The following is a 57,671-nucleotide window of genomic DNA, read 5'->3' as shown; positions in this document are numbered from 1 at the left end:
TCTCGTGATTTGTATCACGGAGGGCATTCCGGTGCTTGATATGATCAGGGTCAAACGTTTTATGGAAGGTAAAAAGACCGTTCTGATTGGCCCTAACTGCCCGGGCGTTATTACGCCAGGAGAATGTAAAATCGGTATTATGCCAGGTTACATTCATCTACCAGGTCATGTAGGCGTTGTGTCACGTAGTGGTACTTTGACCTATGAAGCAGTGCATCAGTTAACGACCCGAGGTATAGGACAATCTTCTGCGGTTGGTATTGGCGGTGACCCCGTTAAAGGTTCAGAATTCATTGATATTTTGCAACGCTTCAATGAGGACCCCAACACTCATGCTGTCATTATGATCGGAGAAATTGGTGGTACAGCCGAGGAAGAGGCTGCCGAGTGGATCAGGGACAATATGACGAAGCCAGTGGTTGGTTTTATCGGCGGTGTGACTGCGCCTCCAGGCAAACGGATGGGGCATGCAGGTGCCATTATTTCTGGTGGAAAAGGAACGGCCAAAGAGAAAATTGCCACGCTTGAAGCCTGTGGGATCAAGGTGGCACCGACTCCTTCCGAAATGGGCTCGACACTGGTAAGTGTGCTGGAAGCACGTGGTATTTTGAATTTGTGTACGACACATTAAATCGTGTTTCTTCATTAATATACAGGCCATAAAACTGCATCGAAATTTGCCGCAGGCTAGTGTATAATGAAAGAAAGGTAAGCAACCTTTTTATCTTCTGAAACAGGGGATGAAAAGGTTGCTTTTTTTGCGTTAAGACAGGCTTGTCAGGGAAACGCTTGCAAAATGATTCATTGTGCCACAAAATAAGGGAGGGTTCACTCTTCCGTGAATGGGGGAACCATAGTTTGGAAGAAAGATGGCTTTTGTTAGGTTTACATGAGTTAGAGGGAATCGGAAGAAAAACAATTCAGCGTATTTGGTCGAGTGACTATCAATTGCATGAACTACTGCATTTTAGCGAACAGAAGTGGATCGAGATAGGGTTAAGCCCTGCTCAGGCACGCATTGCGGCTCAGTGTTATGATGAAGAATGGGTGCATGAAAGATATCAGCGAGTTCAATCCGGTGATATTGGAACGGTAACTTATGTGGACGAGGATTATCCCCTATTAATGAAGGAAACAGTTGACCCACCTTGGGTAATGTATACAAAAGGGGATAAATCACTTTTGCATACATGTTCTGTAGCCATGGTAGGAACTCGCGTTCCTACCGCTTATGGACGTAGAGCAGCGGAGATACTAACAGAGGGATTATGTAATGCAGGGATTACAATCGTTAGCGGATTGGCGAGAGGGATTGACAGTATTTGTCACGAAACAGCCCTGCGCCGGGGAGGAAACACGATTGGTGTACTGGGAACAGCGATTGATCAAATTTATCCTCCCCAAAATGCGTCTTTATTTGCAGAGATGGCTAGCAATGGCTTGATCTTATCAGAGTATCCTCCAGGCACGAGGTCGCATCCAGGAATGTTTCCACAACGTAATCGGATTATAGCCGGTCTAACGAAGGGAACGCTTGTTGTCGAAGCAGATGCAAGAAGCGGCTCCTTGATTACCGCTGATGCTGCACTGGAGGCAAATCGAGATGTGTTTGCTGTTCCCGGACCCATTACGTCACCGAAGAGTAGAGGTACGCTGAGCTTGATTAAGCAAGGGGCAAAAACGGTCACTGAAGCTTCGGATATTATTGAGGAGTATGAAGCAGATTTGCGTACAAGGGAGGTTTCTTCATACAATAGAGAGCAGAGTCTTAATCTGAAGGAGGTCTCCAAAGTGCCAGAAAGTGAGACTTCTGAGGAAAACCGTGTCATACTGTTGCTTGAACAGGGAACCATGACACTGGATGAACTGCTTGATGCTACGGCATGGGATTTTGGACTTTTACACGCAGTTCTGTTATCGTTAATCATAAAAAAAAGGATCGCCCAGCTAGCGGGCACAAAATACAAGCTTATTTAGTAGTTGTTTTTGCAAAGTCCTTAGTTAGTAAATGCACAAATTCAATTTTAAACATCAGGTGGAGGGCAGTATGGCATTCATCCGCGTCGCGGATTCCTACTCCTTCCCCACTTCCTGAAATGTGTTGACATTATGACTCGCAGCAGCGGAGCAGATGGGATTTTTCTGAAGAATCTCAGCGATCCGGAAGAATGACCAATCTGTGAAGCTCTCTATCGCGTCATAACTCACCACATTTCAGGAAGTCTATCATATTCATGTGTGTAATTGAGAGGAGGAAGAGCCTATGGCGGATTCACTCGTCATCGTGGAATCGCCTTCCAAGGCGAAGACGATCGGCAAATACTTAGGCAGCAAATATATCGTCAAGGCTTCCATGGGTCATATCAGGGATTTACCGAAGAGTCAGATCGGCGTAGAGGTCGAAAATGATTTTAATCCCAAATACATTACCATTCGAGGTAAAGGCTCAATTCTAAAAGAATTAAAGGATGCCCGAAAAAAAGTAAAAAAAGTATATCTGGCGGCTGACCCGGATCGCGAAGGTGAAGCTATTGCCTGGCATCTGGCGCATGCGCTGGAACTGGACGATACAGCAGATTGCCGTGTTGTATTTAATGAAATTACGAAGCAGGCTGTCAAAGATGCTTTTAAAACACCCCGTAAAATCAATATGGATTTGGTCAATGCTCAGCAGGCACGACGGATACTGGATCGACTTGTTGGCTACAAAATCAGCCCGTTGCTCTGGAAAAAGGTAAAAAAGGGCCTATCCGCTGGGCGTGTGCAGTCGGTTGCGGTGAAAATTATTTTGGACCGGGAAAACGAGATCAATGAGTTTGTACCGGAAGAATACTGGACGATTACAGCTAAACTAGCTATTAAAGACAGTACCTTTGAAGCGAAATTTCATAAGCTGCGCGGTGAAAAGAAAGAACTCTCTAGCGAAGCGGATGTACAAGAAGTGTTAGAAGCTATCGGAAAATCGTCCTACAAGGTACGCGATGTTAAAGAGAAAGAGCGTTTACGCAATCCTTCTCCTCCATTCACAACAAGTTCCTTGCAGCAGGAGGCGGCTCGGAAGCTCAACTTCCGTGCATCTAAAACGATGTCTGTAGCTCAGCAGCTATATGAGGGTGTGGATTTAGGTAAAGAAGGGACCGTGGGTCTGATTACGTATATGCGTACGGATTCCACACGGATCGCCGCTTCAGCTCAAGAGGAAGCGAAAGAATTAATTATTCAAAAATATGGCGAAGCTTTTGTACCTGAAACTCCTCGTCAATATTCAAAAAAAGCGGCCAACGCCCAGGATGCGCATGAAGCGATTCGTCCAACCTCTGCGTTACGCGATCCGGAAACAGTTAAGCCGTTTATGAGTCGGGATCAGTTCCGTTTGTACAAATTGGTATGGGAACGTTTCATGGCCAGCCAGATGGCTTCTGCTATTATGGATACTTTGTCCGTAGATATTGAAGCGGGTGAGACGATATTCCGGGCAGCAGGTTCTAAGGTTCGTTTTCCAGGTTTCATGAAAGTGTATGTAGAGGGAAATGACGACGGTAAAACCGAAGAAGATAAACTGCTGCCACCACTTCAACCAGGCGATAAATTAAAAAAAGAAGCGGTTGAGCCGAAGCAGCATTTTACACAACCTCCTCCCCGTTATACGGAAGCGCGACTGGTGAAGACGCTGGAAGAACTGGGTATAGGACGTCCAAGTACGTATGCACCAACGCTGGAAACCATTCAGAAACGTGGTTACGTTGCTATTGAAGAGAAGAAGTTTTTCCCTACAGAGCTGGGCGAATTGGTCATCGAACAGATGGAGGAGTTCTTCCCAGAGATTCTGAATGTGGAGTTTACAGCTAATATGGAAGGTGATCTTGACCACGTCGAAGAAGGCGAAGGTAATTGGGTCAAGGTGTTGAGTGACTTTTACGAGTCATTCGAGAAGCGACTTGAAGTGGCTGAAGAAGAAATGAAAGAAATTGAAATAAAAGATGAAGTATCCGATGTCATTTGTGATAAGTGTGGCAGCCAAATGGTGTATAAGCTTGGCCGATTTGGTAAATTCCTGGCCTGTTCTGCTTTTCCAGATTGCCGTAACACAAAGCCAATTGTTAAGGATATCGGGATTAATTGTCCTACATGCGGTGAGGGTCATGTCGTCGAACGACGGAGTAAAAAGGGACGTGTCTTCTATGGATGTGACCGCTACCCGGAATGTGATTTTGTTTCCTGGGATAAACCGTCCATTAAGCCTTGCCCAAGTTGCAGTAGCCTAATGGTCGAAAAACGTACAAAACAAGGAACGAAGCTCAACTGTACTGTCTGCGATCACAGCGAAATGCTGGAAGAGAGCGATGAGAGCGTAGAGACTTCTTAAGAACAACAATAGCAGGGGGATTTAAACGTGAGTGAACTACAAAAGGTAACGGTCATCGGAGCAGGTTTGGCGGGCAGCGAAGCTGCCTGGCAAATTGCAAGCCGTGGAGTGCCAGTTAAGTTGTATGAAATGAGGCCGGTTGTAAAAACACCAGCACATCATACAGATAAATTTGCCGAACTGGTATGCAGTAATTCCTTGCGGGCAAACGGCCTAACGAATGCAGTAGGCGTACTGAAGGAAGAGATGAGAATACTGAACTCCTTGATTCTGAGTGCAGCAGATCGTCATGCTGTTCCGGCTGGCGGTGCATTGGCAGTGGATCGTGACGGATTTTCCGGTCATATTACTGATACGCTTCATCAACACCCTTTGATCGAGGTTGTTAATGAAGAGCTTCAGGAAATCCCACAGGACGGTATTGTGGTCATTGCGACGGGGCCTTTAACTTCTCCAGCTTTGTCGGAACAGATTAAATCGCTGATGGGAGAGGAGTATTTTTATTTTTACGATGCGGCAGCCCCGATTGTAGAAAAGGACTCTATCGACATGAGCAAGGTTTATCTGGCTTCCCGTTATGATAAGGGAGAAGCAGCGTACTTGAATTGTCCGATGAACGAAGCGGAATTTGATGCTTTTTATGAGGCTCTGATTACGGCTGAGGTAGCGCAAGTCAAGGAATTCGAAAAAGAAATTTATTTCGAAGGCTGTATGCCCATCGAAGTGATGATGCAACGTGGGAAACAAACGGCATTGTTCGGACCGATGAAACCTGTGGGTCTCGTAAATCCACATACAGGTGAACTGCCCCACGCAGTTGTTCAGCTTCGGCAGGATAACGCCGCAGGAACGCTGTATAATCTGGTTGGTTTCCAGACTCACCTCAAATGGGGGGAGCAAAAGCGTGTATTTTCAATGATTCCGGGTCTTGAAGAGGCAGAGTTTGTACGTTACGGTGTGATGCATCGCAATACCTTTATTAATTCTCCGCAACAACTTCATCCAACCTATCAGTTCAAAGGAAGAAGCAATCTGTTCTTCGCCGGACAAATGACCGGTGTAGAGGGATATGTGGAGTCGGCGGCTTCTGGTCTGCTGGCCGGGATGAATGCGGCACGAGCAGCGCGTGGACAGGAAATGTTTGTATTTCCTGCGGAAACGACATTAGGCAGCATGGCACGGTATATTACGACCGCTGATTTTAAGCATTTTCAACCGATGAATGCAAATTTTGGTTTGCTTCCAAAGTTGGAGAAACGGATTCGTAATAAAAAGGAAAAAAATGAAGCTCTCGCTAATCGCGCGCTGGAAAGTTTGCATGGTTATATCAACGAAACGGGAGTTATGTCAGCTGAAGTACAGGCATAAGGATGAAGGAAAAGGAGGAGCGCGTTATGGATATGTCCTTTCATGCTACCACCATCTGCGCTGTACGCCACAATGGCAAAGGAGCTATTGCGGGTGATGGACAGGTAACGTTCGGCAACAGTGTTGTAATGAAGCAGACGGCAAAAAAAGTGCGCAGATTGTATCGTGGTCAGGTCGTTGCGGGATTTGCGGGATCGGTGGCAGATGCTATCACGTTATTTGAAAAGTTCGAAAATAAGCTAGAGGAACACCACGGAAATCTTCAAAGAGCAGCCGTGGAACTGGCCAAGGACTGGCGTCAGGATCGTATTCTGCGCAAGCTGGAAGCGCTCATGATTGTGATGGACTCATCCGGAATGCTGCTCATTTCTGGAGGCGGCGAAATTATCGAGCCGGATGATGATGTGCTTGCGATTGGCTCAGGTGGTAATTTTGCATTGGCGGCTGCCCGTGCTTTCAAACGCCATGGCTCTGGCATGGAAGCAAAGGACATGGCACGGGAAGCGCTAGAGGTTGCTTCGGAAATATGTGTGTATACGAACAATCAGATTATCGTGGAAGAACTGTAAATCGGCTCTGAGTATTCAAGGGTGGAGGAGTGCAAAATGAATAATCAATCGTTGACGCCCAGACAAGTGGTATCCGAGCTGGATAAGTATATTGTCGGACAAAAGGAAGCTAAAAAATCTGTTGCTGTTGCCTTGCGTAACCGTTATCGGCGTAGTAAGCTACCGGATGATATCCGGGATGAAATTGTGCCTAAAAATATTTTGATGATCGGACCAACAGGTGTGGGTAAAACTGAAATTGCACGTAGACTTGCACGGCTCGTGGGGGCTCCTTTTGTCAAGGTAGAGGCGACCAAATTTACAGAAGTGGGTTACGTCGGTCGTGATGTGGAATCCATGGTGCGTGATCTGATGGAAACCTCTATTCGCATCGTTAAGACGGAACGAACAGAGAATGTGAAGGACAAAGCGGAAGACATGGCAAATGAACGGATTGTCAGCATCCTTGTACCTGCAGAAAAGTCAAACAAATCGCAACGTAATCCCTTTGAAATGCTATTTGGCAATAACACGGGAACTTCGGTAGAAGAAGAACCACCACAACAGGATGGATCTTTGGCAGAAAAGCGCCGTAAGGTTAAATTCGATCTGTTGTCTGGTAAGCTTGAGGATGATGTTATAGAGATTGATGTGGAGGATACTGCACCCAATATGCTCGATATGTTTGCTGGGCAAGGGAATGAACAAATGGGTATGAATATGCAGGAGATGTTCGGAAGTTTTCTGCCCAAGCGGACGAAGAAGCGCAAGCTACCAGTCAAGGAAGCTCGCAAGGTGCTAATTCAAGATGAAGCTGCCAAATTGATCGATATGGATGATGTGATTCAGGAGTCTGTGAAGCGTGCTGAGCAATCCGGTATTATTTTTATTGATGAAATAGATAAGATTGCCAGCCAGGGTAAGGGGAGCGGCCCCGATGTGTCGAGAGAAGGCGTCCAGCGCGATATTTTACCTATTGTCGAGGGATCTACCATCATGACCAAATACGGTCCGGTAAGAACAGATTACATTCTGTTTATTGCTGCAGGAGCTTTTCATGTTGCAAAACCATCTGACCTGATCCCTGAGCTTCAGGGCCGTTTTCCAATCCGTGTGGAATTAAGTAGCCTGACTTTGGATGAGTTTGTGTCGATACTGACGGAGCCTAAAAATGCGCTGACCAAGCAATACACTGATCTACTCCGTACTGAGGAGATTGAAGTCGAATTTTCTGCGGAAGCGATCCGTGAGATTGCCAGCATTGCTGAGTCTGTAAATCGCAACACCGAAAATATTGGCGCACGTCGTTTGCATACCATTCTAGAAAAGCTGCTGGAGGATCTGTCGTTTGAAGCACCAGAGCTTACATTGGATCGTATGATCATTACCCCGGAATATGTACGTGAGAAGCTGGGAGATATTGCCCAAAACAGGGACCTTAGTCAGTATATTTTATGAATAGGGTTTCTAAAAATAGGGTGTGTGGTCCAGAATAACACTATCTTGCACCGTCGTTTAGACCTAGATAATGGTCAAGTTGATGATTTTTCTGTCTATTCCAAAAGTAGGACGTATAATCTTTTACAGGTGTAAAGTGCTAAGAAAACATTCATTTTCTTGAAATAAACCTGAAAAATTTAACATTTTATGCATCTAAAGCCCTCTTTTTTAAAAAAGATAGGGCTTTTTTCTTATTGTAATTAGGTCCCAACTCTACGAAACTTAGAATATATGACAGAAAGTTATTATTTTCTACTTAAGACCTAAAAGAAATGTATAATTATGAAATTTTATTGTCGAAAAAAAGTGAAAAATCTTGTTTTATTGAATCTTACTTTGGAGTAGACGCTGGGAGGGAGGAGCTAAATGAATCTGCTGGGTGATATGAGCTTTCAAAAGCTTCAGGCAGGTGTACAGGCGGCAAATACGAGACAACGTGTGATGGCGGACAATATATCCAATGCGGATACCCCGTATTTTAAGCGTTCGGAGGTTTCATTTGAAGAACTGCTTCAGCAGCAAATGGACGGTGATGTCACACCACTACGTGGAAAAGTAACCAATTCAAGACATTTTCAAATAGGACCTGTGAACTCCATTCCAGATGCCACGGTCACCAAAGATGGGTACTCAGTCATGAATAACAATATGAACAACGTAGATATCGACAGAGAAATGAGTCTTATGGCTGAAAATCAACTAAGATATAATACCTACATCCAAGAAATTAATGAGCGCATCAAAATGATGAGAACAGCGGTAGAAGGGAGATAGGACTAGGTGAAGATTAACAACGGCTTTGATATTAGTGCATCTGCTCTTACGGCCCAACGGTTGCGGATGGACGTTATATCTAGCAACATTGCCAACGCAGAGACAACTCGGGCGAAAGTAGAGAATGGACAAGCAGTTCCATATCGGAGAAAAACGGTTGTTTTGGAGCCGAACCAATCTGGCTTTGCCGATGTTTTAAAGGCTCAAATGGAAGGAAGTAGCACAAACGCTGCTGGCGTTAAGGTTTCGCAAATTCAGGAAGATCAGTCACCTTTGAAGCCTGTGTACAATCCGGGTCACCCGGACGCTGATAAAGATGGCTATGTATATATGCCTAATGTAGACATTATGAAAGAAATGGTCGACATGATTTCCGCAACACGCTCATACGAAGCCAATGTAACAGCTCTGAATGCATCAAAGGCTATGGTTTCCAAAGCGCTTGAAATCGGTCGCTAAGTTCTAGGACTACTAACTACTTAATAGGGAGAGTAAAACATGATTCAGAACGCCATGTTTAATGTACAGACACCGGTAATACAGCAGATTCAATCGCCTAACAATGAGTTGACGAAAGCGACGCCTTCCGAATCCTTGAAGGATTTTGGTTCCTTCCTAAAGGATGCTCTCAATGAAGTAGGGCAGCAGGAAGCCGCTACGCACCAGATGTCCGACCAATTCATGGCAGGCAAAGTTGATGTAGATCAGGTCATGATCACTTCCCAACAAGCGCTGCTTTCCCTGCAGCTTACTACACAGGTCCGAAACAAAGCGATCGAAGCCTATCAGGAGATCATGCGTACACAGATGTAAAGAGGGTTTAGCAAAGTTTCGGATGGGGTGACGGAGTGAACGAGAGAATCGCCCAATATCGGGATAAGATTTCCGGGTATTGGAATAATTTCAGCAAAAAACAGAAGATATTACTTGTTTCGACATTAGCATTCATCATTATCGCCGTTGTAGTGCTAACGATGCAGTTTACTAAAACCGAGTATGAAGTGGCTTTCCGAGATTTAAATGCTAACGATGCAGCCGGAGTCATTAAATATCTCGATTCTGCGGGTATACCGTATCAACTTAATGCTGGTGGGACACAAATCGCAGTTCCAACCGCTAATGCGGATAAGGCGAAGGTAGATGTTGGGTCTCAAGGCCTGATTCAGAAGGGTTCAATCGGCATGAGTGCTTTTGACCAGTCCTCCTCTGCCATTGGTATGACGGAGAACGAGTTCAATGTGAAGTACAATAATGCATTGAACGGCGAAATACAGCAACTGTTGGAACGGATGGATGGTGTCCAAAGCTCCAAAGCTGTCATTAATATGCCAAAGGAAAACATTTTTGCCGGACTTGAAGAAAAGGACAAAGCCTCCGCTTCGATTCAAATGGAATTCGAGCCTGGCTTTACTCCAAATCAGCAAGCGATCGACGGATATTTTAATCTGGTAAAAACGGCCGTACCGAATCTGCCAGTGGAAAACATTACGATCACCAATAAGGAATATGAGTTGATTCCAACGGCCAAGGGCGGCCAAGGTGGGCTCACTAGTGGTGTTCAGGAAAACATGGCTCTACAGAAGAAGTTTGAGAGCGATGTAAGGAATAATGTCCAACAATTTTTGTCGAAAATTGTTGGAGACGACAAGGTAAACGTGCTGGTTATGTCCCAGCTAAATTTCGACAAAGTCACATCAAAAGAACAAATGGTCACACCTGTTGATCAAACGAAAATGAAGGGTATTGAAATTAGTGCCCAACAAATTCAGGAAAGCTATACGGGCAGTAGTGGACAAACCGGAGGAGTTGCAGGAACAGGAACACAGGATGTTCCGGGCTACCCGGGAGGAGCTAATTCCGGTAATACCAGCTCAGATAAGAGCTCAAGTACGATTAACTACGAAGTTAACCGAATTGCAAGGGATATTATCCAAAGTCCGTACACTGTAAAAGATTTAACCATTAATGTTGCAGTTGAACCACCAACAGGTCAGCAAACGTTGGATACTGCAACTCAGACAGCAATTCAAAATATTTTGGTTAATATTGTAAGAGCATCTTTGGCGAATTCTGGTACTACTATTACAGACGCTGATTTGGCTAAGAAGGTTTCAGTGTTCTCACAAGCTGTTCCAGCACCTGCGAGCACGAATACATTCTTCTCAGCTTCCAACCCTTGGCTATGGGGCATCGGAGCTGCTGTTCTGGCACTGCTGGCGGGGGTAATCTTCCTCATCGTACGCGGTCGTCGTAAGCAGGAAGAAGAGTTGGATGAAGAATTGCAACTCATGCCAACGCCGACGGAGTTCCCGTCTATTACCATGGAAAGTGTGACAAATGAAAGTCAAGTGCGTAAACAGCTTGAAAGTCTGGCGAAAAAGAAACCCGACGAATTCGTCAATCTGCTTCGTACATGGCTGGCTGACGAATAGAGGTGAGTTCATTGGCAAAGGCAAGCAGTCAAGGTTTAACGGGAAGACAGAAAGCAGCTATACTTCTGATCACAATGGGACCAGAGGTATCTGCTCAAATATTCAAGCATTTGCGTGATGAGGAGATCGAGCAACTTACATTGGAAATTGCCAATGTGCGGAAGGTCGATGCCATTGAGAAGGACTCCATCATGGCCGAGTTTCATCAAATTTGTTTGGCTCAGGAGTACATTTCCCAAGGCGGTATTAATTACGCTAAAGAAATATTGGAAAAAGCACTCGGATCGCAAAAAGCAGTTGAGGTCATTAACCGTCTAACAGCGACGTTACAGGTAAGACCCTTCGATTTTGCCCGCAAGGCTGATCCAAACCAGATATTGAATTTTATACAGAATGAGAATCCGCAAACGATTGCTCTCGTGCTTTCGTACTTGCAATTCGAGCAGGCGGCTGCAATTCTGTCGTCTCTGCCACAGGAAAAACAGGCAGATGTGGCCCGGCGTGTCGCTGTCATGGACAGTACATCTCCGGAAGTTATTTCCCAGGTGGAACGAGTGTTAGAGCAAAAGCTATCTGCAACCGCAACGCAGGATTACACGAATGCGGGCGGTATCGAGTCCATTGTTCAGATTTTGAATGGCGTAGACCGCGGAACCGAACGTACGATTCTCGACTCGCTTGAAATTCAAGATCCAGAACTGGCTGAGGAAATCAAGAAAAGAATGTTCGTGTTCGAGGATATCGTCAATGTGGACAACCGTTCCATTCAGCGCATTATCCGCGATATCGACAATGCAGATTTGCAATTGGCGCTTAAAGTGTCCAGTGAAGAAGTACGCGATGTGATTTTCCGAAATATGTCGAAACGTATGGCAGAAACCTTCAAAGAGGAAATGGAGTACATGGGACCGGTGCGGTTGCGTGATGTGGAAGAAGCACAGACACGTATCGTATCGACAATCCGCAGATTGGAAGAGGCCGGTGAGATTATAATCGCACGCGGCGGAGGAGATGACATCATTGTCTAACTTGATCAAATCTTTCCAATATGTTCCTGTAGAGGCTTTGAAAACAATTGATGTGGCACATACGTATGCGCCAGAAACGACGGATGAAGAAATCACAACTGAATATACGGAACCGGAGCCTCAGCGAGATCACGAGGCTGAACGACTACGGGATGAAATGCTGAATGATGCTAAGGATTTTGCCGAACGTCAGGTTCGCGAGGCAGCTGAAGAAGCGGAACGGATGCTTCAGGAGGCACAGCAGCAGATTGAAGCCTGGTGGCAGGAACGACGCGAGCATGACGAGCAGTTAACTCAGTCGTTAAAAGCTGATGGGTTTCAGCAAGGATATGAAGAAGGTCAGAAGCTGGCTGAGGCCGAGCTCCAGACGAAATCAGAGCAGATGATGGAAGAAGCACAGGATATTCTGCGTCAGGCCTATGAGATCAAGGAACAACTGATTCAGGAAGCTGAGCCTTTCCTGGTTGAACTGAGTAGTGCTATTGCTGAGAAGGTCATTGAGAAACAGCTTAGCCTTGAGCCTGAATACACGATTGAATTAATTCGTAAAAATTTGGCTCGTAAGCGGGAAAAAGGAACCATTACATTGTGTGTGTCGCCTCAGCATTTCGCATTTGTGCAAGGTGCACGAGAAGAATTGTCATTAACTGTCGATTCGCAGGCAGAACTGCAAATTATTCCTGATGGTACTGTGAAAGATCGCGGTTGTGTTATCCGTTCTTCCTTTGGAAGTGTGGATGCGCGGATTGATACGCAATTAGCTGAGATCAAAAAGGAATTATTGCGTCTGGCACATGAGAATGAGGAGCGAAGACATGAAGGGGCTTAATGCGCAGCGCTACATGGATCATTTGCGCCAGCTGGACCCGGTTCGGGTAAATGGCAAGGTTACGCAGGTTATCGGCCTGATGGTTGAATCGGAAGGTCCAGACGCCAGTATCGGGGATGTTTGTTACATTTATCCGGGTAAAACGGCAAAGCCGTTGCAAGCGGAGGTCGTAGGCTTCAGGGACAATAAAGTGCTTCTGATGCCACTTGGAGAACTGCAATCCATTGGTCCCGGTTGTGATGTTGTAGGAACAGGGAAACCGTTGAATGTGCAGGTCGGGTCGGAGCTGTTAGGCAAAGTACTGGACGGATTGGGTCAGCCTCTGGATGGCTCATTGATTCCCTCTCGAATGGCGAGATATTCAACCTTCAATATTCCGTCCAATCCGCTGAATCGTCCGCGTGTGCAGGAACCAATCAGTATCGGGGTGCGCGCTATCGACGGGTTGCTTACTATCGGTAAAGGACAACGGGTTGGTATTTTTGCAGGTTCGGGTGTAGGTAAAAGTACCTTGATGGGAATGATTGCTCGTAATACGGAAGCTGATGTGAATGTAATTGCCTTGATCGGGGAACGTGGACGCGAGGTGCTGGACTTTATTGAACGGGATTTAGGTCCGGAGGGACTAGAACGTTCCGTGGTCATTGTGGCAACTTCCGACCAGCCTGCGTTAATCCGTATTAAGGGTGCACTTATTGCAACGACGATCGCGGAATATTTTCGGGATCGAGGGTTAAATGTCATGCTGATGATGGATTCAGTTACCCGGTATGCGATGGCCCAACGTGAAGTGGGACTAGCCGTAGGGGAGCCGCCAGCAATGAGAGGGTACACACCTTCCGTGTTTGCTAGTCTACCTAAGCTTCTAGAACGTGCAGGGACAGGTCCTACTGGCTCCATAACCGCTTTTTATACGGTGCTGGTCGATGGTGATGATATGAACGAGCCCATCGCGGATGCGGTGCGCGGGATTTTGGATGGACACATTGTCTTGAATCGTGGGATTGCGAACAAAGGACATTTTCCCGCAATTGATGTGTTAGCGAGTATTAGCCGGGTTATGAAGGATATCGCACCACGAGATCAGATAGACGCTGCCGAGAACATTAAGCGCTTGATGGCCGTTTACAAAGATTCGGAGGACCTGATTAATATCGGGGCCTATCAGCAGGGTTCAAATGCAGAAATTGACGAATCCATGGAGCGTATACGGGATATATGGGATTTTACAAGACAAAGAACAGATGAAAAGGCTGAGCTGGACGAGGTAAGGGAGCGTTTGATTTCTGAATTTATGAGGAGATGAAGGTTGAACGATGAGATTTCAGTATTCCTTTCAGAAAGTTGTAGACTTGAAAACCAACGAAAAGTCACAGGCCGAATGGTTGCTTTCCAGTGCTGTTGGACAATTGCAGGCTGAGGAGCAGACATTAACACAGCTTGTAGGCGAAAGGAATCGGGTCATATCAGCCATTCAAAAGGCTGCCGAGGATTGCGCGCCACTCTCTACCATTCAGGAATTACAGGCTTATGTTAATCATCTGGACCAATGTATTACACGCAAGCATAGGGATGTTCAATATGCGCAGCAAAATGTGCAAAGCAAACAAACCGTTTTGACCGATAAAATGCTGGATGAACAGGTTTGGCTGAAAGCGAGAGAGAAGGCCAACGTGAAATTCCAACAGGAAATGCTCCTGCGCGAGCAGAACGAGCTGGATGAAATGGCTTCCGTGCGATTTGCCATGAAAGCCCGGTAAGCGGAAAGTCATAGGATACGCATATCAGCTGCCTGAGGAGGAAGACGATGGCACAGAAGTTAGCAGAAAATGAACTGGATATGGATTTAGGAAAAGAATCAGGCGGGGGATTTGAACGGTTTATGTTTTTCCTGATTCCGATTGTGTTCACAATCGTTCTGGTCGGGGTCCTGCTTACATTGTTCAATATGGACTTCAGAAGCGAAATGATTTCATTAGGGAACAAAATACCAGTTGTTAAAAATTGGGTGCCTGAACCGAAAGATAAGGCTACCCAGACGAAAGAGGCAGATCAGAAGGCACAGTCTGAAAGTTCTGAAGCAACCATTCAGCAGTTAAAGTCAGATTTAGCCAAGCAGACGGAGGAGCTTAAAAAGGCTACCGCTGCTAAGACGACACAAGATAAAAAGGTTACTGAACTGCAGAATCAGGTCAATACGCTGCAAACGCAACAGGAACAGCAGCCACAGGCCAGTCAGCAGGGACAGGCTGGTACGCAAACTACAGGTGGAACAACAAATGAAGATCCTTATGTAAAACAGGCCAGAGATCTTGCTAGCATGTATGAAGGAATGACAGCTAGTAAAGCGGCACCGATTATGGAGAATCTGACTACGGAAGAGACTGTGCAGCTGCTAAGCTACATGGACCCTGCCAACAGTGCAAAGATTTTGCAAAAGATGGACGCTAAAAAAGCAGCCGATATTACTATGGCTCTGAAAAACGTAACGCCATCTACGGATTTGTCAGTTGCTGCGTTGCAGTCTCGTCTGAAAAAGGATCAAGGTACCACAGCTGGCACGACGAGTAAGAGTTTGCAAAGCACTCAAATCAGTAGCACATTTGCTTCCATGGACAAGAAGAGCGGTGCCGAACTTATTTTACAAACTTACAAAATCAGTCCAGACAAGGCATTAAACATATTAAATACAGTAGATGATTCGACACGTGGTTCTTTACTACAAAATATGTCTGCCAAGGATGCGGCTCAGACTGCAAAAATTTTGAACAAACTGATGGGCAGTAAGTAATTTAAATGAAGGGAGGTGAAAAATAAATGACCCTTATTTCTCAAAGTGTATCGCTCAGCTCCAGTCAAACAGCTAGCAGTACGACAGCCTCAACAACGAGTACAGCCACGGCTGCCGGAGCAACCACGGGTGCTTTTAATCAAACACTTACGCAAATGATGACAGGCGGGCAAACGGACTCAGCAGGCACAGATGCGAACGGTTCTCCATTAGTTATGGTACTTCCGCTGATTGCAACCGGAGAATCCACGGAAGCTCCAACCGAGCCGCTGGTCGAAACACTGGCTCCTTTGCTGCAAAATCTCGAAAAGCTGGATGATCAGGTAGCTGCCGATCCTGCTCTGCTTGCTTCTCTGCAAGCGTGGATTCAGCAAGTACAACAGTTTTTGCAAGGCGACGGAACAAATCAACAGTTAAACGGTGGAGAAACGTCAGAGGCGACAGGCTTAACAGCCTTGGCAGCCAACCCGGCTACTCTTCGATTTGCATTGCAGGACGCTTTGTCACAACTTGCCAATGTAGCAGAGCAGGCTTCTGGAGACCAAAAGTCCCAGGTGGCACAGTTGCTACAATCGCTCCAAAGCGCAACGGCAGGGACGGGAGCTATTTCCGATGAGCAGTGGAATGGTGTAATGAAAGCTGTGGAACTTGCTGATGGTGGGGACTCACAAGCGGTTCAGCCTTCTGCAAATCGAGCAAATGGTACTCAGACCGTAGCTACAGCTACTACAGACAAACAGGTTGTTGTTTCTCAGCAGCAAGCAAGTCAGGGCGAAACTAATCAGCAAGGTTCAGAAGGGCAACGTTCATCAACTAATATTCTCGTTCAGTCTACAGTTAAGACGACTGGAGCGGATGAAGCGAGTGCATTCGTAGATGCAACTGAGCAAGCGGATCCGACAGCAACTGACAATCAGACTCCAGTGATCACAACTGCGGGACAGCTTTCGGTACAAACGCAAGGAACAACACCTTCGGCTCCAGCTCAACCAGTCGTACATGTACGGCAATTTGCCAAGGAGATGACCGAATTTGTAGTTCAGAAACTTGACATTGTAAAACGCACTGGTTTGACGGAAGCGACCATCATGCTTCGTCCAGATCATCTGGGCCAGCTGGAGGTTAAGCTGACGATGCAAAATGGTCATCTGGTTGCCCAGTTCATGACTGAGCATAGCGGAGCGAAGGATTTGCTGGAACAGCAAATGTCGCAGCTGCGTTCGAGCCTGCAGAGCCAAGGTATCCAGGTAGATAAGGTAGAAGTAACGCACAATGAGTCGCTTTCCTCCCATATGTATCAGGATGGACGCGGATCTGGAGCTAATCAGCAGCAGCAATCCAACCAACGTTCCAAAGCTCGTGGTAGAGAAGAGAGCGAGGATGCTATGAAGGTAGCTGAAATGGCAGAAGAGCTTCGTAACTGGACAGCAGAACAACGCGCAGATGATATGAATCGGACAGGCTCCTTTACAGCACAAGCGTAATGATGGAGGTGAGAACACAATGACGACTACAGACAACAATGTATCCACCAGTAACGTCTGGCCGAATTACAATGTGAATAATGTCAAAACAGCAAGTGCCAAGGATACTAAAACGATGGGTAAAGATCAATTTCTGAAAATTTTGATCACCCAGCTACAAAATCAGGATCCGATGCAGCCTTTGGAGGATAAAGAATTTATCGCTCAAATGGCCCAGTTTTCCTCGGTAGAACAACTAATGAACATTTCTACGCAGTTGAATGCATTGGGACAGTCTTTAGGTACGGCTTCCGGTTTGATAGGAAAAGAAGTCAGCTGGATTGAGGCAGGTAAAAAAGACTCCATTACAGGTGAAACAGGTGCGGGTACAGTAAAAAGTGGAATCGTAGATTCCATCGTTATTCGCGACGGTGTGCAGTATGCCAAAATGGGAGCGGCTGAGGTGGCATTAAAAGATGTAACATCAGTGAGCCAAGCTAACACAACGACTCCCGCTACAGGTACATCGGATACTTCATCTTCTTCCTCTACTGGAAGCGGTGAGAACTCATGAATGACAGGATAACGGTCGGACGCCTTTTTCCCGCCAACGTGCCCCCGGCAGCAATCACACAAAACCGAGTGAATTCGGTATCCAAGGATGCCAGACCGTTCGGTCAGGTGTTGCAGGATCAGGTGCTCAAGCTGAGCAACCATGCAGCCAAGCGTCTGGAGCAGCGGGGAATAGAGTTGAGAAGTGACCAAATGGCGAAAATCAACTCTGCTGTGGATAAAGCAGCTGCCAAAGGCGCCAAAGAATCATTGATTTTAATGCAGGATATGGCTTTGATTGTAAGTGTACCTAATCGAACAGTTGTTACCGCGATGGATAAGAAATCCATGGAGGATAACGTATTTACGCAGATAGATAGTGCTGTAATTATTTCATGAAAAATGTATACGAAGTGGCTGGCCCGAATAGGAAAGCCATGAAAAAGCCGCGGATCGACTGATGCGGTCAACTAAGCAACCAATCAGAGGAGGATTTATACTCAATGTTGAGATCAATGTATTCAGGTGTATCGGGCATGAAGGGCTTTCAAACGAAGCTGGACGTTATCGGTAACAACATTGCAAACGTAAATACTACAGGCTTCAAGTCCAGCCGAGTAATGTTCAAGGATATCTTGAGCCAAACGAGTTCAGGCGCAAGTGCACCAGACGGAACAACAACCGCCGGGCAGAATGCCAAGCAGGTAGGTTTGGGGGTATCGGTCAGCTCAATTGATACACTGCATCTTCCAGGTAGTGCAATGACTACGAACAACCCAACGGATTTACGTATTAACGGTGACGGATTTTTCCTGGTCAAAATGAATGATGCACAGGAAGTTCCTTATCTGACTCGTGCGGGTGATTTCCACATAGATGCAAACCGGAATCTGGTTACTTCCGATGGATTTTTTGTGGGAGATTTGGGTGGAGATCCAATCACACTTGCTGACAATGTTACGGCAGTCTCTATCTCACAGGACGGTACAATTGTACAACAATTGGATGACGGAACAGTTGATAATGGTACACAAATTGGATTAGCCAGAGTCACGAATCCAGAAGGTTTAGAAAAAATCGGTGGGAGCTTGTACCGTACTACGGTCAACTCAAATATTGATGCAATTGAGCCTGGAGCAGCCAACTCAGAGGGGCGTGGAGCTATCATCGCGGGTCAGCTGGAAATGTCCAACGTTGATCTGACAGGCGAATTTACCGAAATGATCGTAGCTCAGCGCGGATTCCAAGCGAACTCGCGTATCATTACGACCTCGGATGAAGTGCTTCAGGAAGTTGTAAACTTGAAACGATAATCTCATTTAAACGCGGAGGAGTAGAGGCTCCTCCGCACCTATCAGGAGGTTGGTGTTACGATGATCCCGTTAACGCGGCTGAACGGCTCGCCTATGTGGCTTAATGCGCTGCTCATTGAGACTGTGGAGGAAACACCGGATACATACGTCACTTTGGTGACGGGGAAACGGTTGATTGTATTGGAAAAAGCGGCAGATGTCGTCTCCTTGATCAAGGGTTACAGCCGTGAAATCGGCATGCATGCCGCCACGATAAAAGTGCAACAAATGGAGGAAGACGAATGAAGAAGATGCTGCCATGGCTCATTACAATTTTACTCGCGATTACTTTGATTGCAGGCGCGGCCTTTGTACTTATACCAGCGCTTAGCGGGAAGAAGTCGGAAGTCATACCGAATGCGCAAGCTGCTCAAGCAGAACAACTTCCAAGATTGTCAGCAGATGAATTGGTGGAAGTGAGCTCTGAAATTACCGGTATCAAAACGAATTTGGCAGACGCAGATTACATTGTCCAGATGAACCTATCTTTTCAATTGAACGATGCCAAAGCAAAAGAATCTTTTGAAAAAATCAAAGATATCAGTATTAAGCCCATCGTTATTCAATTACTTGCAGACACCAAACCTGATGAGCTCAGAACGGCTAAAGGCCGGGACCAGTTCAGTGACAAGCTGACGGATCTCATCAACAAGTCGCTCCCTGAAGGTCACCTGGGGAACGCCAAAATTACAGACTTTTTGCTGGCAGCCATTTGATTCCAGGTGAACTTGTCAGGAACACGTAAGGGGGTGAATAACATTGGTGGATGTACTGTCACAAGGGGAAATTGATGCCCTTTTAGCAGCTCTTTCGTCCGGTGAAATGGATGCGGAAGAACTTAAAAAGGAAGATACCCAAAAGAAAGTTCGCGCTTATGATTTTAAAAGAGCGCTGAGGTTTTCCAAGGATCATATACGGAGTCTGACGCGGATACACGAGAACTTTGCACGGTATCTGACCACATATTTTTCAGCGCAGCTTCGTACTTTTGTCCAAATTAATGTCGTTCAGGTGGAGCAGCTTCCTTATGATGAATTCATTCGCTCCATTCCGAAAATGACCATTCTAAACATTTTTGAAGCTGAACCGCTGGAAGGCCGTATGGTGCTTGAGGTTCACCCGAACGTTGCTTATGCCATGTTGGACAGGCTTCTCGGAGGAACAGGTTCGGCACCGTCAAAGGTTGCTGCGTTGACCGAAATCGAGACGACGATCATGGAGCGGATTTTCAGTCGTACCTTTGATAGCCTGCAAGAGGCTTGGAAAACGGTACTGGACATTGAACCGCGCCTAGAGGCGATGGAAACAAATCCGCAGTTCATGCAGATTGTTTCGCCGAATGAAACGATTGCTCTGATTTCGCTTAGCACCAAAATTGGTGATACCACAGGGATGATTAACCTCTGTATCCCGCACGTGGTATTGGAACCCATTATGGCCAGACTGTCCACGCACCAGTGGTTTACATCCGAAAAGAAATCAAGGGCGCCCGAAGAGATCGACGCCTTGAGATTACGGGTCACCAAAGCAGAGCTCCCTATTATTGCGGAGTTGGGTGAATCCCGGATAAATGTAGCCGAGTTTCTGGGTCTTTCGGTAGGGGATGTCATTTCATTGAACAAGCCTGTCAAAGAAGGACTATCCATCCGGGTAGGCGAGAAATTGAAGTTTATGGGAAGTCCCGGCATGGTAAGAGATCGTGTTGCCGTACAAATTGATGAAATTGTCAACGAAGGAGTTGAAGAAATTGACGAGTAAAGACTATTTGTCCCAGGAGGAAATCGATGCCTTGCTGAAACAGTCTGAAGCGGGGACGGATTCTACTCCCGCCAACAAGACCGTTGACGATTTTCTGACTCCTCTGGAGCAGGATGCTCTCGGGGAAATCGGTAATATAACGTTCGGCAGCGCAGCTACGGCTCTTTCCACACTGCTCGGTCAAAAGGTGGATATTACGACACCTAAAGTTTCAATTATTACCCGTTCTGAATTTGAAACTGCATTTCCAAAGCCACACGTAGCTGTACATGTAAATTATGTTGATGGATTCGAGGGTATTAACTCACTCGTAATCAAAAAGCGTGATGCACAAGTGATAGCTGACTTAATGCTTGGTGGTGAAGGAAACCCAGTAGATGAAGAATTGAATGAAATCCACATCAGTGCCGTGCAGGAAGCGATGAACCAGATGATGGGGTCGTCGGCGACCTCTATGTCTACCATGTTTAATCGTTTTGTTAATATCTCTCCACCGGGGATTGATATTTTGGATCCTATGCACGGTGATGGAGTATCCAGTCTGCCGGATGAAGAGACGCTCATTACAGTATCCTTCCGTTTATTGATCGGGGATCTTATTGACTCTACGCTGATGCAACTGTTACCTGTTAATTTCGCCAAAAAAATGGTGAGCATCCTAATGAATGGCGGAGAGGATGAGGAACAACCGCAAGCGTCCGCACAGCAGGTAGCTGCAACAGCAGCTCCTGAAGCGCCGCAACAAGCTAGCGTTCCGCAGCAACCGCCTGCACCAGCCTATCAGCAGCCGCCTGCAGCCGCGCAGGCGCCGCAAGACGCAGGCTATGGGCAACAACCGCCAATGTATCCTCAAGACCCGGGATATGGGCAGCAGGGCGCTCCAGGCTATGGAACACCGGGTTATGGAATGCCAGCTGGTGTACCGCCGCAAGCTCCTTACGGAACGCCTCATCACTACGGCGCAGTACCGGGACGTAATGTAAATGTACAACCTGTACAATTTTCTAACTTGCAGTCCGGTGCATTTGCGCAAGTGGATGAAAACAATTTAAATTTATTGATGGACATTCCCCTTAGAGTCACCGTAGAATTAGGAAGGACCCAAAAGCAAATTAAAGATATTCTGGAGCTCTCACAAGGTTCAATTATTGAACTGGACAAGCTTGCCGGGGAGCCGGTGGACATTTTGGTTAACAACAAACTGATTGCCAAGGGCGAGGTTGTCGTAATCGACGAGAACTTTGGCGTGCGTGTAACAGATATTGTAAGCCAATGGGACCGTATTCAAAAATTACAATAAAAGCATAATTTAGGGAGGATTTATTTCAGATGGCAAACCGTATTTTGATCGTGGACGATGCTGCATTTATGAGAATGATGATTCGGGACATCCTGTCCAAAAATGGATTTGAAGTAGTAGGAGAGGCCCAGGACGGATCACAGGCCATTGAAAAATTCAAGGAGCTTCGTCCGGACCTGATTACGATGGATATCACGATGCCTGAAATGGACGGCATTGCCGCTCTGAAGGAAATCAAACAAATTGACGCGAACGCAAAGGTTATCATGTGTTCCGCGATGGGTCAGCAAGCAATGGTTATTGATGCCATTCAAGCTGGCGCAAAAGATTTTATCGTTAAGCCTTTCCAATCGGATCGGGTTATCGAAGCCATCAACAAAACACTGGGTGTGTAAGGCGCACCCAGTATGGATACACAACAGGGTGCCTCTGACGCATTGAGTACATCCAGCAATATAGGCAACATTGCCTGGGTCCTTTTCGTGCTAATCTTTATCATCGTACTGATCGTGTACTTGATACGGTTTTTGAGTAAAAGAAATCAGAGCTGGTTCAGCAACCGCTCCGTTCGCATACTGGGAGGCGTGGGACTTGGTCCCAATAAATCCCTTCAGCTTGTTGAAGTTGGTAGCAGTGTGTACCTCATTGGTGTGGGAGAAGATATCCGGCTTGTTGACAAAGTATCCGATCCTGAAGAAGTGGAGCAAATTTTGGCCGCACTGGAGCAAGAAGCTTCTCTGCAGCGCGGCCCGATTGCCCCGCTATTCGCTAAAATTGCGGATAAGCTTCGCCGGAACAACGCGGCACAGCAGCAGCCTGAAGAGGAGACATCTTTTCACGAGATGTTTGAATCCAAGCTTCGGCAAATGCCGAATCGCAAGGATAAACTTGAAAAGCTGCGCAATGAGGAGAATACTACAGATCGGTCGGGAGATTCATGAGAAAAAAGATTATACTTGCATGTTTGCTGCTTGTCTTGTTCAGCTTCATTTCGGTGACGGCGGCCTCTGCGGAACCGATTCCGAACATTGATATTCAAGTCGGCAATTCGGACAAAGGACAGCCCGGTGCCACCTCGCTGTCTATTATTTTACTTATTACTGTCATTAGTGTAGCGCCGGCGTTGCTTGTACTTATGACAAGTTTTACGCGAATTGTGATTGTGCTTGGCTTTGTGCGAACTTCGCTGGGAACCCAGCAGATGCCGCCTAATCAGGTGCTTGTCGGGCTGGCTTTGTTTCTCACTTTATTCATTATGGCACCGACGTTCTCAGCTATGAATGAAACTGCACTTCAGCCGTATCTCAAGGGGGATATAACACAGTCTCAGGCGCTGGATAAGGCATCGGTACCGATCAAGACCTTTATGTTCTCTCATACACGTGAGAAGGATCTACTGCTCTTTATGAAATACACCAAGATGGAAAAACCAAAGAATTATCAGGATATTCCACTAACGGTGATGGTTCCGGCTTATGCAATCAGTGAGTTGAAGACGGCATTTCAGATGGGCTTTATGATTTTCATACCGTTTTTAGTTATAGACATTGTGGTGTCGAGTACACTCATGGCTATGGGGATGATGATGCTACCACCAGTAATGATTTCACTTCCTTTTAAGATACTGCTTTTCGTACTTGTAGATGGTTGGTATTTGGTTGTCAAATCATTGCTTCTGAGTTTTAACACATGAATACTTCATGCAAGGACAGCAATCAAGGAGGACGGCAATGACTTCGGAGTTTATTATTTCCCTGGCTGGGCAAGCGGTGTACATTGTACTCAAGGTGAGCGCTCCGATGCTGATTTTGGGGCTAGTCGTGGGTTTGATTATCAGCATTTTTCAGGCGACAACCCAAATTCAGGAGCAAACACTGGCCTTTGTTCCGAAGATTGTCGCCGTATTGCTGGCATTGCTTTTGTTCGGGCCCTGGATATTGACCACATTAGTGGACTTTACGTATAACATTCTGGACAATTTGTACAAATATATAGGTTAGGCTGAATGTTATGAACATATTGTTACAGAGTTTTCCTGTTTTTTTGCTGATTTTTTGTCGGATTACCTCATTTTTTGTAGTAGCGCCTATTTTTTCAACCCGAGGGGTACCTAATATCTTTAAGGTCGGAATTTCAGGATTTCTAGCTTTGGTCGTGTATCTTACATATGGTACGCATCAACAGGTACCGACTGATGTAGCGTATGTGCTCTTAGTGGGCCGTGAAGTGCTGATTGGGTTGTTATTGGGGTTTACTGCATATCTGTTCATGACAGCGATCCAAACCGCAGGTTCTTTTATAGACCTACAGGTGGGTTTCGGAATGGCGAGTGTGTTTGATCCCATGACAGGGGCTTCAACGCCTTTAACGGGGAATTTCAAGTTTGCCATAGCTGTATTGTTCTTTTTAAGTATAAATGGGCACCATCATCTGCTAAATGCTATCTTATACAGCTATGATTGGGTACCGTTGACAAATGATTTTTTTGTAAAGCTGTATGGTGGCAGTGTAACTGAATTCCTGGTACGTTCTTTTGCGGAATCATTTATGCTTGCTTTTCAAATTGCTGCTCCCATTGTAGTGGCTACCTTTTTAACAGATGTGGGACTCGGTTTTTTAGCTAAAACAGCGCCACAATTCAACATTTTTGTTATTGGTGTACCTCTTAAAATTATTGTGGGACTGTTCATGTTACTGCTTCTCATGCCAAGTTTTGCTTTTATATTCGAAAGATTGTTTTCTGTGATGTTCGAATCCATGCGCAACTTGTTGGATATTATGGGTAATCGTCCTTAATGTCTGGTCTGGAGGAACGTAGTTTGTCATTTAAATATGCTATGAACCTGCAGTTGTTCTCAGGGGAAAAAACGGAAAAAGCTACACCCAAAAAGAAACAGGATGCAAGACAAAAAGGGCAGGTTGCCAAAAGCATGGAGTTGCCCGCCGCTGGTGTCCTGCTGGTTACGTTTTTTTGCCTCATGATTTTCGGCGGGTATTTTAAGGATCATGCAGTTCGACTATTTCGAGATATTTTTGTGAATCGGCTCTCTATGGAGGTAACGCCGAACACAACGCTGCTGATGATGGGTGAGTACGGCGTGCAAATCTTGATTATGCTGGCACCTATTTTTATTGGGGCTATTGTCATCGGGATAGTAGCAAATTACATGCAGATCGGTTTTTTATTAACCGGAGAGGGCATTACGCCCAAGTTTAGCAAGATTGATCCGATTAAAGGATTCAAAAATATTTTTTCCATGAGGTCATTGGTTGAATTCCTGAAATCTGTTTTAAAGATGACCGTAATTGGTTATCTGGTGTACAGCGTACTCTGGAAAACAAAGGCTGACCTACCCAAACTAGCTGAAATGTCCGGCGATCAGATGTTGAGCTTTACAGCTTCATTAACAATGGAACTGGGGCTCAAAATTGGTGTGGTGCTGTTCGTTTTAGCGGTGTTGGATTATATGTATCAACGTTACGAACATGAGAAAAACCTGAAAATGTCCAAACAGGACATCAAGGATGAATACAAGAAAATGGAGGGTGACCCGCTGATCAAGGGGAAAATTCGCGAGCGTCAGCGCCGTATGGCTATGCAGCGTATGATGCAGGAGGTTCCTAATGCAGATGTCATCATCACCAACCCTACGCACTTTGCTGTGGCATTGAAATATGACGGTTCGGAGATGGAAGCGCCGCAGATTATTGCGAAAGGGCAAGATTACGTTGCACTCCGAATTAAAGAAATTGCCAAGCAAAACGGCGTAATAACGATGGAAAACAAGCCGCTGGCGCGGGCGCTGTTTCAACGAGCCGAAATCGGGGATGCGATACCAGCTGATCTGTTCCAGGCCGTTGCCGAAGTGCTGGCGTATGTATATAAATTAAAAGGTAAAGTGAAATAAAGGGATCGGAGGGCTAGAGACCCGTGAAAATAAAAGAAATAACTGTCCTTGCAGGCGTCATCGGTATCGTTCTTATGATGATTCTCCCGATCCCATCATGGCTGCTGGATATCCTACTCGTCATTAATATTTCTATTGCTTTGATGATTCTACTCGTTTCTATGAACACGAAGGAAGCATTACAGTTCTCTATTTTCCCTTCATTGTTGCTCATTACAACGTTGTTTCGATTGGCACTTAATATTTCTACAACCAAACTTATTTTAGGAGAGGGCCATGCAGGGGAAGTAGTTGCTACGTTTGGTAGTTGGATTGCAGGAGGGCAAATTGCCGTCGGTTTTGTTGTCTTTCTCATTCTCGTGGTCGTACAGTTCATTGTTATCACCAAGGGATCTGAGCGGGTTGCTGAGGTAGGCGCACGCTTTACGTTGGATGCGATGCCGGGTAAACAAATGAGTATTGATGCTGATCTGAATGCAGGTTTGATCAATGAGCAGCAAGCCCGTGAACGACGCAGTAAAATCGAACGGGAAGCAGATTTTTACGGAGCGATGGATGGTGCGAGTAAATTCGTTAAAGGTGATGCCATTGCTAGTATTATCATTTTGATCATTAACTTGGTCGGTGGCTTTATTATCGGTATGGCCGTTCAGGGAAAAGGATTTCAAGAGGCGCTGTCGACTTATTCTGTCCTCACCATCGGTGACGGACTGGTCAGCCAGATTCCCGCACTGCTCATATCGACGGCGTCAGGCTTGATTGTTACGCGGGCTACGTCGGATGGCAACTTGGCGGAGGATTTAACTGGACAGCTCTTTTCTTATCCAAAACTGATCTACATTGTGGCAGCCACAATTGCATTATTGGGACTTTTCACACCTATTCATATCATTACAACTCTTCCACTGGCGATACTGCTGTTTTTCGCGGCTCGAAGAATGCAGGGCAATATGGAGCGCAAGCAGATAGCCGATGAACAGCTGGAAGAGGAGCAACAAATTGAAGAAGTCCGTAGTCCGGAAAGTGTCATTAATCTGCTTCAAGTAGATCCAATTGAATTTGAATTTGGATACGGGTTAATTCCGCTGGCGGATACACAGCAGGGCGGGGATTTATTAGATCGGATTATTATGATCCGTCGTCAATGTGCTTTGGAACTGGGTTTGGTTGTGCCGGTCATTCGTATTCGGGACAACATTCAGCTCAAGCCTAACGAGTATGTAATTAAAATTAAAGGTAATACCGTGGGCGGCGGAGAGCTTCTGTTAAATCATTACCTGGCTATGAGTCCAGGATACGACGATGATTCTATTACAGGAATCGAAACGACGGAACCAGCCTTCGGATTGCCTGCGCTCTGGATTGATGAGAACACCAAGGATGTTGCGGAACTATCGGGTTATACCGTAGTTGATCCACCTTCAGTTGTAGCTACTCATCTTACGGAGACGATCAAGAAACATGCTCATGAGTTGCTTGGCAGACAGGAAACACGGTCGCTGGTCGACAATCTCAAAGAGAATTATCCAGTGCTGGTGGACGACCTTATTCCTTCTGTGCTTGCGATTGGGGATGTACAAAAAGTGCTGGCCAAGCTGTTGAAAGAAAAAATCTCCATTCGCGATATGGTGACTATTTTCGAAACATTAGCTGACTACGGCACTTATACAAAAGATCCCGACGTGCTGACTGAATATGTCCGTCAGGCGTTGTCCCGCCAGATTACGCAGCAATTTGCCCAACAAGGGGAGACGTTACGCGTTATTACAGTGGGACCAGGATTGGAGAAGAAAATTGCTGAAAGCGTGCAACAGTCGGAGCAAGGTAGCTACTTGGCTCTTGATCCAGTGTCTACGCAAACGGTGTATCAAAGAATGATGGAGCAAATCAACCGCCTTATTCAATCTGGACAGCAGCCTATTGTGTTAACGTCACCGACAATTCGTATGTATTTGCGGCAAGTGATGGAGCGGACGATGCAGGATGTCCCGGTGCTGTCGTACAGTGAGCTGGAGCCGAACGTTGAAATTCAAAGTGTCGGGGTGGTGAACTTATGAGAGTGAAACGATATGTAGTGGATACCATGCCAGAAGCTATGCTGCAAATCAGGGGTGACTTAGGAACAGACGCCGTCATTTTAAGTACAAAAGAAATGAAGGTCGGCGGTTTCATGGGAATGTTCAGTAAAAAGAAAATCGAAGTGGTTGCTGCGGTAGAGGAGAAGCAACCTCAAAAGCCACGACGGTTTGGACCCTCTTCACAAGAACTTGCCCAGGCGGCTTCACCTCTAATGAACGCTCCTGAACAGCCAGAAAAATCATTTATGCCTGTGGTTCCCAGACAAGCTGCTCCAGAAGCTTATCGACGGGTAACGCAGATGACGGGTGGTTCCAAAGAAGAACAAGCTGAATTAACGATTAATGAAGAACAAGCTGCTTCAGCAACTGAGCATTTGTCATCTAGGTCTGCAAATAATCTGGAGACTATATCTCAAGCACTTGATCATGAAGCATTGCTTTCGAACATGAAATCATCCAGTGAACTGTTTAAACAGCCCATTGAAGTAAGTGCTCCAGATAAGAGCGGAGTAGAAGAAAATCAGGCTCTGCTTAATGAATTGCGGGAAATGAAAGCCATGATGACTCGGTTTTCCCGAAATTCTTCATTGGAAAGTACTTGGCCGGAGCCGTTGCAAGAGATTTGTGAGCGTGTACTGGAGCAGGAAGTGGAACGTGATTTACTGGAGTATTGGCTCGAACAGGTATATGTGCGTCGGAGTGAGCACCCTTTTGCGCCTGAAACTTTTGATTGGGAACAAGCCTTTCGTGAGGAAGTGGCCAGTTTTATTCAGACAAGACTGGACAAAGGGATCTCTAAAGATACCAAAATTGTGTATGTGGCAGGTCCTACCGGAGTAGGGAAAACGACAACCATTGCCAAGTTAGCAGCAGAGCAGTTGTTTAAGCATCATCGCAAAGTTGGATTTATTACTTCTGACACGTACCGGATTTCAGCCGTCGAGCAACTGCGTACATATGCTACGATTTTGAATGTACCGCTTGAAGTTGTGCAATCTCCTGGTGACGTCCACAGAGCCATTCAACGTCTGGAACATTGTGACCTGATCCTCATGGATACCGCAGGACGAAATTATCGTAATGAATTACTTGTTTCGGAACTGCAAAGTCTGCTCTCGCCTATTAATGAAAGTGAGACGTATCTGGTACTCAGTCTGACATCCAAAAGTAAAGATATGCTCAATATAACTGGACATTTCAGCAAGTTTGGTCTTGGTAAGGTTGTATTTACTAAGATGGACGAGACAGGTAGCTGTGGTGGGATGTTTAACCTTTTGCATCATTTTCCGATGCAGCTGGCCTATATTACCAATGGACAAAATGTTCCTGACGACCTGCTTCATCCCGATACAGAAATGGTGACAAGCATGCTGCTTGGACCCAAAGCATCAACAGGAGTTAACGGAGATTCCATATGAGTGACCAAGCCCAATCACTTAGACAAATGGCTTCTTCCTTGGATAAATATCGATTGCCCCCACGTAATCGTCAAGCAAAAATTATAACGATCACCAGTGGTAAAGGCGGGGTGGGCAAATCCAATTTCACGCTGAACTTTGCTCTGGCTCTGCAATCCTTTGGTCGAAAGGTACTTGTGTTTGATGCTGATATAGGTATGGCCAATATTGATGTATTAATGGGAGCCAATTCACAATACAATCTTCTTCACCTGCTAAAACGTGAGAAATCAATTGATGAAATTATTCAAACGGGTGTAGGTGGTTTGCCTTATATTGCTGGAGGATCGGGCTTGAGCGAATTGTTTACGTTATCGGATAACGATCTGAATTATTTTGCCGAAGAAGTAGAGAAAATGGCGGCAGATATGGATTACATTCTATTTGATACAGGTGCAGGTTTATCCAAAGAAAACCTTAAATTCATCACTTCAGCTGACGAATGCCTGGTCGTAACCACACCGGAACCGACGTCCTTAACAGATGCGTATGCGCTAATTAAAGTCGTCAGCGGGTTACAAAAGGATACGGTATTCAAAATTATAGTCAATCGTGCCGATAACGATAATGAGGCCCGTCAAGTTGCCGATAAGATCGCACTGGTTGCGAAACGCTTTTTGGAGATCGAAATCCCGTTGCTTGGACATATCAGTGATGATACTCATGTCATGCAAGCAGTCAAAAGGCAAGTACCTTTTATGGTTGCTTTTCCGGGATGTGCGGCTTCAAGAGATGTATTGAATCTGGCACACCGTTTTGCAGCAATGCCACAGATTCCGCAATCAGGTGCATTGAGTGGAATTAAAGGGTTTATGCAAAAATGGTTGCGGCGTTCTGTACATTGATTTTGATGAGAGGAAACAGAGGTGTTTAACATGTGTGCTTACCAGGTGCTGGTTGTAGATGATTCGGCCTTTATGCGCAAAATTATTACAGATTTAATTGTAAGGGATGAGTCGTTCAACATCGTAGGTACAGCCGCCAATGGCAAAGAGGCTGTAGAGAAAGTGAAGGAATTGCAGCCCGATTTGGTCACCATGGATGTCGAGATGCCTGAAATGAATGGTCTTGAAGCATTGCCATTGATTATGGCAGCCCATCCGCTACCTGTTATTATGCTGTCAGGCATTAATGAACAAGGTATGAAGGAGACCATCATGGCTCTGGAGGCAGGAGCTTTCGATTTTATAAGAAAGCCTTCCATTGCTCATGCGCAAGATATTGAGCAAGTGAGCAAGGCGCTGCTGGAACAGATGCACACTGCTATGCAAGCAGTGCGGAGCCGCCTGGAACGCAAGGAAGCTAATGAGCGCAAAGCTGCATTGGAACAAGCGGAGAAAACGCCACAGGAAAAGCCTCCAGGACAGGCTGTGACTGAGAAACGAACAGGCAGTCAAGCTTCGACAGACAAGCCTCCTGTTGTTCCGCTTGCTCCTTCACCTGCTGTATCAGCTCAGCCGAAGCGTGATGCGGGCAAGTCCGTCCCGGCAACAGCCAAGCAGGAAACTAAACGACAACAGTCTGGAACATCTGTTACAGCGGGGCGCATAGAACAGCCAGGTGCTCAGCCAAGCAAGTCAGTCCAAGCACCTACTGTTCAGAAGAAGGAAGACTTGTCCAAGGGGATGGGACGAACACCAGGGCAACTAAACAGTTCTAATACGGCCGCTGGCAAATCGCTGCATGGTAAGGATAAAGCAGGGCTGGTTAAGCCGGAGCCCCGTAAGACGGTGATTTCATCAGCTACGCCTACTCCTGCGGCTGCTACGCCTCCAGTAACTGCACCTACAGTTCCTGCCACACCTAAGGGATTTTCTCTTAAAAAAGGTGTGCACACGTCCAGCTTTCGCAAACTGGTGGCGGTGGGATGTTCTACGGGCGGTCCGCGGGCGCTCAAGACGCTGTTGGAACGCATTCCTGGTGATTTTCCTGCTCCAATCGTTATCGTTCAGCATATGCCGCCAAACTTCACTCGTTCGCTGGCACAACGCCTAAACACGTTAAGTCCACTCCGAGTTGTGGAGGCTGAGCAGGGAATGACGCTGGAGACTGGAACGGCCTACATTGCCCCAGGGGGATATCAACTAAGAATTGTGCCAGGAGCCGGTGGTAAATACACTGTGTCACTGAAGATGGAGGAAGCTCGCAATGGTCACCGTCCTTCCGTAGATACGATGTTTGAATCGTTGCTCTCGTTAACCTCGTTGGAGCGGCATCTAGTATTGCTCACTGGAATGGGGAGCGACGGGGCCAAAATGATGAAAAAGCTTTATGATGCTGGGGTACAATCCACATTTGCTGAAAATGAGGAAACTTGTGTAGTGTACGGAATGCCCCGCTCAGCAGTAGAGTTAAAATGTGTGCGTCACCTTCTGCCAATGCAGGAGATCGCCCCCAAGCTTGTACAAGTTGTGAAATAATCGGAGTGTAACTCATGGAGGAGGTGTCTCACAATGGACATGAACCAATATTTAAACATGTTTATTGATGAGTCGAATGATCATCTGCAATCTCTTAACGAAAAAATGCTTCAACTGGAAAGCAATCCAACCGATCTAGGCATCGTTCAGGTGATTTTCCGTTCTGCCCATACCCTCAAGGGAATGGCTGCTACGATGGGGTTTGAAGACCTAGCATCGCTCACTCACCAAATGGAAAACGTTCTTGATCTGGTACGTAACAACAAGCTGGCGATGCATGAATTTATATTCGATACCTTATTTAAAGGATTGGATGCTTTGGAGTCCATGGTGCAGCACATTACAGAGGGAGGCGACGGAAAAGCGGATGTCTCCTCTATTGTATCTTCACTACAATCCATCGTGAGCGGGGATTTCCAAAAGTCTGGCGCAAATGCTGCCACTGAGGAGTCTCCATCTAAAAAAGTGGACAAAAACGATAGTGCTGGGCTTGTCTTGGATCAGTTCCAGTATTCTGTACTGGAGCAATCTATTTCTGAAGGACATCGTGTTCACTATATACAGGTAACAATCAGCTCAGAGAGCCAGTTGAAGGCGGCACGTGCTTTTATGGTGTTCAATACGCTGGAAAACTCTGGTGAAATCGTCAAGGCCTATCCGTCGGTACAGGATATTGAGCAGGAGAAATTCGAGCAAAGCTTCTCGTTATATTACATAACGCAGAAAGAAGTTGGGGAGCTGGAAAAGGAAATCGCGGGTATCTCTGAAATTGAGACTGTCTCAGTGGTACAACTAGATCAGGAATCGCTTAAACAAATGAGCGAAGTTACTGCTGGACTGGCTGAGACTGCTGTAGTACAGGAAGCTCCTGTTGCCGTGCAACCACCTGCTCCTTCCCAGCCGCAGTCTCCAGCTGCGGCCTCTGTGGCTAAGCCAGCTGCAGGTAAGGCGCCAGCAGCTAAGGCAGCTGCGCCTACGCATAACCGTACGATTCGTGTAGATATTGAACGTCTGGATGTACTTATGAACTTATTTAGCGAGTTGCTTATTGACCGTGTGCGGTTAGAGCAGTTGGCAAGTGAAGCTTCCAATCCAGCACTGACAGAAACCGTAGAGCACATGAGTCGTGTGAGCAGCGATTTGCAAAACGTCGTTCTTAAATTGCGGATGGTACCAGTAGATACTGTTTTCAATCGTTTTCCGCGTATGGTGCGCGATCTGGCCAAATCGCTGGATAAAAAACTTGATTTGGTTATTACTGGAGCAGAGACTGAAATGGACCGCACTGTTATCGACGAAATTGGCGATCCTCTGGTGCATTTGCTTCGTAACTCCGTGGATCATGGCATTGAGTCGGTAGCCGATCGGATAGCAGCTGGTAAACCTGAGACAGGAACGGTTAACTTGCGTGCTTTCCATAGCGGAAATAACGTATTCATCGAGATTGAAGATGACGGAAATGGTATTAATCGCGATAAGGTACTAAACAGTGCTATTTCTAAAGGGATTTTGACGGCAGAGCAGGCAGCGGTCATGACCGACGAGGAAGCCTATCAGGTATTGTTTGCTCCGGGCTTTAGCACAGCTGCAGTCATTTCAGACGTATCAGGACGCGGTGTCGGTTTGGACGTTGTTAAATCCAAAATCACCGCTTTGGGTGGCAATGTTACGGTTCACTCTACACTGGGCCAAGGCACTAATTTCTCTGTGCAATTGCCGCTGACCCTATCCATTATTGCAGCCATGATGATACAGATCGGTTCTGAAAAATATGCGATTCCATTGTCCTCCATTGTGGAAACTGCGATCGTCAAACGGACACAAATTCGTTCTGTACATGGCAATAAAATGATTGCTTTCCGCGATTCTCATATCCCGCTCATCTCCTTGAGTCAGCTGTTTGAGGTACCGGACTTCAATGAAGATGAAGAAGAAGAGACAGAGGTCGTGGTCATCCGCAAGGGAGACCGTCTGGCAGCTCTTTCCGTACAGGACTTTTTGGGGCAAAGTGAAATTGTCCTTAAAAATCTGGGCAAATACCTTCCAAACATCCAAGGAATTTCAGGCGCCACGATTCTGGGTGACGGTCAGGTTGCTTTGATCATTGACCCGAATGTTTTCATTAAATAATGTCTTCATCAGAAATGAAAGAAATGTGAAGTTGCTGACATCAATAAGGAGGGTTTTTAGACATGGGAGAAGAAATTAAAGTTATCGTATTTAAGCTTGGTGAAGAGGAATACGGTGTTGAAGTAGAAAAAGTCCAATCTATTGAACGCATGGTGCCGATTACACGGGTTCCAAGAACCTACGATTTTGTTAAAGGCGTATTCAACATGAGAGGCGTAGTCATTCCGGTTATTGATCTTCGTGGCCGATTTGGATTGCCTGAAGCTGAATATACCGATCAAACTCGCATCATTATCGTTGCAGTGGGTGAAATGCAAGTCGGCTTTATCGTTGACTCAGCGAATGACGTTATTGACCTGAATACTGACAATATCGAGACACCACCGGAAGTGATTGGCGGAGTTAAGGCTAAATACCTTCGCGGAGTTGCTAAAATTGGTGAAGAGCGCTTGTTGATTATGCTGAACTTGTCCGAAGTCCTGAATCGTAGCGAGATGAACCAACTGGAAGGCTTAGAGGATTAACATATGGAAAATCTCGGAAATCTTGAAGACTTCAAGTTGGATGTGTTGAAAGAAGTCGGCAACATTGGCTCGGGGAACGCTGCTACAGCGCTCTCCCGGCTTCTCAATAAACCGGTCGATATGGGTGTCCCCAAAGTACAAATGCTGCCCTTTGAGGAAATTGCCGAGAAAGTCGGCGGCTATGAGCAACTTGTTGTTGCAATATTTTTTAGGGTAGAAGGGGAAGCCCCCGGGAATCTATTCTTCATATTGCAGCCTCAGGCGGCAAAAAGCTTACTTTCCCGTTTGGCGAATATTCCTTCAGATGACGAGGACAGTTTTAACGAAATGGAGCACTCAGCCCTGTCGGAGATCGGAAACATTTTAGCGGGCTCATACCTGTCTTCGCTGGCAGACTTTACGCGTTTATCTATGTATCCAACAGTCCCTGCGTTGGCGTTGGACATGGCAGGAGCAATTCTCAGCTATGGACTGCTGCAGTTTGGGCAGATGGGGGATGCTGCATTATTGATTGACACATCGTTTCTGGAAGGGCAGAATCAGATAGAGGGTCAATTTTTCCTGATTCCTGATCCAGAATCGTTCGGGAAAATCTTTAGGTCGTTAGGAGTCCCGATGAACGATGATTGAGGATAAAAGCATCATTAAAGTCGGTATGGCTGACTTAAATGTTACCAGTAACCCGAACTCGATTCGCACGACAGGACTTGGCTCCTGCGTCGGATTGACTCTCTACGATCCTCATTTGAAATTGGCAGGTATGGCACATGTGATGCTACCATCCTCGGATATTGCACGTGAAGGGCAACTGAATATTGCTAAATACGCCGATACGGCGCTGCCCGAGTTATTTGAGCGGATGCTGAAATTGGGTGCTGAACGACGCAGACTGATTGCCAAAATGGCAGGGGGAGCGCAGATGTTCGCCTTTGCTGGTAGTGGAGACACCATGCGGATTGGTCCACGTAATGTAGAATCATGCAAGGAAATGCTCGTAGATCTCGGCATTCCTTTGATTGCGGAGGACACAGGTGGCAATTATGGACGAACGATTGAGTTGGACTCTGAAACTGGCGTTTTGAATATTCGAAGCGTACAAAAAGGTGTAAAGGAATTATAAACATGTTATTTGGCAGTTTACGCATTAATCTTTGGTCTGGAGTAGTCGGATTTATTCTGACTTTTGTGTTGTCCGTTGGCAGCAATCTGCTGACCACGAGCTTAATTCGTGGCTTGATCGCCTTCGTTTTTTGGTTCCTACTTGCATTTGTGCTGCGCTGGACACTAGGTGTTGTGGCGCGGCCAGATCTGGGGAATGCCCAAAGCCGGGCAAGCTCTCAGGTAGATGGCGTAGGGGGTAACCTGGACCTGACGACACCAGACGAAAATGAAGACCTGAATGAATTGCTGAAACCGAAACCAGAGCAGACGGACGAGGGGAATAATGGTTTCGCACCTTTAAACCCACCTAAGCTGGTTTCCAACAAGGACCCTGAAGAATTGGCCAAGGCCGTTCGTCACCTGACAGACAAATAAGGAGGGTGAAGCCGATGAACGAGCGAAAAGCCGCTCATTTAAACCATTCCGAACTATGGGAACAATGGAAAGAACACGGTGACAAGGAAGCAAAAAAACAGTTAATTGAAAAGTATCTCCATATTGTGGAATATGTGTCAGGCCGTCTTGCAGTAGGATTGCCTAAAAATGTATCCAAGGATGACCTGGCGAGTAATGGCGTTATGGGTTTGATTGACGCTTTAGAGAAATTTGACTATGAGCGTGGCTTGCAGTTTGAGACCTATGCTTCTTGGCGTGTTCGTGGAGCGATTTTGGATGGTCTTCGTCAAGGGGATTGGGTTCCTCGTTCAGTTAGGGAAAAAGCGAAAAAAATCGAGGATGCCTACCAGCATTTGGAACAAAGATATCTACGCACGGTAAGCGACGAAGAGATGAGTCATTATTTGGACGTTTCTGAGAAAGAGTTTCAAAATATGATCCAGGAGGTCGCCGTTATGTCGATTGTCTCACTGGAGGACCCGATCCGCGAAGAGGAATCGGAAACACGGCTTTCCCTTTTGGTGGACGAGAAGGCGAAAAATCCGGATCATAAGGTCAATGAATTTACACTTCGTGATGCCCTTGCACAAGGCATTGATAAATTGACTGAAAAAGAACGTATCGTTGTTTCTTTATTGTATTACGAGGATTTGTCACTCAGTGAAATCGCTGAGGTCATGTCGCTATCTCCATCGCGAATTTCACAGTTGCATTCCAAAGCAATATTACGTCTGAGAGCGACATTGGACAAACAACGGGATTTGCTAATGCGTAAAGATTAACGTACGGGAGGTTACAGTAACAGTTAGACGGAAGGAGCACCCTTGTGGAGAAGCAATATGCTTTGGACCAGTTTTTAAAAGTGGTTGTCTCACCTGACAAACAAACCGCCTACTTGGAGTTTGCCAAACGTGAAGAAGGCTTTGCCTGTTCTGTGGAAGAATTAGAGCGTTTTCTAAGCAACCAAAAAATATCCTACGGTTTAATGACCGATGCAATTCGTGTATTTGCGGCAAGTCCGGAAGATCATTTCTTCGGAAAATTACTGATTGCTCAGGGAAAGCAGCCGATCCATGGCACAGACGGAAAAATTAATCTGGCTGATATTGTGACTGGTGAAGATGCACATAAGCCGCTTGAAACCGTGGATGGACGGGTGGATTATAAAGAATTAACTCGTTTAAGAAATGTAAAACGTGGTCAACTGATTGCCGAACGGGTTGATCCTGTGCCGGGTGTACCGGGGATTGCTGTAACCGGAGAGGAAATTCCTTTTCTTCCAGGTAAAGAGGCGCGTTTTAAAGTCGGAAAAAATGTAGTGATCCATCCAGAAGGTGTTGCGATGTATGCGGCTATTGACGGACTGGTGACTACGACTGAAAAGGGCAAACTTAATGTATTCCCTGTATATGAAGTGAACGGGGACGTCGATTATAGTGTCGGTAACATTGATTTTGTTGGAACCGTCGTCATTCGTGGGAATGTCTTGACTGGTTTTCGTGTTCGGGCGGCTGGCGACATTCGTGTCATCGGTGGTGTGGAAGGCGCTGAAATTGAGGCGGAAGGTTCAGTGGAAATCAGTGGCGGTATTATCGGATACCATAAGGGGTTCGTGAAAGCTGCACAAAATGTCAAATGCTCATTCATACAAGATGGTAACGTGATTGCCGGAGGCGATATACTTGTATCCCAGAGCATCATGCATTCCCAGATTAAAGCGAGTGTAAATGTACTCTGTGAGGGGACCAAAGGGCTTATCGTAGGTGGCAGTGTACAAGCTGGTAAAAAGGTAGTGGCTCGTACCATCGGTAATACGATGTCCACAGCTACTGTTATCGAAGTTGGTGTGCTTCCCGAACTGCGCGATGAACTGACAGAACTCCGCGCACGTTTGAAGCAGCAGACAGACAGTCAGGATAAAACGAATAAGGCTCTTACCATATTGGATCAGCTTGCCGCCGCCGGACAGCTTGCACCTGAAAGAATGGCTATGCGAATCAAGCTGACATCTACTAAAAAGTCTAATGAACAGGAGCTTTTGGAAACCAAGTCCAGAATGCTTGAAATTGAACGAACATTAGAGGATACAAGCCGCGCACGGGTAGAAGTGAAAAATGTGATTTACGGTGGCTCTAAAATAGTTATCGGCAGATATACAAAATTTATTAAAGATTCAGTGGAAAGAATGGCGTTTTATTATCACGAAGGAGACATCAGCATGTCCTCCTACGTGTAATTCGGCACACTGAAAAACAACATTCAACATTGTATTCCTTGGAAGACAGAACGGATGCCCAATCGGAAAGGGTGTGGTCCAATGAGCTTGAAGGCTGTTGAATTGCAAATTGCCGTACCTCGCACCAGCGAAGCAGGAAAATACCAAAGTGAGTCCCAGCAGCGGCCGATGAATGATCAAGCATTGCTTGGACAAAAGGCCGCGTTGGAGACGGAAAACATGCGTCAGCGAAGCAGTGCCGTAGACCAGTCTGCGGAAACATTCGTAGGTGAGCGGCAAACAGGAGGGCAGAGCAGAGATTCTTCCCAGCAGAGCCGCTCCCGCTCAGATGAGTCTGAGCTACCTAAGGAGCATCCGGCAGAGCATCCGTTCAAGGGACACCATATTGATTTTTCGCTCTGATCCGACAGGTGGAGAAGCGTTATTAAAGGAGACGATGGGCAGTGGATCAACCATGGATTTATATTGTTCTGCTGGGCGCCGCAGCTGTTGTCTACGCCTGGCTTCTGCCTAAGCGTCAGCCAAGCCGGGGAACAGAAGAGGCCGTCGTCCAAAAGGTCGAGGCCACATTGGAGCAATATATGGCCGATATTGAAAACGATAATGACGAGTTGATTGAGCTCGTTTCGGGTATGAAGCAGGAGCATACAGTTAAACAGGCGGCATTACAGGAGCAAGTAGCTGAGCTTCGGAGCCGTATCGTGGAGCTTGAGCACCAGGCTATGTTTGCTACTGTCTCTATGCAAACCGAGCCTGTATCTAAGGAAATACAACATACAGCTACTTCTCATCAGGCAGCGGTTGCATACGGTCAATTTCAAAGTCCGCAACCTGGAATGTCTGTGCAGGAAGGCTACTCTGGTTCAGAAGCTCCCCTCATAACTATGGAGGAGCAGACGGTATTACAAGACCCTGAAACTGAGCAGGAAGCAGAGTCCATCCGTGATCGTTATCAAGAGTTGTTTGCGCTGCATGAGCAAGGCAAGTCAGTGGACTATATAGCCAAGCAATCAGGCATTCAACGGGGTGAAGTACAGCTCATATTGCAACTCGCGGAGCGGGAGGATGTAACGTGATCAAAAACCGTTCATTTATGCTAGGCATGGGTACTGGTCTGATAACGGGGGCATTGCTGTTGCAACTGGCAATGATCGGTCAGGGACAATCGCAGCAATCTTCAATAGACCCGAAAAACATGACGCGAGAGCAGTTAGAAAAGGCAGCAGCCGAATTAAATCTTCAGATTAATGACAGTTCTGATCCGAAGATGACAGAAGAGGAATGGCGTAATAAGGTGATTAAGGAAGGCAACAAAAATCCGGTTGCACCCCAAAAGGCTAAACCAGCTCAAACGCCTTCAACACCAAAGGCACCTGCAAACAGCACATCCTCGGCTACGTCTAAACCTTCGACTAGCACATCGGTTCCACAAAGTCCGAATAAGCCGCAAACTCAAAGAGCTGGTACTACAACGACTCCCAATATCCCCAAGCAGCCTGCCACCCCACAAGTGCAGTATAGCATTGCATCGGGAAGCAATTTGAGAAGTGTGGCATCAGGATTGCAACGGGCAGGGGTCGTATCTGATGCTAGTGCATTTGAGGCAGCAGCTAAGGCTCAAAAAATCAATACCAAAATTCGTACTGGTACCTATCAGTTTGCTAAGGGTGAGGATTTCAGTTCTATCATTACTAAAATTACGAAAAAGCCGTCCAACTGACCAGACTGGGAAGTGGGCGGCTTTTATTCTTGCTGACAAGTTCGATGAGAGGCGTAAAACGTCACATTTTGCGTTGTTCCAACTATTGTCGAAAAGTTGGTTGCAACGATGCAAGTGTTATGGTATATTAATTGACGGTGTTAAAAACGCACGTCGGTTAATTTTATAAAGGGTGCTTTCCAATGGAAAGTCTTTATGAAAAATGATGTCGGCGGAGGACACACAAAAAACCAAACTTAGGAGGTGCGTGAAGATGGCAGTAATCTCCATGAAACAGCTTTTGGAAGCTGGGGTTCACTTTGGTCACCAAACACGTCGCTGGAACCCGAAAATGGATCGTTATATCTTCACTGAAAGAAACGGTATTTACATCATTGACTTGCAAAAGACAGTGAAAAAGGTTGAGGAAGCTTACAACTTCGTAAAAAGCATTGCAGCTGAGAATGGTACAATTCTGTTCGTAGGCACGAAGAAACAAGCACAAGATTCCGTTAAAGAAGAAGCAGCACGCGCTGGTCAATTCTACATTAACCAACGTTGGTTGGGTGGTACGCTGACTAACTTCCAAACGATTCAAAAACGTATTGACCGTTTGAAACAACTGGAAGCTTGGGAAGAAGATGGTACATTCGCAGTTCTTCCTAAAAAAGAAGTTATCATTCTTCGCAAAGAAAAAGATCGTCTTGAAAAATTCTTGGGCGGTATCAAAAACATGAAGGGCCTTCCAAGTGCTCTGTTCATCATTGATCCACGTAAAGAACGTATCGCGGTTGCTGAAGCTCGCAAATTGGGTATCCCAATCGTAGGTATCGTTGATACAAACTGCGATCCAGACGAAATCGACTATGTTATCCCAGGTAATGACGACGCAATCCGCGCTGTTAAATTGCTGACAGGTAAAATGGCTGATGCAGTTATGGAAGCAAACCAAGGCGAAGAAACTACAGCATAATATTTCCATTAGGAAATACCTATATGAATTAAATGAAAAGGGTGGTTGGCAGGTGTATAACCTCTCACTACCCTTTTTTTAAGGAATAAAGCACGGTATACCACTGAAAATCAAATTTGGAGGGAAATAATATGGCAGTTAATGCTAGCGCAGTAAAAGAGCTTCGTGAAAAAACAGGCGCAGGAATGCTAGATTGTAAAAAAGCGCTTGAAGAAGCAAACGGTGATTTGACAAAAGCGGTTGAAGTTCTGCGCGAAAAAGGACTTGCAGCTGCAGCCAACAAAGCAGGTCGTATTGCTACTGAAGGTGTTGTTGAATCCTACATTCATGCTGGCGGCCGTATCGGCGTACTGGTAGAAGTAAACTGCGAAACAGACTTCGTAGCTAAAACAGACCAGTTCAGAGATTTTGTACGCGACATTGCAATGCATATCGCTGCATCGAACCCTCGTTATGTCCGTCGTGAAGAAGTGCCACAGGAAGAAATCGAAAAAGAAAAAGAAATCCTGAAAGCACAAGCTCTGAACGAAGGTAAACCAGAGAAAATCGTTGAGAAAATGGTTGAAGGCCGCATTGGTAAGTTCTATGAAGAGTTCTGTTTGCTGGAGCAATCTTTCATCAAAGATCCGGACAAAACAATCTCCACGCTTATCAACGAAAAAATCAGTACAATTGGCGAAAACATCTCCCTGCGTCGCTTTGTTCGTTTTGAACTGGGTGAAGGTTTGGAGAAAAAAGAAGACAACTTCTACGAAGAAGTTATGTCTCAAGTGAAACAATAATTACCAACGAACGGTAATTGCATATGAAAAAAACGGAAATGGAACACATCAGTGTTCCTTTTCTTGCAACAGGACACCTATCCTGTTACATAAAGTATAAATGATATTGGAGGGTGATCATTTGGAAAAACCTGTGTTTAAGCGTGTTGTCCTGAAAGTTAGTGGTGAATCGCTGTCAGGCCCTAACGGTTACGGTATTGATGCGGATACGATTGCGTCCATTGCTGAACAAGTCAAAGATGTGGTGGAACTGGGAGTAGAAGTTGCTATCGTGTGTGGTGGCGGTAACATCTGGCGTGGTATTGCTGGAAGTGCCAACGGAATTGACCGGGCCACGGCAGATTACATGGGTATGCTGGCAACAGTGATGAACTCACTGGCCTTACAGGATGCTTTGGAACAGATTGAAGTACCTACGCGTGTACAAACATCCATTGCGATGCAACAGATTGCAGAACCATACATCCGCCGTAGAGCTATCCGTCATTTGGAAAAAGGTCGGGTTGTAATTTTTGCAGCAGGTACAGGTAATCCGTTCTTCTCGACTGATACTACAGCTGCACTGCGTGCCGCTGAGATTGAAGCGGAAGTGATTCTGATGGCTAAAAATAAAGTGGATGGCGTATATTCTGCTGATCCGTTTAAAGATAGCACAGCTGAGAAATATGAGCAGCTTACGTATTTGGATGTGCTCAACAAAAATCTCGGTGTCATGGATTCTACTGCTTCCTCGTTGTGCATGGATAACAATATTCCGTTGATTGTCTTTGCTATTACAGAGCAAGGTAACATTAAACGTGTCGTGCTGGGTGAAAAAATTGGTACGATCGTCAAAGGGAGTGTAAATTAATGCCACAATCTGTGAAAAAGAGTGCTGAGGAGCGCATGCAAAAAGCAATCCAAGCATTGCAACGTGATCTTGCATCTTTGCGTGCAGGACGGGCGACACCAGCTTTACTGGACCGTGTGCAGGTAGAGTATTATGGTGCAATGACTCCAGTCAACCAGCTGGCGAATGTCAATACACCTGACAGCCGGACCTTGATGATTCAGCCTTGGGACAAATCTTCCTTGGCCGATATCGAGCGCGCTATACAAAAATCCGATTTAGGTTTGACACCTTCGAATGATGGCAACACCATTCGTCTGAGCATTCCTGCTTTGACGGAGGAGCGCAGAACTGACTTGGTGAAGTTGACGAAAAAGAACGGTGAAGAAGCGAAGGTCGCTATTCGTAACATTCGTCGTGATGCAAATGATGACATCAAAAAAATGGAGAAAAGTGATATTTCCGAGGACGAATCTCGTAAATATCAGGAAGATATCCAGAAAACAACTGATAAATTTATTGCTGAAGTGGATAAAGTTTTAGCTGCAAAAGAAAAAGAAATTATGGAAGTTTAAAAGATTGGCAGCCCCTCCCTTACGGTGGGGTTTGTCTCTTTTCAAGCCTGAGGCACATTTTCAGAGAATGCTGGAGGAACTGGAATGATCAAACGGGTTCGGTCTTGGTGGAACGGGGAACAAAAACAGCAAACACCGGCCATTTCAAAAGACAATATTCCGCAGCATGTTGCTGTCATCATGGATGGGAACGGCAGATGGGCCAAACGGATTGGAATGCCGCGGATTGTAGGGCACCAAAATGGAATGAAGGCAGTGAAACGCACAGCAATTGCGGCGGATGAACTGGGTATTAAGTATTTGACTTTGTTTGCATTTTCAACTGAAAATTGGACGCGTCCAAAGGACGAAGTTGATTTTCTAATGCGCTTACCGCAGGAATTTCTGGCTATTGAGCTAGATGAGCTGATTGAAAAAAATGTGCAAGTGCGTATGATGGGAAACAAGGAACATTTACCTTCCCATACCGTTGAGGCGCTGACTGAAGCGACTCGACGAACTGAAAATAATACCGGACTTGTTCTTAATTTCGCATTAAATTATGGAAGTCGGTTGGAAATCACAGAATGCATGCAAACATTGGGGCGTCAAATTGCGGATGGGAAGCTTAAAACAGAAGATATAACATCTGAGCTGATCGGTAATACGTTGCTTTCTAGTGGTATGCCAGACCCTGATTTACTGATTCGAACAAGCGGTGAGCTTAGACTTAGTAATTTTATGCTCTGGCAGCTTGCCTACAGTGAGTTGTGGTTTACTGATATTTATTGGCCTGAGTTTAAGAAAGAACACTTATACGAAGCAGTGATCGAATATCAGCAAAGAACACGGCGGTATGGCGGACTGAAGTAAATGGAGGATGAAAGCCGTTGAGACAGAGATTAATTACCGGTATTCTGGCAGGCATATTCTTTTTGGCGATGGTCCTGTGGGGCGGCTTGGCCTACCATTTGCTTATATTGGCGATGGCCCTAATCGGATTTTATGAGTTCGCACGAATGACGCAGGTATCTCCTTTTGGAGGTACAGCAATACTCGGATACGTAAGCATATTAGCTTTTGTATTTCCATATGAACCTTTTGGTTTGCACTCACCCTTACCCATTGCCAGTATGCTTTGGCTGGTAATGATAGCTTTTATGATCATCACGGTAGGAACGAAAAATAAAATCCCAATTCAAACGGTAGCTATACTATTCCTTGGTACCGTTTATATAGGGTTTGGATTTTCGTATATAGCGGAATCACGTCATATGGAACATGGACTGTTATGGACTTTTTTATTGTTGGCTTGTATTTGGGCAAGTGATGCAGGGGCATATTTTGTAGGCAAAATGGCAGGGAAGACAAAACTATGGCCTGCGATTAGTCCAAACAAAACGGTCGAAGGATCCATTGGCGGCATTGTTTTAGCGTTGGTTATAGCTCTAGTATTCGCTGGATTGTCAGGTGGACTGCTGCCATGGGGCAAAGCCATCGGCATCGGTTTGTCATGTGCAGTTGTGGGACAACTGGGCGATTTGGTACAATCTGCATACAAACGAGTGTACGGCATTAAAGATTCCGGTAATCTGCTGCCAGGGCACGGTGGTATACTAGACCGCTGCGACAGCTGGATTGTCGTTTTTCCATTTGTACATATGCTGATGCTGCTTCCATGAGTCTGTTGATTACAGTTTATGCTCAGGCTTAATCTCTATGCTGTCACTCTGCGCTACTAAAAGGATGGAACCAGTAGCATAGCTGCCTGAATAACAAACAATGAGCTCCTGGCTAAAAGTGATTTTCAGGATAGGAAGGTGCATCATGAAAAGAATTACGGTACTTGGTTCAACCGGATCTATTGGAACTCAAACGCTGGATGTAGTGTCCATGCACCCGGATCAGTTTACTGTTGAGGCTTTAGCAGGTGGTTCTAATATAAAGTTACTTGCTGAGCAGGCGCATCTCTATAAACCCAAAAAAGTGTCTGTGGGTACTCGGCAGTTGGCGGATGAAATTCGTCCTTTACTGCCTTCTGGAATGGAACTGTATTGGGGAAATGAAGGACTCGTTGAGCTTGCTGCGAACACAGAGGCGGATATGGTTGTGACGGCTGTAATGGGCAGTGTCGGATTGCACTCCACGCTGGCCGCGATTGAGGCTGGAAAACAGATCGGTTTGGCCAATAAGGAAACACTGGTTACTGCTGGTCATCTGGTCACAGCGCGGGCTCGGGCGAAAGGAGTGCCGTTGCTGCCGATTGACAGTGAGCATTCAGCTATTTTCCAATGCTTGAATGGTGAGCGTATGAAAGATGTGGCACATATTACCCTCACAGCATCAGGGGGTTCTTTTCGAGATTTGACAAGAGAACAGTTGCTTGAAGTTACAGTGGAAGATGCACTCAAGCATCCCAATTGGTCAATGGGGGCCAAAATTACGATTGATTCAGCAACGATGGTAAACAAGGGGCTGGAAGTCATTGAGGCGCATTGGCTATTCGGACTTGATTATGAGCAGATTCATGTGTTGCTTCATCCGGAAAGCATTATTCATTCCTATGTTGAGTTTCAGGATACAAGCATTGTTGCTCAACTTGGGAATCCGGACATGAGAGTACCCATTCAATATGCGTTGACTTACCCTGAGCGTATGAAGTCCCCGGCGAAGCCGTTGTCACTGGCTGAAGTGGGTAGACTCCATTTTAAGGAAATGGATTATAATCGTTTTCCTTGTTTAAGGCTTGCCTTCGAATGTGGTAAAATGGGTGGTACAGCACCGACCGCCTTTAATGCAGCTAATGAGATTGCTGTTGCCCGTTTCCTGCGTGGAGAAATTTCTTTTCTGCATATTGAAGCTATTATTGAACGTGTGCTGGAGCGGCATGTCAATGTGGCTAATCCTGATCTTTCTGCGATTGAAGCCTGTGACGGAGAGACTCGTAGCATAGCTGCGGGGTTGTAGGCTAATGCTGGGTTAAGAAACGAAATGTGATTCTCTTGTGCGGGATTGGAGAATAATGATAATCTAGGAAGACAAACTCGATCTCATTGAAAGGGGAACGGAAACGATTGGAAACGATTCAAATAGTGTTGATGACGGTGCTCATGTTTTTCGTCATAGTGACGGTGCATGAATGGGGGCATTATTATTTTGCCAAGCGCGCCGGGATTCTGGTACGGGAGTTTGCGATCGGTTTCGGTCCGAAACTGTTTTCTTATAAAAGAAACGAGACGCGATTTACGCTGCGTTTGTTGCCGTTTGGTGGCTTTGCCCGCATGGCGGGAGAGGATCCGGAGATCAATGAAATTGAGACCGGACAAACGATTGCTGTACGCGTAACGGATGACGTCGTTAAAACCATCTATCTAGATCAACTGGATAATCGCAAGAATGTGGTACGCGGCGAAGTGTTGGATATTGATCTGGAACAGTCGTTAACTTTAAAATTGGATGTAGATGGCGAAGATCAGCAATACACAGTACACCCGCAAGCGATGATGGTAACCAAAGGACAATCCATTCAGATTGCACCAAAGGATCGGCAGTATGGGAGTAAAACAGTAGGACAGCGTGCGATGGCTATTTTTGCTGGACCACTGATGAATTTTATACTTGCCTTTATTCTGTTTGGTCTTCATATTCAGATGGTCGGCATACAAGTGGACAACCCGACCTATGTCCAAATTAGTGAAATTACAGCAGGTATGCCCGCTGCTGAAGCTGATTTGCATAAGGGAGATATCATTGAATCGGTGAATGGAATAGCCATTGGTGCAAATGTTGAAAACATGATCAAACTGATTGCGGATTCTCAAGACAAGCCGATGAAGTGGACGGTTCGCCGTGATAATAAGACCTTTGATCTTACTATTACACCTCGTGCAATGGAAGGACAAAAGGGTGGCAAGGTGGGCATTGTGCCTGAACTTCCAAAACGCCAAGCAGGTGTGGGTGAAACGTTCAAATTTGCCGGACAATCCATGGTCAGAACGACCGATATTATTTTCCAAGGATTTAGCCAGCTCATTCAACGTTTTTCTATCAACGACCTGGGAGGCCCGGTACGTACTTTTGAAGTGACGGGGCAAATTGCCAAGCAGGGGATTGAGCAGTTGACGTATTGGACTGCTATAATGAGTCTTTATCTGGGGATATTTAATTTATTGCCTATTCCGGCGCTGGATGGAAGCAGACTTGTTTTCCTTGGTGTGGAGGCGGTAAGAGGACGTCCCGTTGATCCGAGCAGGGAAGGAATGGTCCATTTCGTTGGTTTTGCTATGCTATTCCTGCTTATGATTGCGGTCACGTATAACGATATTTTACGCTTAATTAATGGTTAATTAGAGACGGACTTATATAAAAACGGTCTGTATGGGAGGACATGCATTTCTATGTCGAATGATAAACAGTTTGTCGAGGAAATTACGCCGCAGAGCGAAGATTTTTCCCGATGGTATATTGATGTTATTAAAAAAGCAGAACTGATGGATTATTCCCCTGTTCGCGGATGTATTGTATTCCGCCCCGATGGTTTTGAAATTTGGGAGCATATCAAGGAAGCCATGGACGTGCGCTTCAGAGAAACAGGCCACCGTAATGCCTATTTTCCAATGTTCATTCCCGAAAGCTTTTTTCAAAAGGAAAAAGAGCATGTCGAAGGGTTTAATCCTGAACTGCCTTGGGTAACCGAGGCTGGTGGAGAAAAGCTGGAAGAGCGTCTTGCAATACGTCCGACTTCGGAAACCATGATAGGCCATATGTACTCCAAATGGATTCAATCCTATCGTGATCTGCCGGTGCTTATTAACCAATGGGCTAACGTAGTGCGTTGGGAAAAACGCACGCTGCCTTTCTTGCGCACAAGTGAATTTTTGTGGCAAGAAGGTCACACGGCCCATGAAACAGAAGAAGAAGCACGTGAAGAAACGATGAAAATGCTGGAAGTATACCGTGAGGTTATTGAGGAAGTTCTAGCTATTCCAGTTATTACTGGACAGAAAACACCTTCTGAAAAGTTTGCAGGTGCGAAGGATACATTTTCACTAGAAGCGATGATGAAGGATGGACGGGCGGTACAAGCTGGGACTTCCCACTACATGGGGACTAATTTTGCCGTTGCATTTGATATTAAATATTTGAGTCGTGAAAACAATCTGGAATTCGCGCATACGACTTCATGGGGAACAAGTACACGTTTGATCGGCGCACTGATTATGGTCCATGGAGATGACCGTGGTCTGGCATTGCCTCCTAAAGTTGCGCCTACGCAGGTTATTATGGTTCCAATTGGACCACCTAAGAAGCGTGATGCCGTTATCGCTCGTGCAGATGAACTATTTGCTGAGTTGAAACAAGCGGGAGTGCGTGTTAAAATGGACGACCGCAGTGATGTAAGCCCAGGCTGGAAATTTAATGAATATGAAATGCGCGGTGTGCCGGTTCGTATGGAAATCGGGCCTCGTGATATGGAAAACGGCGTCTGTGTGCTCGTATCCCGTATCAGCGGTGAGAAAAAAATCGTGCAGCAGGATAATCTGGTTGAGGAAGTACACGCGATGCTCGCACAGGTACAGCAGGAGATGTTTGATCGTGCGAAAAATTTCATGGAAGAAAATTTCTATTCTGTCGATACGTTGGACGAAATGAAGACTCTCATGGAGGAAAAACGCGGTTTTACTTTGGCAGGTTGGTGCGGATCTGAAGAATGTGAAGACAAAGTTAAAGAAGTGACAGGTGCTACAAGCCGTAATATACCGTTTAAAACAACCGAGCAAAAGTCCACATGTTTGTGCTGTGGCAAACCTGCCAAGCATACAGTAGTGTTCGCACGGGCGTACTAATATAGAAGTAGGGCAATACCACTATACTCACTTCATTCTCTTCGCCGACAGGGTAGCTGTTACCGGACAATGTTCCGAAGGATCTATGTCGTTGTGAGGAGGATTAAAGAGGGTTACGAAAAGCTTTTGCGGTCGGAGATGTTTTTGACGCAGAAGCTTTTCATGTTTTCAGAATGGTAGATTTAAATTGGGGGGAGAGCCATGGGCGGAGCTGAAGAAAAGAGAAAGCGGCTGGAACTGCTGATGAAGCAGGTTGTGATGCCGACGGGAGTGGTTGAACCTTATTTTTTGGACGGTTGGATTGATCAAGTGGAGATTAGCCGTACCAATAAGGATTGGAATATCACTATTGCCAAGGAGACACTGGTCCCCGCTCAGGTGTATCGTACGTTCTGTATTCAAGTACAGGAAAAAATGAGTCACATCGCAAAAATTACGTTCCGTTTTCAGTATAGTGAGCAGATTCAGCCAAGTGATATCATTAGTGAATACTGGAAACTTTTTCTAGAGTGGGTACATCGTGAGATTCCTTCTGTTAACGGTTGGTTGAATCGGGCTGTGCATGAGTGGGAAGACGGTCTATTATTGCTAACGATGAGCGACAGTATGTCATTGGAACTGGCGCGTAAAAAGCAGATAGATCAAGCTATCATCAAATTTTACAATAAATATTTCGGGCTCTCTATGCGCATTAAAGTCCAGGTGGGTGAAAGTAACCAGGAGGCATTACAGCAATTCCAAGAGAAGAAGATGCAGGAAGAACGCGAAGTTATTCAGCAGATGATGGAAAGTATGGAATCCGAAATGCCGCCTTTGGACGAAGAAGAAGGAGACGTACGGCTTCAATTTGGTTATGACATCAAAGAACCGGCTGTTCCGATGCAAGATATTCAGGACGAAGAAAAGAAAGTCACCTTACAGGGGACAATCTTCGGTTTGGATAGTAAAGAATTGCGCAATGGCAGTACGTTGTTTACGTATTATTTGACCGACTTTAGTGATTCCCTGCAAATGAAAATGTTTGCTAAAACTAAAGAAGATCTGAAGATCCTCAGTTTGTTGGCTAACGGGAAATGGGTCAAAGTGCGGGGGCGAGTTGAATATGATCGTTTTATGCAAATTCCCGAGCTGGTTATGATTCCTTCCGATCTAGTTGAAGTACAGGCTCCACCCACACGTAAGGATAAGGCAGAGGAAAAACGGGTTGAGTTCCATCTACACACAAAGATGAGTGCAATGGATGCTGTCGCCTCGATTGATCAATACGTCAAAACAGCCGCCAAATGGGGGCACAAAGCGATTGCGGTCACCGATCACGGTGGTGTGCAATGCTATCCTGACGCAGCAAAAGCAGCAAAGAAAAACGGAATTAAAATGATCTACGGTATTGAGGCCAACGTGGTTAATGATGCCGTTGAGGTTGTAATGCAGGCACAACCATTAAATTTGAAAACAGCGACTTATGTCGTTTTTGATATTGAAACCACCGGTTTATCGGTTACACAGAATAAAATTATTGAGATTGCGGCTGTAAAAATGCATGATGGCAAAGAAGTTGATCGTTATGCTACCTTTGTCAATCCGCATGAGCGTATACCCTACAATATCCAGCAACTGACCAACATTAACGATGAAATGGTCAAGGATGCGCCGGATGTAGAACCTGTTATGAAGGAGTTTGTAGCTTTTGCTGGCGATGCTGTATTGGTTGCCCATAATGCGCGATTTGATGTCGGCTTTATCCAGGCCACCCTTCGAAATATGGGTTTGCCTGAAATGACCAATCCGGTACTGGATACGCTCGAACTGGCTCGTTTACTGTTTCCAACTATGAAAAACCACCGTCTGAATACGCTGACGACCAAATATAAAGTGGCGCTCGAAAGCCATCACCGGGCCATTGACGATACAGTCGCACTGACTGAAGTGCTGAATGGCTTGCTGAATGATGCGGAACAAATTAAGGGTTTAAAAATGCTCGATCGTCTGAATGATTATGTGGGTAAGGATTTATCGACCGTTCGTCCTTTTCACTGCTGTATTTATGCCCTCAACCCGATTGGTAAAAAAAATCTGTACAAGCTGGTTTCGATGTCTCATACCGAATATTTCAAGCGTGTGCCTTGTATTCCTAAATCAAAATTGTCAGAAATGAGAGACGGATTGCTTATTATTTCTGGCTGTGAAAAAGGAGAGTTCTTCGAGGCTGTGTTGAACAAGTCCGAGGAAGAGGCCGAGGAAATTGCACAGTTTTATGATGTGTTGGAGATTCAGCCTTTGACAATGTATATGCATCTAGTGGAAAAGCAATTGGTAAGTGGGCCTGATGCTCTGAAAACGGCGATACGCAAAGTATGCGAAATTGGTCGGCGACTTGATAAGCCCGTAATTGCCACAGGTAATGTTCACTATTTGGAAACTCGCGATAAGCTGTACCGTGATATTACGATACACGGCATTACGGGATTTAGCCCGCTAAAAGATATTCGTAAGCCAGATGCGCATTTACGCACCACAGACGAAATGCTGGCAGAATTCGAGTTTTTGGGCGAGGAGAAAGCCTATGAAGTCGTTGTGAAGAATACCATTGAGCTGGCGGATCGGTTTGAGGAGCTGGAGCTGTTCCCTGACAAGCTGTTTACACCTTTGCTGGATGGGGCGGACGAGGAAATCCGCAACACTTGCTACGAGACGGCTAAATCCATCTATGGTGAGGAATTGCCCGAGGTGGTTGTAGCCCGCCTTGAAAAAGAACTGGAGCCGATTATTAAATACGGTTTCTCTGCCAATTATCTCATTTCCGAGCGTCTGGTTAAAAAGTCTAATAAGGATGGATATCTGGTAGGTTCACGGGGTTCTGTTGGATCTTCTGTGGTCGCTACCTTTCTCGGAATTTCCGAGGTTAATCCACTGCCTGCACATTATATTTGTGGTAATCCTGAATGCAGACATAGCGAATGGATTTTGGACGGTAGTGTGCCGAGTGGATTTGACTTGCCAGACAAAAACTGTCCGAACTGTGGTGGCAAATTGAAGGGTGAGGGACAGGATATTCCGTTTGAAACGTTTCTTGGGTTTAAGGGAGATAAAGTTCCCGATATTGACTTGAACTTCTCTGGCGAATATCAGCCTGTCGCACATAACTATACGAAAGTATTGTTTGGTGAGAAAAGTGTATTTCGTGCTGGAACCATAGGTACAGTTGCCGAAAAAACTGCTTTTGGCTTTGCAAAGAAATATGAAGAGGCGCATCATAAAAAATGGCGTGGGGCTGAGCTGAACAGGCTGGCTTCGGGCTGTACAGGGGTCAAACGCAGTACCGGGCAACATCCAGGCGGAATTGTCGTTGTTCCCGATTATATTGAGGTCGAGGATATTACGCCGGTACAGTATCCCGCCGATGATACAAGCTCAGAATGGAAAACAACGCATTTTGATTATCACGCTTTTGATGCGAATTTACTCAAACTCGATATTCTGGGTCATGATGATCCGACCATGATGAGGATGCTTCAGGATTTGACCGGTGTCGATCCTACGACCATTCCAATGAATGATCCTAAGGTGATGAGCATGTTCAACTCCACGGAGGCGCTCGGTGTAACACCCCAGCAAATCCGCACGCCTGTAGCAACCTATGGTGTACCAGAGATGGGGACGAAGTTTGTACGCCAAATGCTAGTAGAGTCGCAGCCAAGTTCTTTTGCTGATTTACTGCAAATATCCGGACTGTCTCACGGCACGGGCGTATGGCTGGGGAATGCACAGGAACTGATTAAGAATAATACCTGCAACATCAAGACTGTAATTGGTTGCCGTGACGATATTATGCTGTTTCTGATTTACAAGGCAGGGATGGACGCAGGTCTGGCCTTTAAAATTACGGAGAGCGTACGTAAAGGTAAGGGGCTTAGTGCTGAATGGATTGAGGAAATGAAAAAATGCAAAGTGCCACAGTGGTACATTGATTCTTGTCTGAAAATCCAGTACATGTTTCCGAAGGCGCATGCTGCAGCCTATGTTATTTCAGCAGTGCGCACAGCGTACTTTAAGCTGTATCATCCGATTGAATATTATGCGACTTACTTTTCAGTACGTGCAGCCGATTTTGATATTGAGCTGTGCTGTCAGGGATATGATGCAATCGCGCGGAAGATTGTCGAAATCGAGCAGCTCGGCTTTCAGGCACCGCCCAAAGAAAAAGGGATGCTTCCGATCCTAGAAATGGCTCTGGAAATGACGGCTCGCGGGTTTAGTTTTAAATCCATTGATTTGTACCGTTCCGAAGCTACACGCTTCAAGGTCGATGGAGATTCACTCATTCCGCCATTCGGAGCTCTTCAGGGAATTGGAGACAATGCAGCACGTAACATCGCAGCCTCCCGTGAACAGGGTGAATTTTTGTCTGTCGAGGATTTTCAACAAAAATCGAAGGCAAGTAAAACCATTGTCGAAATGCTATCCCAGTTGGGATGCTTTCGAGGTCTGCCAGAGAGTAATCAGCTGTCTCTGTTTTAATCCGAACTACAGTAGTCAAGCTCTGGCACTTGTCACATAACTATGGTTATGTTATAATTTTTTTGGTAATCATGGAGATAAAACCGTTGCTAAAAGAGTGGGGAAACCCACTCTTTACTGTTTGATATACAGTTACAACGTGAAAAGGTTATTTTTGGGCACGAAACCGGTACGCCGGTTTATTTGCAGTGAGCCCGAAATGAACATTACATCAAATGAAAATGAAAATGCCGGTGATGGAGAAGCATTGTCCATGGCAATAGGGCGTCTTTTTTTCACCACAGGAAAGTTCACTTTTGGAGGTTATAATCTTTGAGCACACCAAAGATCAAATCAGTAGTAGAAGAAATGGCCCAACCTTACCTCGATGAGCATGGTTTTGAACTGGTCGATGTCGAGTATGTCAAAGAGGGCAGCAATTGGTTTCTTCGCGTTTTTGTAGACAAAGACGGAGGAATTGATCTGGACGACTGCAGTATGATCAGTGAATATCTGGGTCAAAAGTTGGATGAAAATGACCCTGTTTCTACAGCATATTTTCTGGAAGTGTCTTCACCAGGCGCCGAAAGACCGCTGAAAAAAGCGGAGGACGTTACTAAAGCGGTAGGCAAAAACGTATTCGTTACTACATACGAGCCGATCAACGGCCTGAAGGAATTCGAAGGTCGTTTGCTTTCTTTTGAAGATGGGGAACTCACCGTTCAAAGCGGACAAAAGAAGCATGTTATACCTTATGACAAGGTAGCTGGTGCAAGGCTCGCGATCATATTTTAATTCAGATTTGACTGTTGCTGTTTGACATGTACTACATGTTTTTTGCCTCGTGTGCCGACCAGTACGCAGGTGCATCATTTGAAAGGGGGAGCAGTAATCCATGAGTATGGATTTTATTGAAGCAATGAACGAGTTGGAAAGAGAAAAGGGGATCAGCAAGGATGTGCTGTTTGAGGCCATTGAAGCAGCCTTGATTTCCAGTTACAAACGGAATTTCAACACCGCACAAAATGTGCGTGTTGATATGAACCGCAACTCGGGAGTCATTAAGGTATATGCCCGCAAGCTGATCGTTGAGGAGGTATTGGATCCTCGCACCGAGATTTCGTTGCCTGCGGCCCGTGAGATTAACCCGCATTTTCAGTTGGAAGATATCGCTGAAATTGAAGTCACACCACGTGATTTTGGACGGATTGCTGCACAAACTGCGAAGCAGGTCGTGACCCAGCGTATCCGCGAAGCGGAACGGGGACTGATCTACAACAAGTTTGTGGACAAGGAAGAGGATATTGTGACAGGAACTGTACAGCGCCAAGACCCACGTAATATTTATATTGATCTTGGTAAGGTGGAAGCGGTTCTCCCGTTAGGTGAATTGATGCCTAACGAGAAATTTAGCCATCTGGATCGAATTAAGGCTTATATCACCAAGGTAGAAAACACAACCAAAGGACCGCAAATTATGCTGTCCCGATCACATCCGGGTCTGCTTAAGCGTTTGTTCGAACTCGAAGTGCCTGAAATTTTTGATGGTGTTGTAGAGATTCGTTCCGTAGCGCGTGAAGCAGGCTTCCGTTCTAAAATCGCGGTTCATTCCCGTAACGCCGAGGTTGATCCGGTCGGCTCTTGTGTGGGTCCTAGAGGTACACGTGTACAGACCATTGTAAATGAGCTGCGTGGCGAAAAAATTGACATTGTACGTTATTCCGATAATGTTGATGAATACGTGGCTAATGCGCTGAGTCCATCCAAGGTGCTCGAAGTGCAAGTGTTTGAAGAAGAGAAAATGGCGCGTGTTATTGTGCCTGATTATCAGCTTTCTCTTGCTATTGGTATCAAAGGGCAAAATGCTCGCCTTGCTGCTAAGCTTACGGGCTGGAAAATTGATATTAAGAGTGAAACACAGGCGGAGGAAGAACTCGGCAGACCGAGAACATCCACCGATGAAATGCATCAGGATTCCGTTTCTGTAGATTAAGCGGAGTGTAGGGGGGTTAATGCATGAAACAGAGAAAGATACCTTTGCGCAAATGTGTGGCCTGTCATGAAATGATGCCAAAGAAGCAGTTGATCCGTGTCGTCAAAACCCCTGAAGACGAAGTATTGATTGACTTGACTGGCAAAAAGTCGGGACGCGGCGCTTACTTGTGCGGCAAAGCCGCCTGCTTCAAGCTGGCTCAAAAGAGCAAGGCACTGGATCGAGCATTGAAGCACTCGGTTCATCCTGATATTTATGAGCAGCTAAGTCGTGATTTTGCTGCCGTCGAGGAAGAATTCCTGGCGGCACAAGGCAGCGTGCAGGATGAATAAGGCGCTGTCTGGATTGGGTCTTGCCATGAGAGCTGGCAAGCTGCTAACAGGTGATGAGATCGTTTTTAAAGCGATCAGGTCTTCAGAAGCCAAGCTGGTCATTCTTGCGAAAGATGCTTCAATGAATACTCAAAAGAAATTCCGCGACAAATGCGGGACGTACAAAATCCCCTTATTGATAGGATTTGACCGGGAAAGCTTGGGAAGCAGTATCGGCAAACCTGAACGGGTTGTGCTGGCTGTGACGGATCAAGGATTCGCGAAATTGATCAAGAAACATGCGGGGATAATGTCGGAGGTGGAGTATATTGAGTAAACAAGAAAGCAAAGACAAAGTGCGGGTATACGAATACGCCAAATCGTTGAACATGAGCAGCAAAGAAATTATCACCATTCTTAAACGGCTGGATATTCCCGTGAACAACCATATGAGCGTCATGGAACATGATGCCGTAGGTAAAGTGGAAAGTTTTTTTAAGAATATTAAATCCAATGCTGCGGCCAAGCAAGGCGGAGCAGGTACGGCGCAAGTAAGCTCGAATCAGGCCGGTTCAAGCCAGAATAGTAATCATTCAACTGAGCAAACCAAAAATCAACAGGAAAAGCAGGTAAGTATGAATAGGACAAACAACAACCAAAACAGTAACCGAAGTAGCGCTCCAAAAGCGCAAAGCAGTCAGCAGGGCGGTCAAAACCGCAGTCAACAAAGTACTAGCAGACCCACTGGTCAGCAAAGTACACAGAACCGCAGTAATGGTCAACAACAGGGAGGACAACAGCGTCCCGGCGGTAACACAGGTTCGCGTCCTCAAGGTAACCAAAGCACTAACTCACGCCCTCAGGGAAGTAGTCAGGGTGGTACGGCTGTAAGAACATCATCCTCCACAGGTAGCAACAATGCGAACCGTAGTGGTGGCAACCGTACAGGTAGTAACTCCAGCAACGGTGGTAACCGTTCCGGTCAAGGACGTTTTGACGATAACCGTCAAGGCGGCGGACGCGGTGGTAACGGTGGTCGTGGAGGCAATAATCGCGGCGGCAGCAATCGTGGCGGGAAATTTAACAATCGTGGTAAAGGTCAACAACAGGAGCGTCGCGAGAAAATCGACAACACGCCTAAGAAAATTATTGTGCGTGGTGAGATGACCGTAGGCGAAACAGCCAAGCTTCTTCATAAGGATGCGTCAGAAGTCATCAAAAAGCTGATTGTGCTCGGAACAATGGCGACCATCAACCAGGAACTGGATATGGATACCATCCTCTTGCTTGCCGGAGACTTTGGTGTCGAGGTAGAAGTGAAAATTCCTGTCGAAGAAGATCGTTTTGAAACCGTGGAAGAAAATGATGATCCTGCGGATCTCAAAACACGTCCACCGGTTGTAACGATTATGGGTCACGTCGATCACGGTAAAACAACTTTGCTGGATGCCATTCGCTCAACTAATGTAACCGGTGGCGAAGCTGGCGGTATTACACAGCATATTGGTGCATACCAAGTTGAAATTAACAGCAAAAAAATCACTTTCCTGGATACACCGGGTCACGAAGCCTTTACTGCTATGCGTGCACGTGGTGCCCAAGTGACAGATATGACGATTATCGTGGTTGCAGCTGACGACGGTGTTATGCCACAGACGGTCGAAGCTATTAACCATGCGAAGGCGGCAGGTCTGCCAATTATCGTAGCTGTGAACAAGATCGACAAACCGGATGCCAACCCGGATAAAGTGAAGCAAGAACTCACTGAATATGAATTGGTACCTGAAGAGTGGGGCGGCGATACAATTTTCGTCAA

At 45.8% G+C, this 57,671-nt stretch carries 58 protein-coding genes (2 of these 58 only partly in view); all 58 read left to right on the top strand.

Translation table 11 applies throughout. The features are described from left to right. Positions 1-631: the 3' portion of a succinate--CoA ligase subunit alpha gene (gene sucD / locus MKX59_RS17670; protein ID WP_028542729.1), read on the top strand. Its footprint begins 299 nt before the window's first position; only the last 631 of its 930 coding nucleotides appear in the window; its start codon lies beyond the left edge, outside the window; it ends in the stop codon at positions 629-631. A 227-nt stretch (positions 632-858) separates the two neighbouring features. Beyond that, positions 859-1,977, top strand: a complete 1,119-nt coding sequence (dprA, locus tag MKX59_RS17665; RefSeq protein WP_028542728.1) for a DNA-processing protein DprA — start codon at positions 859-861, stop codon at positions 1,975-1,977. A 286-nt stretch (positions 1,978-2,263) separates the two neighbouring features. Then, positions 2,264-4,366, top strand: a complete 2,103-nt coding sequence (topA, locus tag MKX59_RS17660) for a type I DNA topoisomerase (RefSeq protein WP_028542727.1) — start codon at positions 2,264-2,266, stop codon at positions 4,364-4,366. 27 nt (positions 4,367-4,393) lie between these two features. Further along, on the top strand, positions 4,394-5,734 hold the full coding sequence (trmFO, locus tag MKX59_RS17655; protein WP_023988185.1) for an FADH(2)-oxidizing methylenetetrahydrofolate--tRNA-(uracil(54)-C(5))-methyltransferase TrmFO: 1,341 nt from the start codon (positions 4,394-4,396) through the stop codon (positions 5,732-5,734). Between the two features lie 26 nt (positions 5,735-5,760). Continuing rightward, positions 5,761-6,303 carry an ATP-dependent protease subunit HslV gene (gene hslV, locus MKX59_RS17650; RefSeq protein ID WP_013309881.1) on the top strand — a complete coding sequence of 181 codons (543 nt, stop codon included), beginning with the start codon at positions 5,761-5,763 and terminating at the stop codon, positions 6,301-6,303. 36 nt (positions 6,304-6,339) lie between these two features. Then, the gene (hslU, locus tag MKX59_RS17645) at positions 6,340-7,740 is read left to right on the top strand and encodes an ATP-dependent protease ATPase subunit HslU (protein WP_023988186.1); all 1,401 of its coding nucleotides are present in this window, start codon (positions 6,340-6,342) and stop codon (positions 7,738-7,740) included. A gap of 408 nt (positions 7,741-8,148) precedes the next feature. Continuing rightward, positions 8,149-8,556, top strand: a complete 408-nt coding sequence (gene flgB, locus MKX59_RS17640) for a flagellar basal body rod protein FlgB (RefSeq protein WP_013309883.1) — start codon at positions 8,149-8,151, stop codon at positions 8,554-8,556. 6 nt (positions 8,557-8,562) lie between these two features. Then, complete coding sequence (gene flgC, locus MKX59_RS17635) at positions 8,563-9,015, top strand: flagellar basal body rod protein FlgC (RefSeq protein WP_028542726.1); 453 nt, start codon at positions 8,563-8,565, stop codon at positions 9,013-9,015. A 39-nt stretch (positions 9,016-9,054) separates the two neighbouring features. Beyond that, positions 9,055-9,369, top strand: coding sequence for a flagellar hook-basal body complex protein FliE (gene fliE, locus MKX59_RS17630; protein ID WP_007430020.1), 315 nt, complete (start codon positions 9,055-9,057; stop codon positions 9,367-9,369). Positions 9,370-9,404: 35 nt separating this feature from the next. Continuing rightward, positions 9,405-10,988, top strand: a complete 1,584-nt coding sequence (gene fliF / locus MKX59_RS17625; RefSeq protein ID WP_160789836.1) for a flagellar basal-body MS-ring/collar protein FliF — start codon at positions 9,405-9,407, stop codon at positions 10,986-10,988. An 11-nt stretch (positions 10,989-10,999) separates the two neighbouring features. Next, positions 11,000-12,016 (top strand): flagellar motor switch protein FliG, encoded by a 1,017-nt coding sequence (fliG, locus tag MKX59_RS17620; RefSeq protein WP_013370674.1) that lies wholly within the window; start codon positions 11,000-11,002, stop codon positions 12,014-12,016. After that, positions 12,009-12,845, top strand: coding sequence for a FliH/SctL family protein (locus MKX59_RS17615; protein WP_025723732.1), 837 nt, complete (start codon positions 12,009-12,011; stop codon positions 12,843-12,845). Before fliG ends, MKX59_RS17615 begins: the two co-directional genes overlap by 8 nt. Next, the gene (gene fliI / locus MKX59_RS17610) at positions 12,832-14,151 is read left to right on the top strand and encodes a flagellar protein export ATPase FliI (RefSeq protein WP_028542725.1); all 1,320 of its coding nucleotides are present in this window, start codon (positions 12,832-12,834) and stop codon (positions 14,149-14,151) included. The genes MKX59_RS17615 and fliI overlap by 14 nt, the downstream gene beginning before the upstream one ends. 10 nt (positions 14,152-14,161) lie before the next feature. Further along, positions 14,162-14,605, top strand: coding sequence for a flagellar export protein FliJ (gene fliJ / locus MKX59_RS17605; RefSeq protein ID WP_013309890.1), 444 nt, complete (start codon positions 14,162-14,164; stop codon positions 14,603-14,605). 47 nt (positions 14,606-14,652) lie between these two features. Then, positions 14,653-15,636 (top strand): magnesium transporter MgtE N-terminal domain-containing protein, encoded by a 984-nt coding sequence (locus MKX59_RS17600; protein ID WP_028542724.1) that lies wholly within the window; start codon positions 14,653-14,655, stop codon positions 15,634-15,636. A 26-nt stretch (positions 15,637-15,662) separates the two neighbouring features. After that, complete coding sequence (locus tag MKX59_RS17595; RefSeq protein ID WP_028542723.1) at positions 15,663-17,120, top strand: flagellar hook-length control protein FliK; 1,458 nt, start codon at positions 15,663-15,665, stop codon at positions 17,118-17,120. Between the two features lie 19 nt (positions 17,121-17,139). Next, positions 17,140-17,673, top strand: a complete 534-nt coding sequence (locus tag MKX59_RS17590; RefSeq protein WP_023988191.1) for a flagellar hook capping FlgD N-terminal domain-containing protein — start codon at positions 17,140-17,142, stop codon at positions 17,671-17,673. Next, complete coding sequence (locus MKX59_RS17585) at positions 17,670-18,050, top strand: TIGR02530 family flagellar biosynthesis protein (protein WP_023988192.1); 381 nt, start codon at positions 17,670-17,672, stop codon at positions 18,048-18,050. The genes MKX59_RS17590 and MKX59_RS17585 overlap by 4 nt, the downstream gene beginning before the upstream one ends. A 104-nt stretch (positions 18,051-18,154) precedes the next feature. After that, complete coding sequence (gene flgF, locus MKX59_RS17580; RefSeq protein WP_023988193.1) at positions 18,155-18,964, top strand: flagellar basal-body rod protein FlgF; 810 nt, start codon at positions 18,155-18,157, stop codon at positions 18,962-18,964. 60 nt (positions 18,965-19,024) lie between these two features. Then, positions 19,025-19,249, top strand: a complete 225-nt coding sequence (locus tag MKX59_RS17575; protein WP_013309896.1) for a flagellar FlbD family protein — start codon at positions 19,025-19,027, stop codon at positions 19,247-19,249. Next, the gene (locus MKX59_RS17570) at positions 19,246-19,719 is read left to right on the top strand and encodes a flagellar basal body-associated FliL family protein (RefSeq protein WP_023988194.1); all 474 of its coding nucleotides are present in this window, start codon (positions 19,246-19,248) and stop codon (positions 19,717-19,719) included. The genes MKX59_RS17575 and MKX59_RS17570 overlap by 4 nt, the downstream gene beginning before the upstream one ends. Before the next feature lie 43 nt (positions 19,720-19,762). Beyond that, positions 19,763-20,761 (top strand): flagellar motor switch protein FliM, encoded by a 999-nt coding sequence (fliM, locus tag MKX59_RS17565; protein WP_023988195.1) that lies wholly within the window; start codon positions 19,763-19,765, stop codon positions 20,759-20,761. Then, positions 20,751-22,061, top strand: coding sequence for a flagellar motor switch phosphatase FliY (gene fliY, locus MKX59_RS17560; protein WP_028542722.1), 1,311 nt, complete (start codon positions 20,751-20,753; stop codon positions 22,059-22,061). Before fliM ends, fliY begins: the two co-directional genes overlap by 11 nt. A gap of 29 nt (positions 22,062-22,090) precedes the next feature. Continuing rightward, positions 22,091-22,456 carry a response regulator gene (locus tag MKX59_RS17555; protein ID WP_010346372.1) on the top strand — a complete coding sequence of 122 codons (366 nt, stop codon included), beginning with the start codon at positions 22,091-22,093 and terminating at the stop codon, positions 22,454-22,456. Positions 22,457-22,468: 12 nt separating this feature from the next. Beyond that, positions 22,469-23,002: a flagellar biosynthetic protein FliO gene (locus MKX59_RS17550; RefSeq protein ID WP_023988197.1), complete on the top strand. Its 534-nt coding sequence runs from the start codon at positions 22,469-22,471 to the stop codon at positions 23,000-23,002. Then, positions 22,999-23,754, top strand: coding sequence for a flagellar type III secretion system pore protein FliP (gene fliP, locus MKX59_RS17545; protein ID WP_013309901.1), 756 nt, complete (start codon positions 22,999-23,001; stop codon positions 23,752-23,754). Before MKX59_RS17550 ends, fliP begins: the two co-directional genes overlap by 4 nt. Before the next feature lie 37 nt (positions 23,755-23,791). Further along, the gene (gene fliQ, locus MKX59_RS17540; RefSeq protein WP_007430038.1) at positions 23,792-24,061 is read left to right on the top strand and encodes a flagellar biosynthesis protein FliQ; all 270 of its coding nucleotides are present in this window, start codon (positions 23,792-23,794) and stop codon (positions 24,059-24,061) included. 10 nt (positions 24,062-24,071) lie between these two features. Beyond that, complete coding sequence (gene fliR, locus MKX59_RS17535) at positions 24,072-24,857, top strand: flagellar biosynthetic protein FliR (RefSeq protein WP_023988198.1); 786 nt, start codon at positions 24,072-24,074, stop codon at positions 24,855-24,857. Further along, complete coding sequence (flhB, locus tag MKX59_RS17530) at positions 24,857-25,969, top strand: flagellar biosynthesis protein FlhB (protein WP_023988199.1); 1,113 nt, start codon at positions 24,857-24,859, stop codon at positions 25,967-25,969. Before fliR ends, flhB begins: the two co-directional genes overlap by 1 nt. 23 nt (positions 25,970-25,992) lie before the next feature. Beyond that, the gene (gene flhA / locus MKX59_RS17525; RefSeq protein ID WP_016820963.1) at positions 25,993-28,026 is read left to right on the top strand and encodes a flagellar biosynthesis protein FlhA; all 2,034 of its coding nucleotides are present in this window, start codon (positions 25,993-25,995) and stop codon (positions 28,024-28,026) included. Next, complete coding sequence (flhF, locus tag MKX59_RS17520) at positions 28,023-29,465, top strand: flagellar biosynthesis protein FlhF (protein WP_028542720.1); 1,443 nt, start codon at positions 28,023-28,025, stop codon at positions 29,463-29,465. The genes flhA and flhF overlap by 4 nt, the downstream gene beginning before the upstream one ends. Continuing rightward, positions 29,462-30,349, top strand: a complete 888-nt coding sequence (locus MKX59_RS17515; protein WP_023988201.1) for a MinD/ParA family protein — start codon at positions 29,462-29,464, stop codon at positions 30,347-30,349. The genes flhF and MKX59_RS17515 overlap by 4 nt, the downstream gene beginning before the upstream one ends. A gap of 30 nt (positions 30,350-30,379) precedes the next feature. Continuing rightward, positions 30,380-31,924: a chemotaxis protein CheB gene (locus MKX59_RS17510; protein ID WP_028542719.1), complete on the top strand. Its 1,545-nt coding sequence runs from the start codon at positions 30,380-30,382 to the stop codon at positions 31,922-31,924. 33 nt (positions 31,925-31,957) lie between these two features. Then, positions 31,958-34,054: a chemotaxis protein CheA gene (locus MKX59_RS17505; RefSeq protein WP_028542718.1), complete on the top strand. Its 2,097-nt coding sequence runs from the start codon at positions 31,958-31,960 to the stop codon at positions 34,052-34,054. A gap of 62 nt (positions 34,055-34,116) precedes the next feature. Further along, on the top strand, positions 34,117-34,578 hold the full coding sequence (locus MKX59_RS17500) for a chemotaxis protein CheW (protein ID WP_007430046.1): 462 nt from the start codon (positions 34,117-34,119) through the stop codon (positions 34,576-34,578). 3 nt (positions 34,579-34,581) lie between these two features. Then, entirely contained in the window at positions 34,582-35,208 is a 627-nt protein-coding gene (locus MKX59_RS17495) for a chemotaxis protein CheC (RefSeq protein WP_023988204.1), read from the top strand. Beyond that, a complete protein-coding gene (locus MKX59_RS17490; protein WP_010346358.1) occupies positions 35,201-35,698 on the top strand; it encodes a chemotaxis protein CheD in 498 nt (165 codons plus the stop codon). Before MKX59_RS17495 ends, MKX59_RS17490 begins: the two co-directional genes overlap by 8 nt. 2 nt (positions 35,699-35,700) lie before the next feature. After that, the gene (locus tag MKX59_RS17485; RefSeq protein ID WP_013309910.1) at positions 35,701-36,114 is read left to right on the top strand and encodes a hypothetical protein; all 414 of its coding nucleotides are present in this window, start codon (positions 35,701-35,703) and stop codon (positions 36,112-36,114) included. 14 nt (positions 36,115-36,128) lie between these two features. After that, complete coding sequence (locus MKX59_RS17480) at positions 36,129-36,917, top strand: FliA/WhiG family RNA polymerase sigma factor (protein WP_013309911.1); 789 nt, start codon at positions 36,129-36,131, stop codon at positions 36,915-36,917. A gap of 44 nt (positions 36,918-36,961) precedes the next feature. After that, positions 36,962-38,371: a DUF342 domain-containing protein gene (locus tag MKX59_RS17475; RefSeq protein WP_023988205.1), complete on the top strand. Its 1,410-nt coding sequence runs from the start codon at positions 36,962-36,964 to the stop codon at positions 38,369-38,371. 81 nt (positions 38,372-38,452) lie between these two features. Then, a complete protein-coding gene (locus MKX59_RS17470; protein ID WP_023988206.1) occupies positions 38,453-38,773 on the top strand; it encodes a hypothetical protein in 321 nt (106 codons plus the stop codon). A gap of 41 nt (positions 38,774-38,814) precedes the next feature. Further along, positions 38,815-39,447: a hypothetical protein gene (locus MKX59_RS17465; RefSeq protein ID WP_023988207.1), complete on the top strand. Its 633-nt coding sequence runs from the start codon at positions 38,815-38,817 to the stop codon at positions 39,445-39,447. Next, positions 39,444-40,091, top strand: coding sequence for an endolytic transglycosylase MltG (locus MKX59_RS17460; RefSeq protein ID WP_023988208.1), 648 nt, complete (start codon positions 39,444-39,446; stop codon positions 40,089-40,091). The genes MKX59_RS17465 and MKX59_RS17460 overlap by 4 nt, the downstream gene beginning before the upstream one ends. 253 nt (positions 40,092-40,344) lie before the next feature. Beyond that, positions 40,345-41,043, top strand: coding sequence for a 30S ribosomal protein S2 (rpsB, locus tag MKX59_RS17455; RefSeq protein ID WP_013309916.1), 699 nt, complete (start codon positions 40,345-40,347; stop codon positions 41,041-41,043). A 131-nt stretch (positions 41,044-41,174) separates the two neighbouring features. Further along, on the top strand, positions 41,175-41,825 hold the full coding sequence (tsf, locus tag MKX59_RS17450) for a translation elongation factor Ts (RefSeq protein WP_013309917.1): 651 nt from the start codon (positions 41,175-41,177) through the stop codon (positions 41,823-41,825). A gap of 121 nt (positions 41,826-41,946) precedes the next feature. Continuing rightward, the gene (gene pyrH, locus MKX59_RS17445) at positions 41,947-42,675 is read left to right on the top strand and encodes a UMP kinase (RefSeq protein ID WP_013309918.1); all 729 of its coding nucleotides are present in this window, start codon (positions 41,947-41,949) and stop codon (positions 42,673-42,675) included. Then, positions 42,675-43,229 (top strand): ribosome recycling factor, encoded by a 555-nt coding sequence (gene frr, locus MKX59_RS17440; protein ID WP_023988209.1) that lies wholly within the window; start codon positions 42,675-42,677, stop codon positions 43,227-43,229. The genes pyrH and frr overlap by 1 nt, the downstream gene beginning before the upstream one ends. An 84-nt stretch (positions 43,230-43,313) precedes the next feature. Continuing rightward, on the top strand, positions 43,314-44,081 hold the full coding sequence (locus MKX59_RS17435) for an isoprenyl transferase (RefSeq protein ID WP_023988210.1): 768 nt from the start codon (positions 43,314-43,316) through the stop codon (positions 44,079-44,081). Between the two features lie 17 nt (positions 44,082-44,098). Beyond that, on the top strand, positions 44,099-44,890 hold the full coding sequence (locus MKX59_RS17430) for a phosphatidate cytidylyltransferase (protein ID WP_023988211.1): 792 nt from the start codon (positions 44,099-44,101) through the stop codon (positions 44,888-44,890). A 145-nt stretch (positions 44,891-45,035) separates the two neighbouring features. Next, positions 45,036-46,175 carry a 1-deoxy-D-xylulose-5-phosphate reductoisomerase gene (locus tag MKX59_RS17425; RefSeq protein ID WP_023988212.1) on the top strand — a complete coding sequence of 380 codons (1,140 nt, stop codon included), beginning with the start codon at positions 45,036-45,038 and terminating at the stop codon, positions 46,173-46,175. A 107-nt stretch (positions 46,176-46,282) separates the two neighbouring features. Beyond that, positions 46,283-47,554 carry an RIP metalloprotease RseP gene (rseP, locus tag MKX59_RS17420; protein WP_023988213.1) on the top strand — a complete coding sequence of 424 codons (1,272 nt, stop codon included), beginning with the start codon at positions 46,283-46,285 and terminating at the stop codon, positions 47,552-47,554. Positions 47,555-47,605: 51 nt separating this feature from the next. Continuing rightward, positions 47,606-49,054, top strand: coding sequence for a proline--tRNA ligase (gene proS / locus MKX59_RS17415; protein WP_013309924.1), 1,449 nt, complete (start codon positions 47,606-47,608; stop codon positions 49,052-49,054). A gap of 201 nt (positions 49,055-49,255) precedes the next feature. Then, positions 49,256-53,572 (top strand): PolC-type DNA polymerase III, encoded by a 4,317-nt coding sequence (locus MKX59_RS17410; protein ID WP_053325267.1) that lies wholly within the window; start codon positions 49,256-49,258, stop codon positions 53,570-53,572. A 312-nt stretch (positions 53,573-53,884) separates the two neighbouring features. Further along, the gene (gene rimP / locus MKX59_RS17405; protein WP_013309926.1) at positions 53,885-54,346 is read left to right on the top strand and encodes a ribosome maturation factor RimP; all 462 of its coding nucleotides are present in this window, start codon (positions 53,885-53,887) and stop codon (positions 54,344-54,346) included. Between the two features lie 100 nt (positions 54,347-54,446). Then, the gene (gene nusA / locus MKX59_RS17400) at positions 54,447-55,544 is read left to right on the top strand and encodes a transcription termination factor NusA (protein ID WP_013309927.1); all 1,098 of its coding nucleotides are present in this window, start codon (positions 54,447-54,449) and stop codon (positions 55,542-55,544) included. Between the two features lie 23 nt (positions 55,545-55,567). After that, positions 55,568-55,876 carry an RNase P modulator RnpM gene (rnpM, locus tag MKX59_RS17395; protein ID WP_007430067.1) on the top strand — a complete coding sequence of 103 codons (309 nt, stop codon included), beginning with the start codon at positions 55,568-55,570 and terminating at the stop codon, positions 55,874-55,876. After that, positions 55,869-56,192, top strand: coding sequence for a L7Ae/L30e/S12e/Gadd45 family ribosomal protein (locus MKX59_RS17390; protein WP_025720915.1), 324 nt, complete (start codon positions 55,869-55,871; stop codon positions 56,190-56,192). The genes rnpM and MKX59_RS17390 overlap by 8 nt, the downstream gene beginning before the upstream one ends. Next, positions 56,185-57,671: the 5' portion of a translation initiation factor IF-2 gene (gene infB, locus MKX59_RS17385; protein ID WP_028542714.1), read on the top strand. Its footprint extends 1,069 nt past the window's final position; the window shows 1,487 of its 2,556 coding nt (coding positions 1-1,487); its start codon is at positions 56,185-56,187; the stop codon falls past the right edge of the window. The genes MKX59_RS17390 and infB overlap by 8 nt, the downstream gene beginning before the upstream one ends.

This window comes from Paenibacillus sp. FSL R7-0340 (assembly GCF_038002205.1).
Classification (GTDB): domain Bacteria; phylum Bacillota; class Bacilli; order Paenibacillales; family Paenibacillaceae; genus Paenibacillus; species Paenibacillus polymyxa_B.
Note: the sequence above shows the minus strand (reverse complement) of the source record. Positions and strands in the feature narration are given on the sequence as shown.

What these genes read in the sequence shown, in the direction of transcription:
- MKX59_RS17505 (WP_028542718.1), top strand. Translation starts at nt 31,958, where the DNA reads ATGGACATGAACCAATATTTAAACATGTTTATTGATGAGTCGAATGAT.
- rpsB (WP_013309916.1), top strand. Translation starts at nt 40,345, where the DNA reads ATGGCAGTAATCTCCATGAAACAGCTTTTGGAAGCTGGGGTTCACTTT.
- fliR (WP_023988198.1), top strand. Translation starts at nt 24,072, where the DNA reads ATGAACATATTGTTACAGAGTTTTCCTGTTTTTTTGCTGATTTTTTGT.
- nusA (WP_013309927.1), top strand. Translation starts at nt 54,447, where the DNA reads ATGAGTATGGATTTTATTGAAGCAATGAACGAGTTGGAAAGAGAAAAG.
- MKX59_RS17425 (WP_023988212.1), top strand. Translation starts at nt 45,036, where the DNA reads ATGAAAAGAATTACGGTACTTGGTTCAACCGGATCTATTGGAACTCAA.
- MKX59_RS17585 (WP_023988192.1), top strand. Translation starts at nt 17,670, where the DNA reads ATGAATGACAGGATAACGGTCGGACGCCTTTTTCCCGCCAACGTGCCC.
- fliJ (WP_013309890.1), top strand. Translation starts at nt 14,162, where the DNA reads ATGAGATTTCAGTATTCCTTTCAGAAAGTTGTAGACTTGAAAACCAAC.
- MKX59_RS17470 (WP_023988206.1), top strand. Translation starts at nt 38,453, where the DNA reads ATGAGCTTGAAGGCTGTTGAATTGCAAATTGCCGTACCTCGCACCAGC.
- MKX59_RS17480 (WP_013309911.1), top strand. Translation starts at nt 36,129, where the DNA reads ATGAACGAGCGAAAAGCCGCTCATTTAAACCATTCCGAACTATGGGAA.
- flgF (WP_023988193.1), top strand. Translation starts at nt 18,155, where the DNA reads ATGTTGAGATCAATGTATTCAGGTGTATCGGGCATGAAGGGCTTTCAA.
- fliE (WP_007430020.1), top strand. Translation starts at nt 9,055, where the DNA reads ATGATTCAGAACGCCATGTTTAATGTACAGACACCGGTAATACAGCAG.
- MKX59_RS17595 (WP_028542723.1), top strand. Translation starts at nt 15,663, where the DNA reads ATGACCCTTATTTCTCAAAGTGTATCGCTCAGCTCCAGTCAAACAGCT.
- MKX59_RS17500 (WP_007430046.1), top strand. Translation starts at nt 34,117, where the DNA reads ATGGGAGAAGAAATTAAAGTTATCGTATTTAAGCTTGGTGAAGAGGAA.
- MKX59_RS17575 (WP_013309896.1), top strand. Translation starts at nt 19,025, where the DNA reads ATGATCCCGTTAACGCGGCTGAACGGCTCGCCTATGTGGCTTAATGCG.
- MKX59_RS17410 (WP_053325267.1), top strand. Translation starts at nt 49,256, where the DNA reads ATGGGCGGAGCTGAAGAAAAGAGAAAGCGGCTGGAACTGCTGATGAAG.
- fliQ (WP_007430038.1), top strand. Translation starts at nt 23,792, where the DNA reads ATGACTTCGGAGTTTATTATTTCCCTGGCTGGGCAAGCGGTGTACATT.
- MKX59_RS17510 (WP_028542719.1), top strand. Translation starts at nt 30,380, where the DNA reads ATGTGTGCTTACCAGGTGCTGGTTGTAGATGATTCGGCCTTTATGCGC.
- flhF (WP_028542720.1), top strand. Translation starts at nt 28,023, where the DNA reads ATGAGAGTGAAACGATATGTAGTGGATACCATGCCAGAAGCTATGCTG.
- MKX59_RS17570 (WP_023988194.1), top strand. Translation starts at nt 19,246, where the DNA reads ATGAAGAAGATGCTGCCATGGCTCATTACAATTTTACTCGCGATTACT.
- MKX59_RS17495 (WP_023988204.1), top strand. Translation starts at nt 34,582, where the DNA reads ATGGAAAATCTCGGAAATCTTGAAGACTTCAAGTTGGATGTGTTGAAA.
- topA (WP_028542727.1), top strand. Translation starts at nt 2,264, where the DNA reads ATGGCGGATTCACTCGTCATCGTGGAATCGCCTTCCAAGGCGAAGACG.
- MKX59_RS17515 (WP_023988201.1), top strand. Translation starts at nt 29,462, where the DNA reads ATGAGTGACCAAGCCCAATCACTTAGACAAATGGCTTCTTCCTTGGAT.
- fliI (WP_028542725.1), top strand. Translation starts at nt 12,832, where the DNA reads ATGAAGGGGCTTAATGCGCAGCGCTACATGGATCATTTGCGCCAGCTG.
- hslV (WP_013309881.1), top strand. Translation starts at nt 5,761, where the DNA reads ATGGATATGTCCTTTCATGCTACCACCATCTGCGCTGTACGCCACAAT.
- fliP (WP_013309901.1), top strand. Translation starts at nt 22,999, where the DNA reads ATGAGAAAAAAGATTATACTTGCATGTTTGCTGCTTGTCTTGTTCAGC.
- frr (WP_023988209.1), top strand. Translation starts at nt 42,675, where the DNA reads ATGCCACAATCTGTGAAAAAGAGTGCTGAGGAGCGCATGCAAAAAGCA.
- MKX59_RS17490 (WP_010346358.1), top strand. Translation starts at nt 35,201, where the DNA reads ATGATTGAGGATAAAAGCATCATTAAAGTCGGTATGGCTGACTTAAAT.
- rnpM (WP_007430067.1), top strand. Translation starts at nt 55,568, where the DNA reads ATGAAACAGAGAAAGATACCTTTGCGCAAATGTGTGGCCTGTCATGAA.
- MKX59_RS17485 (WP_013309910.1), top strand. Translation starts at nt 35,701, where the DNA reads ATGTTATTTGGCAGTTTACGCATTAATCTTTGGTCTGGAGTAGTCGGA.
- MKX59_RS17550 (WP_023988197.1), top strand. Translation starts at nt 22,469, where the DNA reads ATGGATACACAACAGGGTGCCTCTGACGCATTGAGTACATCCAGCAAT.
- flhB (WP_023988199.1), top strand. Translation starts at nt 24,857, where the DNA reads ATGTCTGGTCTGGAGGAACGTAGTTTGTCATTTAAATATGCTATGAAC.
- flgB (WP_013309883.1), top strand. Translation starts at nt 8,149, where the DNA reads ATGAATCTGCTGGGTGATATGAGCTTTCAAAAGCTTCAGGCAGGTGTA.
- MKX59_RS17555 (WP_010346372.1), top strand. Translation starts at nt 22,091, where the DNA reads ATGGCAAACCGTATTTTGATCGTGGACGATGCTGCATTTATGAGAATG.
- MKX59_RS17590 (WP_023988191.1), top strand. Translation starts at nt 17,140, where the DNA reads ATGACGACTACAGACAACAATGTATCCACCAGTAACGTCTGGCCGAAT.
- MKX59_RS17435 (WP_023988210.1), top strand. Translation starts at nt 43,314, where the DNA reads ATGATCAAACGGGTTCGGTCTTGGTGGAACGGGGAACAAAAACAGCAA.
- tsf (WP_013309917.1), top strand. Translation starts at nt 41,175, where the DNA reads ATGGCAGTTAATGCTAGCGCAGTAAAAGAGCTTCGTGAAAAAACAGGC.
- hslU (WP_023988186.1), top strand. Translation starts at nt 6,340, where the DNA reads ATGAATAATCAATCGTTGACGCCCAGACAAGTGGTATCCGAGCTGGAT.
- MKX59_RS17600 (WP_028542724.1), top strand. Translation starts at nt 14,653, where the DNA reads ATGGCACAGAAGTTAGCAGAAAATGAACTGGATATGGATTTAGGAAAA.
- proS (WP_013309924.1), top strand. Translation starts at nt 47,606, where the DNA reads ATGTCGAATGATAAACAGTTTGTCGAGGAAATTACGCCGCAGAGCGAA.
- MKX59_RS17390 (WP_025720915.1), top strand. Translation starts at nt 55,869, where the DNA reads ATGAATAAGGCGCTGTCTGGATTGGGTCTTGCCATGAGAGCTGGCAAG.